This is a genomic window from Hyphococcus formosus (assembly GCF_046736345.1).
GTDB lineage: Bacteria > Pseudomonadota > Alphaproteobacteria > Caulobacterales > Parvularculaceae > Hyphococcus > Hyphococcus formosus.
The window spans coordinates 1,867,702-1,925,372 of record NZ_CP157210.1; the positions used below are offsets into that span (position 1 = coordinate 1,867,702).

At 51.6% G+C, this 57,671-nt stretch carries 43 protein-coding genes (1 of these 43 running past the window's edge); 21 read left to right on the top strand and 22 right to left on the bottom strand.

From position 1 onward, the window contains the following. Together secD and yajC are read right to left on the bottom strand one after the other, a co-directional pair. Nucleotides 1-1,196, bottom strand: partial view of a protein translocase subunit SecD gene (gene secD / locus ABFZ83_RS08545; protein ID WP_411816126.1) — the 5' portion only. Its footprint begins 439 nt before the window's first position; the window shows 1,196 of its 1,635 coding nt (coding positions 1-1,196); its start codon is at nucleotides 1,194-1,196; its stop codon lies off the left edge, out of view. Nucleotides 1,197-1,249: 53 nt separating this feature from the next. Next, complete coding sequence (gene yajC / locus ABFZ83_RS08550; protein WP_411816127.1) at nucleotides 1,250-1,582, bottom strand: preprotein translocase subunit YajC; 333 nt, start codon at nucleotides 1,580-1,582, stop codon at nucleotides 1,250-1,252. A gap of 274 nt (nucleotides 1,583-1,856) precedes the next feature. On the opposite strand from yajC, the gene ABFZ83_RS08555 reads away from it, so the two are divergent. The 5 genes from ABFZ83_RS08555 to ABFZ83_RS08575 all read left to right on the top strand — a co-directional run bounded on the left by ABFZ83_RS08555 (nucleotide 1,857) and on the right by ABFZ83_RS08575 (nucleotide 7,758). Beyond that, nucleotides 1,857-3,365 (top strand): alkaline phosphatase family protein, encoded by a 1,509-nt coding sequence (locus ABFZ83_RS08555; protein WP_411816128.1) that lies wholly within the window; start codon nucleotides 1,857-1,859, stop codon nucleotides 3,363-3,365. Between the two features lie 52 nt (nucleotides 3,366-3,417). After that, the gene (locus ABFZ83_RS08560) at nucleotides 3,418-4,914 is read left to right on the top strand and encodes an alkaline phosphatase family protein (RefSeq protein ID WP_411816129.1); all 1,497 of its coding nucleotides are present in this window, start codon (nucleotides 3,418-3,420) and stop codon (nucleotides 4,912-4,914) included. Nucleotides 4,915-4,955: 41 nt separating this feature from the next. Continuing rightward, nucleotides 4,956-5,723: a lysophospholipid acyltransferase family protein gene (locus ABFZ83_RS08565; protein ID WP_411816130.1), complete on the top strand. Its 768-nt coding sequence runs from the start codon at nucleotides 4,956-4,958 to the stop codon at nucleotides 5,721-5,723. A 5-nt stretch (nucleotides 5,724-5,728) separates the two neighbouring features. Continuing rightward, complete coding sequence (locus tag ABFZ83_RS08570; protein ID WP_411816131.1) at nucleotides 5,729-7,084, top strand: hypothetical protein; 1,356 nt, start codon at nucleotides 5,729-5,731, stop codon at nucleotides 7,082-7,084. A 164-nt stretch (nucleotides 7,085-7,248) separates the two neighbouring features. Continuing rightward, nucleotides 7,249-7,758, top strand: a complete 510-nt coding sequence (locus ABFZ83_RS08575) for a hypothetical protein (protein ID WP_411816132.1) — start codon at nucleotides 7,249-7,251, stop codon at nucleotides 7,756-7,758. A 1-nt stretch (nucleotide 7,759) separates the two neighbouring features. Here the strand turns inward: ABFZ83_RS08575 and ABFZ83_RS08580 are convergent, their stop codons facing one another. Further along, a complete protein-coding gene (locus ABFZ83_RS08580) occupies nucleotides 7,760-9,085 on the bottom strand; it encodes a UDP-glucose dehydrogenase family protein (RefSeq protein ID WP_411816133.1) in 1,326 nt (441 codons plus the stop codon). Between the two features lie 85 nt (nucleotides 9,086-9,170). After that, entirely contained in the window at nucleotides 9,171-10,631 is a 1,461-nt protein-coding gene (locus ABFZ83_RS08585; RefSeq protein ID WP_411816134.1) for an undecaprenyl-phosphate glucose phosphotransferase, read from the bottom strand. 152 nt (nucleotides 10,632-10,783) lie between these two features. Here ABFZ83_RS08585 and ABFZ83_RS08590 point away from each other — a divergent pair, with 152 nt between their 5' ends. Beyond that, nucleotides 10,784-11,008, top strand: coding sequence for a hypothetical protein (locus tag ABFZ83_RS08590; protein WP_411816135.1), 225 nt, complete (start codon nucleotides 10,784-10,786; stop codon nucleotides 11,006-11,008). A 76-nt stretch (nucleotides 11,009-11,084) separates the two neighbouring features. Beyond that, nucleotides 11,085-11,900 (top strand): 3'(2'),5'-bisphosphate nucleotidase CysQ, encoded by an 816-nt coding sequence (gene cysQ, locus ABFZ83_RS08595; RefSeq protein ID WP_411816136.1) that lies wholly within the window; start codon nucleotides 11,085-11,087, stop codon nucleotides 11,898-11,900. On the opposite strand, the gene ABFZ83_RS08600 is transcribed toward cysQ, so the two are convergent. Beyond that, nucleotides 11,897-13,531, bottom strand: coding sequence for a hypothetical protein (locus ABFZ83_RS08600; RefSeq protein WP_411816137.1), 1,635 nt, complete (start codon nucleotides 13,529-13,531; stop codon nucleotides 11,897-11,899). The two genes, cysQ and ABFZ83_RS08600, sit on opposite strands and share 4 nt — an antisense overlap. A 175-nt stretch (nucleotides 13,532-13,706) precedes the next feature. Between ABFZ83_RS08600 and ABFZ83_RS08605 the strand changes: the two genes are divergently transcribed. Both ABFZ83_RS08605 and queG read left to right on the top strand, forming a co-directional pair. Next, complete coding sequence (locus ABFZ83_RS08605) at nucleotides 13,707-14,390, top strand: glutathione S-transferase family protein (RefSeq protein WP_411816138.1); 684 nt, start codon at nucleotides 13,707-13,709, stop codon at nucleotides 14,388-14,390. Between the two features lie 9 nt (nucleotides 14,391-14,399). Then, nucleotides 14,400-15,515: a tRNA epoxyqueuosine(34) reductase QueG gene (gene queG / locus ABFZ83_RS08610; RefSeq protein ID WP_411816139.1), complete on the top strand. Its 1,116-nt coding sequence runs from the start codon at nucleotides 14,400-14,402 to the stop codon at nucleotides 15,513-15,515. On the opposite strand, the gene ABFZ83_RS08615 is transcribed toward queG, so the two are convergent. The 7 genes from ABFZ83_RS08615 to ABFZ83_RS08645 form a co-directional block, all read right to left on the bottom strand. Beyond that, nucleotides 15,512-18,490: an Ig-like domain-containing protein gene (locus ABFZ83_RS08615; RefSeq protein WP_411816140.1), complete on the bottom strand. Its 2,979-nt coding sequence runs from the start codon at nucleotides 18,488-18,490 to the stop codon at nucleotides 15,512-15,514. The genes queG and ABFZ83_RS08615 overlap by 4 nt on opposite strands. 392 nt (nucleotides 18,491-18,882) lie before the next feature. Next, nucleotides 18,883-21,009 carry an NAD-dependent epimerase/dehydratase family protein gene (locus ABFZ83_RS08620; RefSeq protein ID WP_411816141.1) on the bottom strand — a complete coding sequence of 709 codons (2,127 nt, stop codon included), beginning with the start codon at nucleotides 21,007-21,009 and terminating at the stop codon, nucleotides 18,883-18,885. Between the two features lie 10 nt (nucleotides 21,010-21,019). Beyond that, nucleotides 21,020-22,000, bottom strand: a complete 981-nt coding sequence (locus ABFZ83_RS08625) for a glycosyltransferase (protein WP_411816142.1) — start codon at nucleotides 21,998-22,000, stop codon at nucleotides 21,020-21,022. Then, the gene (locus ABFZ83_RS08630) at nucleotides 21,993-23,198 is read right to left on the bottom strand and encodes a glycosyltransferase family 2 protein (protein ID WP_411816143.1); all 1,206 of its coding nucleotides are present in this window, start codon (nucleotides 23,196-23,198) and stop codon (nucleotides 21,993-21,995) included. The genes ABFZ83_RS08625 and ABFZ83_RS08630 overlap by 8 nt, the downstream gene beginning before the upstream one ends. Nucleotides 23,199-23,237: 39 nt before the next feature. Next, the gene (locus ABFZ83_RS08635) at nucleotides 23,238-25,424 is read right to left on the bottom strand and encodes an AAA family ATPase (RefSeq protein WP_411816144.1); all 2,187 of its coding nucleotides are present in this window, start codon (nucleotides 25,422-25,424) and stop codon (nucleotides 23,238-23,240) included. Nucleotides 25,425-25,491: 67 nt separating this feature from the next. Next, nucleotides 25,492-27,921 (bottom strand): tetratricopeptide repeat protein, encoded by a 2,430-nt coding sequence (locus ABFZ83_RS08640; protein ID WP_411816145.1) that lies wholly within the window; start codon nucleotides 27,919-27,921, stop codon nucleotides 25,492-25,494. Between the two features lie 68 nt (nucleotides 27,922-27,989). Then, nucleotides 27,990-29,237, bottom strand: coding sequence for a WecB/TagA/CpsF family glycosyltransferase (locus ABFZ83_RS08645; protein ID WP_411816146.1), 1,248 nt, complete (start codon nucleotides 29,235-29,237; stop codon nucleotides 27,990-27,992). Between the two features lie 473 nt (nucleotides 29,238-29,710). Between ABFZ83_RS08645 and xrtD the strand changes: the two genes are divergently transcribed. The 5 genes from xrtD (at nucleotide 29,711) to ABFZ83_RS08670 (ending at nucleotide 38,731) form a co-directional block, all read left to right on the top strand. After that, complete coding sequence (gene xrtD / locus ABFZ83_RS08650; protein ID WP_411816147.1) at nucleotides 29,711-31,336, top strand: VPLPA-CTERM-specific exosortase XrtD; 1,626 nt, start codon at nucleotides 29,711-29,713, stop codon at nucleotides 31,334-31,336. Between the two features lie 306 nt (nucleotides 31,337-31,642). After that, a complete protein-coding gene (locus ABFZ83_RS08655; protein WP_411816148.1) occupies nucleotides 31,643-33,289 on the top strand; it encodes a GumC family protein in 1,647 nt (548 codons plus the stop codon). A gap of 35 nt (nucleotides 33,290-33,324) precedes the next feature. Beyond that, nucleotides 33,325-34,176, top strand: coding sequence for a CpsD/CapB family tyrosine-protein kinase (locus ABFZ83_RS08660; RefSeq protein WP_411816149.1), 852 nt, complete (start codon nucleotides 33,325-33,327; stop codon nucleotides 34,174-34,176). A gap of 191 nt (nucleotides 34,177-34,367) precedes the next feature. Next, the gene (locus ABFZ83_RS08665) at nucleotides 34,368-35,435 is read left to right on the top strand and encodes an efflux RND transporter periplasmic adaptor subunit (RefSeq protein ID WP_411816150.1); all 1,068 of its coding nucleotides are present in this window, start codon (nucleotides 34,368-34,370) and stop codon (nucleotides 35,433-35,435) included. Further along, the gene (locus ABFZ83_RS08670) at nucleotides 35,432-38,731 is read left to right on the top strand and encodes an efflux RND transporter permease subunit (protein WP_411816151.1); all 3,300 of its coding nucleotides are present in this window, start codon (nucleotides 35,432-35,434) and stop codon (nucleotides 38,729-38,731) included. Before ABFZ83_RS08665 ends, ABFZ83_RS08670 begins: the two co-directional genes overlap by 4 nt. A 22-nt stretch (nucleotides 38,732-38,753) precedes the next feature. Here the strand turns inward: ABFZ83_RS08670 and ABFZ83_RS08675 are convergent, their stop codons facing one another. Beyond that, nucleotides 38,754-39,728: a LysM peptidoglycan-binding domain-containing protein gene (locus ABFZ83_RS08675; protein ID WP_411816152.1), complete on the bottom strand. Its 975-nt coding sequence runs from the start codon at nucleotides 39,726-39,728 to the stop codon at nucleotides 38,754-38,756. Nucleotides 39,729-39,829: 101 nt separating this feature from the next. Between ABFZ83_RS08675 and ABFZ83_RS08680 the strand changes: the two genes are divergently transcribed. After that, a complete protein-coding gene (locus ABFZ83_RS08680) occupies nucleotides 39,830-40,384 on the top strand; it encodes a TIGR00730 family Rossman fold protein (RefSeq protein ID WP_411816153.1) in 555 nt (184 codons plus the stop codon). A gap of 3 nt (nucleotides 40,385-40,387) precedes the next feature. Here ABFZ83_RS08680 and gltX read toward each other — a convergent pair whose 3' ends face one another. From gltX to ABFZ83_RS08695, 3 genes are all read right to left on the bottom strand, one after another. Beyond that, entirely contained in the window at nucleotides 40,388-41,716 is a 1,329-nt protein-coding gene (gene gltX / locus ABFZ83_RS08685; RefSeq protein ID WP_411816154.1) for a glutamate--tRNA ligase, read from the bottom strand. A 64-nt stretch (nucleotides 41,717-41,780) separates the two neighbouring features. Next, the gene (locus ABFZ83_RS08690) at nucleotides 41,781-43,442 is read right to left on the bottom strand and encodes an NAD+ synthase (protein ID WP_411816155.1); all 1,662 of its coding nucleotides are present in this window, start codon (nucleotides 43,440-43,442) and stop codon (nucleotides 41,781-41,783) included. A gap of 71 nt (nucleotides 43,443-43,513) precedes the next feature. Then, entirely contained in the window at nucleotides 43,514-44,920 is a 1,407-nt protein-coding gene (locus ABFZ83_RS08695; protein WP_411816156.1) for a serine hydrolase domain-containing protein, read from the bottom strand. Nucleotides 44,921-45,039: 119 nt separating this feature from the next. Here ABFZ83_RS08695 and ABFZ83_RS08700 point away from each other — a divergent pair, with 119 nt between their 5' ends. Continuing rightward, complete coding sequence (locus ABFZ83_RS08700; protein WP_411816157.1) at nucleotides 45,040-45,744, top strand: CoA transferase subunit A; 705 nt, start codon at nucleotides 45,040-45,042, stop codon at nucleotides 45,742-45,744. Further along, complete coding sequence (locus ABFZ83_RS08705; protein ID WP_411816158.1) at nucleotides 45,744-46,382, top strand: CoA transferase subunit B; 639 nt, start codon at nucleotides 45,744-45,746, stop codon at nucleotides 46,380-46,382. The genes ABFZ83_RS08700 and ABFZ83_RS08705 overlap by 1 nt, the downstream gene beginning before the upstream one ends. On the opposite strand, the gene ABFZ83_RS08710 is transcribed toward ABFZ83_RS08705, so the two are convergent. Then, nucleotides 46,383-47,090 (bottom strand): winged helix-turn-helix transcriptional regulator, encoded by a 708-nt coding sequence (locus ABFZ83_RS08710; protein ID WP_411816159.1) that lies wholly within the window; start codon nucleotides 47,088-47,090, stop codon nucleotides 46,383-46,385. A 196-nt stretch (nucleotides 47,091-47,286) separates the two neighbouring features. On the opposite strand from ABFZ83_RS08710, the gene ABFZ83_RS08715 reads away from it, so the two are divergent. Then, nucleotides 47,287-47,568 carry a hypothetical protein gene (locus ABFZ83_RS08715; protein ID WP_411816160.1) on the top strand — a complete coding sequence of 94 codons (282 nt, stop codon included), beginning with the start codon at nucleotides 47,287-47,289 and terminating at the stop codon, nucleotides 47,566-47,568. A gap of 71 nt (nucleotides 47,569-47,639) precedes the next feature. Here ABFZ83_RS08715 and ABFZ83_RS08720 read toward each other — a convergent pair whose 3' ends face one another. Further along, on the bottom strand, nucleotides 47,640-48,545 hold the full coding sequence (locus ABFZ83_RS08720; protein ID WP_411816161.1) for an MBL fold metallo-hydrolase: 906 nt from the start codon (nucleotides 48,543-48,545) through the stop codon (nucleotides 47,640-47,642). 161 nt (nucleotides 48,546-48,706) lie between these two features. On the opposite strand from ABFZ83_RS08720, the gene ABFZ83_RS08725 reads away from it, so the two are divergent. The 3 genes from ABFZ83_RS08725 to ABFZ83_RS08735 all read left to right on the top strand — a co-directional run bounded on the left by ABFZ83_RS08725 (nucleotide 48,707) and on the right by ABFZ83_RS08735 (nucleotide 52,354). Beyond that, nucleotides 48,707-50,065, top strand: coding sequence for a class II 3-deoxy-7-phosphoheptulonate synthase (locus ABFZ83_RS08725; protein WP_411816162.1), 1,359 nt, complete (start codon nucleotides 48,707-48,709; stop codon nucleotides 50,063-50,065). Nucleotides 50,066-50,240: 175 nt separating this feature from the next. After that, nucleotides 50,241-51,194, top strand: a complete 954-nt coding sequence (locus ABFZ83_RS08730; RefSeq protein WP_411816163.1) for a Gfo/Idh/MocA family protein — start codon at nucleotides 50,241-50,243, stop codon at nucleotides 51,192-51,194. Beyond that, nucleotides 51,191-52,354: a DegT/DnrJ/EryC1/StrS family aminotransferase gene (locus tag ABFZ83_RS08735; RefSeq protein ID WP_411816164.1), complete on the top strand. Its 1,164-nt coding sequence runs from the start codon at nucleotides 51,191-51,193 to the stop codon at nucleotides 52,352-52,354. The genes ABFZ83_RS08730 and ABFZ83_RS08735 overlap by 4 nt, the downstream gene beginning before the upstream one ends. Nucleotides 52,355-52,361: 7 nt before the next feature. Here ABFZ83_RS08735 and ABFZ83_RS08740 read toward each other — a convergent pair whose 3' ends face one another. The 4 genes from ABFZ83_RS08740 to ABFZ83_RS08755 all read right to left on the bottom strand — a co-directional run bounded on the left by ABFZ83_RS08740 (nucleotide 52,362) and on the right by ABFZ83_RS08755 (nucleotide 57,549). Continuing rightward, nucleotides 52,362-54,104, bottom strand: a complete 1,743-nt coding sequence (locus tag ABFZ83_RS08740; protein WP_411816165.1) for a monovalent cation:proton antiporter-2 (CPA2) family protein — start codon at nucleotides 54,102-54,104, stop codon at nucleotides 52,362-52,364. Nucleotides 54,105-54,132: 28 nt separating this feature from the next. Beyond that, entirely contained in the window at nucleotides 54,133-55,080 is a 948-nt protein-coding gene (argC, locus tag ABFZ83_RS08745; protein WP_411816166.1) for an N-acetyl-gamma-glutamyl-phosphate reductase, read from the bottom strand. Beyond that, complete coding sequence (locus ABFZ83_RS08750) at nucleotides 55,077-56,405, bottom strand: acetylglutamate kinase (RefSeq protein WP_411816167.1); 1,329 nt, start codon at nucleotides 56,403-56,405, stop codon at nucleotides 55,077-55,079. Before ABFZ83_RS08750 ends, argC begins: the two co-directional genes overlap by 4 nt. A gap of 148 nt (nucleotides 56,406-56,553) precedes the next feature. Then, entirely contained in the window at nucleotides 56,554-57,549 is a 996-nt protein-coding gene (locus tag ABFZ83_RS08755; protein ID WP_411816168.1) for an N-acetylornithine carbamoyltransferase, read from the bottom strand. Nucleotides 57,550-57,671: the final 122 nt, after the last annotated feature.

Consider the following 57,671-nt stretch of genomic DNA (forward strand, 5'->3'; position numbering starts at 1 on the left):
ACCATATAAATGATCACTGCAATAAAGCCGATGATCAGCGCTTTTGCGCCCGCCTCGACCGAATCTTTACCCAACTGCGCACCAACAGACCGGGTTTCGAGCGTGTTCAACTCTGCCGGTAACGCCCCCGAACGAATGAGGAGTGATGTTTCCGCCGCTTCGATTGCGCTGAAATTACCGGTAATGCGGCCTGAACCTTGGGTGATCGGCGTTTGAATATTTGGCGCTGAAATGATCTCATTATCGAGAACAATCGCGAAAATCGAACCAACATTATTCTTGGTATAATCCGCGAACCGGCGGGCACCGCGCTGGTCGAATGAGAAATTGATCTGGAAGCCGCCGCCATCCGAGTTAGGGCTGGCAGAAGCGGTCTGAACCATATCGCCGGTGACCTCTGCATCCTCGTAAAGAACCAGTCCTGGACGCCCGGATCCTTCGAGCGATGCAAATGGCACATACATACGGCCCGGGGGCAATAATCCAGCCATTGCATCTGTAAGAGACACGGTCGGATCATGCCGATGAAAGCTTAGCTGGCCGGTACGGTTTATGAGCGCTTTCAGGGCTTCGGGATCATTATCGCCCGGTACCTGTACGACGATACGGTCAGCGCCCTGCGGTGCGATCAAAACCTCTTTGTTACCGGCCGGGTCGATCCGGCGGCGCACGACCTCAATCGAGTCGCGAACCGCTTCGTCCGCATAAAACCGTTTTGCTTCCGGCGTCATTGCGACCTGAATGGTTCCGTTTTCGATATTCACTGTATAGGCGCGAAGACCAAGCCCCAGAGCGCCGCCAACGCCGCCTTTGGTGATATCGCGAACACGGTCCTCGGCTTCGTCAAGCATCGCGCTATCGGCAATACGCAAAATAATCGTGTCGGATTGTTCGTTATAAGTCAGACTTTCAATCGAAACGCGCTCTCGGCCCGCAGCACGATTTGGGCGCATTTCGCGGCGGATGTCCCCCATCATGCCTTTCATTCTGTCGTCTACGACTTTGCCGGTCTCAACCCGAAGCAACAAATGAGACCCGCCTTGAAGATCGAGACCCAGATTGATCGTCCCTTTCGGCATAAAGCCGGGAAGCGATTCGCGCGCTTCTTCGGAAAGAAGGTTAGGAATACAAAACAGGACGCCCAAAAGAACGAGCAGCCCTATTCCCGCAGTCTGTAGTTTTGAGAAAGAAAGCATGGATCAGCCCAGATGCAGCGCCTTAATCGCGCTTTGTTTCATTGGAAAGTAGCTTATTTGTCGTTCGCCGCTGGCTGCGTCTTATTACGAACATCTGTGAGGGTCGATTTTACGACCTTAACGGTCACATTATCCGCCAATTCGACCATGACCTCTGAATCATCGAGGACCTTCGTCACTTTGCCGATAATTCCGCCGGCGGTTACGACGACATCACCACGCCGAACATTGGAGACCATCTCCATATGCTTTTTGCGCGCGGTCATTTGTGGGCGAATTAGAAGAAAATAAAAGATCACGAAGATCAGGACGAGTGGTGCCATCTGCATTAACGGGTTAACCGTGGCTGGTTCGGCAGCCTGCGCGTAAGCGGGCGAAAATAGCATGTGTGTTTACTCCCTCGGGAAGTGTTAGCCGGTTGATTTTCTGACCAATTGGGGAAGTTCGAACGGTGCGCCCCTTCTCCAGCCAGATTTAGAACCCCTGAGTCTCGCGGGTATATAGCGATCCACAGGTCAGTTGCAATCCGCAGCAACCGTCCTGGCCTCAGATTTGCCAACGATTTTCCTCAATAATTGCAACCATATGGTATGGTTTTCGCGATACGGGAAATCCACTGCGTGGTTTTACGCGATGAGTTTGGGGGATAAATTTAGTTAAATGCCAGCAAAAACACTACTTATTGGCTTGGATGGAGCAGATCACAACCTCATAGACCGCATGATTGATGCCAGTGAATTACCCAATTTCGCGGCATTGAGGGCCCGCTTGGTCGCGCAAGAGGTCGAAAACGATCCGGGCCAAGGCAATGGGCAGTTTTGGACATCAGTCGCCATTGGCGGGAATCCGGCCCATCACGGGCGTTATTTCTATATCCAGTTCAACCCAAGGACCTATGATATCCAGATGTGTGAGGACCTGGACCTCCCGGACCTCAAACCCTTTTGGAAAACGCTAGACGAGGAAGGATATCGGGCCTCAATCGTTGATTGGTACAAGATGCCCGTCACGCCGCTCGAAAATGGCGTTGTCATGCATCGCTGGTTTGCCCATGAGCCGCTTACCGCCAGCGTTTTTCACCCCCCGGAAATGGCGTCTGTTGCCGCTCAATATGTCGAAGCGGACCCCATCGCCGAAGGGTTCGCCAGCCAGCCGCGCGACACAGCGGAGAAGCTACAGGATTTCCTCGATCGGCTGTTGCAGCGGGTCGACATCAAACAGCAGTTCTATGCGGACCAATTGCGGCAGAAAGATTGGGACATATATATCGCGTGCTTCGGAGAGGCGCATAATGCTGGCCATTATTTCATTCAATTGGAAGATGAAGGGCACGCACTTCACGATCCGGAAATTGCAAGCCATGTAAAAGCTCCCTTGCGTCAAACCTATCGCAAACTTGATAATGCGATTGGCGAATTGATCGACGCTGCCGGGGATGACGCGCAAATCTTCGTTCTAGGTGGTCCGGGGATGGGCCGTTTCGTGAGCGCGAATGGCGCGCTTGAAGAAATTTGCCGCCGGGTGGATCTCGGCTACGAAGCCCCCCTTTCCACCGCGGAAACCGCAAAAAAGACTTATCATTCATTAGTGCCGGAAACACTTCGCCGCCGTCTTGGACCTCTCGCACGCGCAGTGAAGCGGCAGATTGCAGGTAGCGATTTCAAGAAACGCCGTTTTTTCTTTGTCCCTCACAATGACAATTCTGGCGGTGTACGGATAAACTTAAAGGGCCGTGAACGCTTTGGCATTATTCAGCGCGGGCCGGAATATGACGCACTGATCGAAGAAATAACAGCAGGCGTTTCATCATTTATCAATCCGGAAACCGGACGCTCAATCGTCAAGAGTGTGGTTAACGTGGACAAGGAATTTGACGGGCCACATCGCGATTGGTTACCGGACCTGTTCATAGAATGGGACAAAACAAATACTGCCGCCAATTTCAGCACATTAATCTCAGAAAAATTCGGCGAGGTGTCTCAACCGCCCCATTCTCGCACCGGAGACCATGAAAAATTTGGATTTTTCTGGGCTCCGGCAGCATACGCAACCGAAACCCCACAACGGCCAGCCGATATAACGCCGGTGCTCATGAAAGCGGTGAGACAGACCGCCACCCATAGCACGGGCGCGGACTTGACCGGCGAAGAGCAAGTGTTGGTAAGCTAATTGCTTTAAAAAAATGAAATATAACTTTCATGGGTTGTTGTAAGAGGGCAGAATGCCGGCGCGGAACTTATTCATCGGATTTGACGGCTCAAATCCAGACCTGATCGACCATATGATCGAAGAAGGCGAACTCCCGAATTTTAAACGAGTTCGAGACGCATCAAAGATTTATCCAATCGAAAACGATCCTGGCATGGGGGCCGGGCAGTTTTGGTCTAGCGCCTCTATTGGGGCCGACCCATCTTATCATGGCCGTTATTTCTATATCCAATTCAATCCGTACACATACGATATCGCGCCAAATCACGAAACAAAACTTCCGGACACGACGCCATTCTGGAATGAACTGGATGCAGAGGGTTTTAAAATAGCCGTCATCGACTGGCACCGCATGAATCCCAAACCATTGAAAAATGGTATCCTTGTCGATAATTGGATTGGGCATGACCCCTTAACACCTCCAAAATTCTTTCCCCCGTCACTTGCAGAAACAGCTGCACAATATTTTACGCAAGACGCAATTAGCGGCGGCTTTGAGTCGCGCAAGCGCGAGACGGTTGAAGACTTGCAGGAATATCTCGATTGCGCTTTCAACCGCATACGTACCAAATCGAAATTTTGCACTGAGCAAATAAAATCCGGCGATTGGGATTTATTCGTCGCTTGTTTTTCAGACACTCACGATGTCGGCCACCAATTCCAATTTCTTGAGGACCGCGACCACGAATTATACAATGCTGAAACTGCCCGACATCTAGGAAACCCCTTGCGCCAGACCTATCGCGAACAAGACCAAGCGATAGAACGAATCATCAATGGCGCGGGCCCAGATGCCCGAATTTTCATGTTTGGGGGCCCCGGCATGGAAACTTTAATTAGCGCCAATAGTGCCTTGGAAGAAATGTTGCGCCGTATTGACCTAGGGGTCGGCGCGCCAGTTTCAGCAGCAGAAGCCGCACGGAACAGTTACCGCAGCTTCTTTCCCCTGAGCCTCCGTCGACGCATCGCTCCGCTTGCGCGCGCAATCCGCCGAAATGTTGCGAATTCTGAATATCAGCGCCGCCGTTTTTTCAGCGTCCCGCATAATGACAATGCTGGCGCAATACGGATTAATGTTAAGGGGCGCGAAAAGTTTGGAACTGTCGAAAAAGGCGCGCAATATGATGAGGTTATTGAGGAAGTCACAAGCGCCTTGGCGACATTTCGAAATCTCGCCACGGGGCGACCAATCGTGAAGGAGGTCATCCCCGTCCAAAAACTTTTTGATGGTCCGTATTGCGATATTCTCCCCGATTTATTTGTGGTTTGGGACCGCACTGATACGAAACGAGATTTTCGAAAAATCGCATCCGATCAATTCGGGGAAATAGATGTAAAACCGGCAATTCGAAACGGCGATCATAATCCATACGGTTTTTTCTGGATGCCCTCGGAAGGAGGCGACCAGATCATCAAAAGGCCGGGTGACATTGCGAATGCAGTAACAAATATGGTTCGCAGTCCGGGTAAAGTGGAATATAAATCGAGCTCCATCAGTCATCACGTTTGATTTTCGCTTGATCAATCAAGGTCTACACCCGGGCAATCATAATGTTAAATCTCATACGCGCGGTTATGTTCCGCATGTTTTACTGGGTGACTTCCGTTTTTTATGTGCTCGGCGCGATACCACTTTTGATCCTTCCCGGACGCGGGCCCATCATGACGTGGATCCAGACCTACACCCGAACGATGTGGTTTTTGATGCATCGGGTCGGCGGCGTTGAGGTTGCCGTCAAAGGAAAGGAAAAGTTACCTAACGGACCAGCGATTATCGCCGCCAAACACCAAAGCTGGGGTGATGGTTTTATAATGTTCTCTGCGGTTGATGACCTGGCCTTTGTCACCGGGGATCATCTCGAAAAATTCCCGTTTCTCGGTGGGTTGCTGCGGAAAATGGGGGCAATCGTCGTCGATAATTGCGGCGGTGCCTATGCGCGCGCGCGTCTGGTCGATGACGAACTCAAGAAAGCGCAATCGGAAAACCGGCGCATCCTGATATACCCAGAAGGGCATTTGGCACCCATAGGCCAGCAATATCGATATAAAAGAGGGGTTTTCCACATGTATAGCGCCTATGGCTGCCCCGTTGTTCCAGTAGCTACGAATCTGGGATTGCGCTGGCCACAGCAGCATTGGCGGCTGCGGCCCGGGAAAGCGGTTGTAGAATTCCTCGATCCGATCGAACCGGGGCTGGATAAGGAAAGTTTCATGTCGCGCCTTGAGAAGACAATAGAAGCGCGCTCTATTGCCTTACTGGGCGACGAACGGCCAGAGGGTGTAGAGATCGGCACCACGCTCCCCGATCCGCGGAACTAAACTTTTTGAACCAAAATACGAAAATAAAATCCCGCGGGAATGCGCCTTTATTCTTTCAGCGTCGCTTCTTGCCAATGTGGACCGCTCTTTCATTCGGTACATTCGCGGACAACACCCTTAGGCAAGCATTGCTCATTGGTATTCCTGCCGGTGTTATCGCAGTTCCGTTCTTCTCGGATTCCGACAATGCAATTCCGTTTATCGGTGCGTTGTTGCCGATGGCAATTTTGATCTTTTCATCCGTGTCGGGACAGCTTGCCGATAAATTTGAAACATCTCTGATGTTTCGGCGCACAAAATTTGTTGAGCTACTATTAATGAGCGCCGCAGCGATTGCTTTCGCTAGTGGTATCGGTTGGCTGGCAATCGCGATGTTATTTGCGATGGGGGCGCAATCGGCGTTTTTCTCGCCTGTCCGTGTATCCGCCATGCCTAAATATTTAGCACCAGATGAGTTGGTGCGTGGTAACGGCATGTGTAATGCCGGCTTATTCAGTTTCATTCTCGTCGGTTATATGGTTGGCGGCTCATTGATTGTGATGGAGAATGGCGGCGCAATGGTTGGGGTCGCTCTGGTGAGCGCATCAAGCATTGGTTTCTTTGCCGCGACCCGTACGCCTTGGGCGGCAGCAAATGCGCCAGATCTAAAAATCAGCTTTAATGGAATCACGCAAACGATATCCATGTTCCAGCATGTATTCGGCTCGCCCGGTGTTACGCCGCCATTGCTGGGCAGCGCGATTTTCTATTTTCTTTCAACGGCGATAACGGTCGTCATTCCCCTATATGGGCGCGATGCGTTATTCTCGACGCCGCTTGTATGGGCCGCGCTGAACGGCCTTTTTGCTATAGGTGCCGGCCTTGGCGCTGTCGGCGCGGCTTCAATGGCAAAAAACCGGTCTGGGCTTGGTGCATCATCATTCGCCATTGGGGCTGGCGGCATCATGAGCTTCGTCATTTACGCTCTAACCCCGCTCGCTGCAGGAACGCCGGATGCCCCTATTGGCCTTAAAGAACTGTTCACGCAGCCAATGGGTATATTGCTGACAGTTTCTCTTATCCTCACAGCCGCATTGTCGGGAATTTATATCGCGCCCCTGCAGGCGGCGACCCAACGGCGCGCACCCAGCACGGTTCGTGCGCGGATCATGGCGGCGGGCGCGTTCTCAAACGCCACCTTTGCGATTCCGGGATCGCTCTCGGTATTGCTGGTTACCAGCTTCGGTGTAAACCCGCGTTTCGCCTTTATCGCACTAGGCTCGATCATGATGTTGATTTGCGCCGTTATGATATATCGCAAAAATAAAAACCCCGAGGGCCTATACGATGAGGTTCTGCACGCAGCGAGAAAAAATCGTTAATAACATCATGCGGATTTTGCTTCTTTCCTATCCCTGAGCATGATACTTAATCTGCGTTAACCTTTCCGCTATGTGTGTTCTTTTGCGGAATACGCAAAACAAGTCGCATAATTTTCGATCTGGTTAACTGTGCGGCAAGGACAAAGCGGTATTTTCCACAGCCTATGGAATTAACGATTGCCATCATAGCGACCTGTTTGGTGTTTGGTTTTGTGGCGGCGCTGGCATCTTTCCGGCCGAACCTGATACCAGAAATAGGGGCGAGTCTTCGCAAAACCGAAACGGTTAAGAAGTTCTCGCCGCGCAACACCCTATTCATTATCGGCTCAACGGCAAATCACCCCGCCTGCCGAATGCAGCGGCGTTTGTTGAAACCGGCGATCGCGGCCTTAATCCGCGAGGAAGTATCGGTCATGGAAATCTATGGCGAAGATACGCCAAGACAAAACGGCGAACCGATTGATTGGCTCGATCCGGCATTATTACGCCACGCACTGAATGCTGAAGGCGGCTTCTTTGTAATCTATGTCGATGCCGAAGGGAAAACCCGTTTTCGCAGCGAGGCCCCGATGGTGACGTCCGATATTCTCCGGCGCGCACAATTGGATATTGCCCAACCCGCTCAGAATGGTCGGCGCAAAAACGCAATTTTGAAAAAGCTGCGCGCGGCGTAATTTACGAAAATTCGACACGCGAAGATGGCCGCCCAATCGAATGATAATTGATCCCCGCCTCAGCCATCTCGTCAGGGCTATAAATATTTCGCAAATCGACCATGAGCGGCGACTTCATCAATGATTTTACGCGCTCAATATCAAGTGCACGGAATTCGTCCCACTCGGTGATGATTACGACCGCGTCAGCGTCTTTGAGGGTGTCATAGGGCCCGTCCACATATTCAATGTCACTCAACAAGCCTTGCGCCTCATGCATCCCGGCAGGGTCGAATGCGCGAACCTTAGCACCAGATTTTTGCAATACCGGGACAATATCCAGCGATGGCGCATCGCGCATATCATCGGTATTCGGCTTAAACGTAAGCCCCAATACGGCTACGGTTTTACCTTCTAACGACCCGCCACAAGCTTCGATAACGCGGTCCGCCATCTTCTTCTTACGTGCGTCGTTTATAGCTACCACGGCCTCAACAATTTGCGTTGGCGCATTATTGACCTGCGCGGTTCGCACCAATGCCAATGTATCTTTCGGGAAACAAGAGCCGCCATATCCCGGCCCCGCATGGAGAAACTTGCCGCCAATCCGTCCGTCCAAGCCTATCCCGCGCGCGACTTCCTGAACATTGGCACCGACTTTTTCGCAAAGGTCAGCCATTTCATTGATGAATGTAATCTTGGTCGCCAAAAATGCGTTTGCTGCATATTTGATCAATTCTGATGTCGCTCGATTGGTGAATAGGATCGGCGTTTCATTCAGATAGAGCGGCCGATACAATTCGCGCATCACTTTTTTAGCGCGATCATCCTCCGCCCCGACAACAACTCGATCTGGACGTTTGAAATCCATGATCGCCGCGCCCTCGCGTAGAAATTCTGGATTGGAGACCACAGAAAAGTCTGCATCCGGACGAACACGCTTGATGATCGATTCGACCTCGGTCCCCGTCCCTACGGGAACAGTCGATTTCGTGACGACGACCGTATAGCCATCCATTACTTCGGCAATTTCTTCGGCGGCCTTATAGACATAAGACAGATCTGCAAATCCATCACCGCGGCGGGAGGGCGTACCGACCGCAATAAAGACGGCATCCGCATTCGGCGTGGAGGCGGCAAGATCAAGACTGAAGGAAAGTCGTCCGGCTTTCACGTTTTCGGCGACGAGCGCTTCGAGGCCAGGCTCATAAATCGGAATTTCGCCCGCGCGGAGCTTTTCGATCTTTGCGCGATCTTTATCGACGCATACAACCTCATGGCCAAAATCGGCGAAACAAGCGCCGGAAACAAGCCCCACATATCCGGTACCGATCATGGTGACGCGCATATCGAATTCCTACTCGCTGATGGCCCAAAAGGCAGCCGCTTCATGGATAAGGCAAACGACAGCCCTCACCCTTGTTGCCTGCCTCTTAAACGGCGTTTGTCGGAAAAACTACCGCCTTGATGGTTAGAATCAAGATTTTTGCGTCAAACCAAAGTGACCAGTTGTCAATGTAAGCGAGATCGTAGCGTACGCGGTCCGCCATTTGCTCATTTTCGGAGGTCTCACCTCGGAATCCATTGACCTGCGCCCATCCGGTAATTCCGGGTTTCACCTTGTGGCGGCCTGAATAATTCTCGATCGCCTGAGCATATTGGTGATTGTGCGCCAATGCGTGCGGGCGGGGCCCAACTAATGACATCTCCCCCCGGATGACATTGAAAATCTGGGGTAATTCATCAAGGCTATATCGGCGCAGAAATCCGCCCAAGGGCGTAATGCGAGAATCGCCTACTTTGGCCTGGGTTACCGTTTCGCCGTCCTCAGCAACAGTCATTGTGCGGAACTTATAGACCTTGAATACAGCATTGTTAAATCCATGCCGCTTTTGAGCAAATAAAATGGGCCCCTTCCCCTGGACTTTGATCGCAATTGCAATCACCAACATGATCGGCGCAAGGAGAATGAGCGCGATCAATCCAAACACATAGTCTTCAACGGTCTTGAGAATGCCGCCCCAGCCATCCAGCGGACGACGATAGAGCGATAAGACACGCACACCGCCCACTTCGCTGACCGCACCGCCCAGATGGTCAAGCCAATGTATATTCGGGCAAATTGCAATGGATACCGGCAAAATTGAAAGCCGACGGATCAGTCTGCCCATATCCTCAGGAGCGGCACGCGGCACAGCGATAACAATATCGTCGATTTCTCCATTACGTGCGGCGACCGCCAAATCGTCGAGGTCACCTTTAATGCTGGAGCGATTTGTATCGCCGGAATCACTGAGCCCGGAATCATAGATGCCAACTATTGAAATTCCGGTCGGCGAAGTAACTGCCTGATCGGCGAATTTTTTGCCTAGCGATGTCGCACCAACAATCGCAATCCGGCGCGCAAACACGCCGCCATCGCGACTTAATCGACGAACACAAACCCCGGCGACAAGGCGAATGGAAATAACACTGGTCAACGCCGTGACCGACCAAGCCGCGAGCCAAACCCGAGAAAAATTATCAGAAATCTTTAATGCGAAGCCGAAAGCCAGCAGCCCCAAAAGCGTCAGCGCCCAACGCGAAACAACCGCCCTTACCGCAAATTCCGATGTCGCGATCACGTCATATTCGTAATAGCCATCGCGCCGCATGAGCGCCGTAACCGCCGTCGCGCCCATTATTCCGGCAGCAGCATATTGCTGAAAGTCAAACTCCGTTCCAAGCGTGAAACGGTGATATATAAATGCAACAAGTACAGAGGTGAAAATCACGACAATAAAGTCGATGAATTGCAGAACATCACCGATCAGTGCCCGCGCAATGGGGCTACGCCGATTTACACCATCCGTAGAAAAACTGTCCAATTTTGTATTGATACCCGGCTCCGCCATAATGGCGCTTATCCTTCACTCTCGCGTCCCGGGCAATACTATAATTTGCGAACTTTCACGCTAAGTGAAAATATTGAAATAACCCGGCCCAAACCTTGAATATATTTACATAAGGAATAGGGCTAATTTACGTCAAAAGGGTTACTTGTACCATGTCGAAACAATTTACCACGTTTCACGTGAGTTGGCGGGACGCGAAAATCCGCCCTCTGGGCCTTTTTGCCGACGAGCGGGACTATGGACGCGCAGCCGCTGCGGCCCTTCAGGTCAGGCTAAATCAGCTCGCAGATGACGGTTGGATCATTCAGGAAATAATACCCATTGTGGGCATAACGCCTAAACAATCCGCAGCTTTCACAATCATCGCTTTCCGTTAACATCTCAGAAACAATTTCGTCACGCCGCGGCAAAAAAATTATTGCCTTTCCGAGCCGGTCAATTCATGGCTGTGGGATGAGCAAAATCTATTACGCCGAAAACCCGACCGCAGCCGATAGCCTGAGCGCTGTTTTAATCGATCTTGCCCTCAAAGCTGGCAGTGCGGCGATGGAAATTTACCATCAGGAATTTACCTCGGACACCAAGGCCGACGCCTCTCCAGTAACTGAGGCCGACCGGCTGGGTGAAGAAATTATCCTAGCAGGCCTGAAAAACAACGCGCCTAATATTCCTATTTTGGCCGAAGAAAGCGCCGCAGACGGGAACATCCCCGATGATTTGGGCACCCAATTCTTTCTGGTTGATCCGCTCGACGGAACCCGGGAATTTGTGAACAAAACCGGCGAATTCACCGTCAATATTGCGCTCATAGAACATGGGAAACCGGTTTTGGGCGTCGTCTACGCACCAGCGATCAATACGCTATTCATGGGAACTCCTGCGGGTGCCTGGAAAGCGGCAACTAATCAAGACGGGAATTTAGGGGATCGCACTGATATCACGGCTCGCGAGGTCGATAATGCCGGATTGGTGGCGGTCGCCAGCCGTTCGCACCGGTCCCCTGAAACCGACGAATATTTGAGCAATCTCAACGTAAGCGATTTCACTGCGGCAGGGTCTTCATTGAAATTTTGCCTGCTAGCGGAAGGTAAGGCCGATATTTATCCACGCTTTGGCCGTACGATGGAGTGGGATACCGCGGCGGGCCAAGCGGTTCTGGAGGCCGCCGGCGGCAGTGTGATTTGCCACCCGGAGGACAACGCACTGCGTTACGGCAAAAAGGCACGCGGCTACGATAACCCACATTTCATCGCTTGGGGAAAGCGCTAACGGTACATTCCCGCATCGGATATTTTAAAGAGCTTTGCGGGAACCACAGCGTCTCGGCGAACCCAGATTTCCCAAAGCGCCGTACGCTCTATCATTTTAAACTGTGTATATAAGAGCACTTCCGCTTTTCCCTTCGCGGCCGCCGTTTTCGGATCCATATCCAGCCGTGGCACAAAGACGACATTCGCAGCGTTAGCTGCGGCTGTCCCATCCGCACGGCAATTGCGACTTTCCGCGAGTACGCAAGCGGTATCCGCGCCCGTAAGAAATGCAATATCAACGCCAGCGGCCGTTAATTGACGCGCTCGGCTCGCCGCTTCCAATAGCATTGCAGACTGATCAACAGGGGTTAGCGCAAAAAACTCCCGCGCTTCTGGTGTAGAGAAACGCCCCTCTTCTACCCATTTTGCGATTGTCGGGCCGCCCGGCTGAACGAGTGCCAGTTCTGCGCGGATATTCTCCGGCGCTTTCGCAGTTACTTGGTGCTGCAGCGAAAACTGCCCTATCGAATGAATGATAATCGAAAATGTCCAGAACAATGCAAGCGCCGCAGAAATCAATGCCACGGACACGCTTGCCCGGTCATGCGCTTTGAACAGACCATCGTAAAATGGCGATGCCACCGAAAAACATGCCAGACCCGCTGCGAGCCCAAAAACCGGCATTGCGTTCGCGCCGGTTACGCGCGCCGCAAATAATCCCGCAATCAAAATGACAAATGCGGCCATCCAATTCTTTCGGTGAGCATGACCGCCAAAGATGGCGCTGACGAAAATCACCAATATCGCGGCATATGCAGCGCCACCAAGACCTATCCCGCTCTCGCTACCGCCAAACAACATAGGCAAACTGATTGAACTCGAAGCAAGTGCCGCACGCTCTAAATTGATACCGAATGCAATCAGTTCAAAGAATATTGCCAAAATTACAAAAGCTGCGAGCGCAGAGACATAACGCCAAAGGCCATACCGCCCTGTCAGGAACGGACATACTGAAAGCACGGCAAAGCCTACAAGCGCAAATGCCGGATTAACCAACCACAGACCATAAAGACATGAACCACCAATAGCGCCTTCAATACGGGCCCGGGAAAGCGATTCATCCGCGGAGACCGACACAAAGGAAAGTGCCGCCACGAGGAGTAACGCAAGACCGATCTCTTCAATTCCAGCGAAGGGGGAAACTACAAAAGCGGAATAGGCGATTGTTAAAACCGCCGCAAAGATCGCTGGAAAGCGTGAAGAGGAAAGAAATGCGAGGGGATAGAAAATAAGCACTGCGCCGAGCGCTTTAGCGATCAAATGTACTCGTCCAGGCGCATCAACAAAAACATCTGCTCCTATTAGTAGCAGTAAATATAAGGGCGCTTCATGATCGGCCAGCCCCGCTTCGCCGGACATCACCGCCCGAGCCTCCGCTATAGGAGCGATCAAATCGACGGGCGGCATAAGGCTTAGCAATGCTGGCGACAGAACTGCGAGCCCCACAAATAAAAGCGCGCCTGCAATAGCGATCATGAAAACCCAGCCGGGTTCTCGCCATGAATAAAGCTCCATCGCAGCGCGGCGGGCTTTTGGGGCATCCTTACGCCAAGGAAGATCGGTCGTTTCGGCGTTATGATGCGTATTCATTTGGGACAACCTCACCACTTTTTCGTGCCAAATCTGCCTGCGGCATTTGACTTTGATGAGGACATTGCAAACCGAGTGCCGATAGGCCGGTCAGACCATAAATTTCTCCCCGAAACCGGGGTAAAATGCGGTTTTCGTCTTTGCTTGATCCGCAGCGCTGCTATGGTCTCAGGCCATGCGAACCCTATTTCATATGCCCCTCGATCCCGCCTCGCGGATGATCCGGTTAATTCTTGCTGAAAAAGGCTTGCCGATCGAATTAGTCGAAAAACGCCCTTGGGACGACGAAGAGGGATCAATCACTGCGGTAAACCCAGCGGGCACTATACCGGTATTGATCGATGAGCCCCCGACAGGCGGTGAAATCGCAATCTCGCCCGCCAGTACGATTATTGAATATCTTGATGAAGCCTATTCGAACGCCCCTCTTCTTCCTTCAACCTCCGCGGCGCGTGCGGAAGCGCGGCGAATTTCAGCATGGTTTCTCGATAAATTTGATAATGAAGTTTCGGACTTCACCTTAAGAGAACGCGTGCACAAGCGATTGATGCGCCTCGGCCAACCCGACTACGAAAAACTGAAACACGGTGGCGAGGCTCTTGTCTGGCATCTCGACTACGCCGCCTGGCTCCTTGATCAAAGACATTGGCTGGCTTGCGAACGATTGACGATTGCTGATTTTGCCGCCGCTGCACAATTATCGGCGCTTGATTATATCGACCTTGTCCCTTGGGAAAAATTTCCGGCTGTCAAAGACTGGTATGCGCGGCTTAAATCTCGCCCCAGTATGCGGACGATATTGCGTGACCGAATAGAGGGCCTGCCGCCGCCGGCGCATTACGATAATCCCGATTTTTAGGCCATCATAATGGATACCCTTTCGCAAAAAATTCGTGCGGCGGCAAAGGAAGCTGGGTTCGATGCTGTGGGGTTTACCTCTGCATCCGTACCCACCACGCTGCGCGATCGATTAATGCATTTCATTTCGCTTGGGCGTCACGGCACGATGAGCTGGATTGAGGACCGAGCGGACCAGCGCGCGCATCCGCAAACCTTATGGCCAGAGGCAAAAAGCGTAATCATGCTGGGCATGAATTACGGACCTGACAATGATCCGTTTGATGCCATTGCCCGAAAATCAAACGGCACGATATCAGTATACGCACAAAACCGCGACTATCACGACCTAGTGAAAAAACGACTGAAACGTCTCGCGCGACACATTGTCGATGAAACGGGTACAGAGCTTAAAGTGTTTGTCGACACTGCGCCGGTCATGGAGAAACCACTCGCGGCCCGCGCCGGCGTTGGTTGGCAGGGCAAACATACAAACCTCGTCTCGCGTGAATTTGGATCTTGGCTTTTTCTCGGGGCCATTTTCATGGCAATCGACCTGCCTTCAGATACACCAGAAACTGACCATTGCGGATCGTGCCAAAATTGTCTGGATATCTGTCCGACCAACGCCTTTCCGGCCCCTTATCAACTCGATGCACGGCGGTGTATTTCATACCTCACCATTGAACATCCGGGCCCAATCCCCGTCGAATTCCGGAAGCAAATGGGTAATCGGATCTATGGCTGTGATGACTGTCTTGCAGTTTGTCCATGGAACAAGTTTGCCAGTACAGCCTCGCAACAGGCCTTTCACGCCAGAGACGAGCTCAGAAGCCCGGCATTGAAAAAGCTAGTAACACTCGATGATAGTCAATTCCGTGCGCTTTTTTCGGGATCACCTATCAAACGTACGGGGCGCAACAGGTTTATTCGAAATGTCTTGATTGCGATTGGTAACAGCGGCGATTTATCATTGATTGGTCAGGTTCAACAATGCTTGTCTGACGAATGCCCGATTGTACGTGGCGCAGCTATCTGGGCTTTGTCGCAATTGTCGATTGATGAATTTTCAGACGCCAAAAATCAGTTCGCCTCAACAGAAACTGACGCGTCCGTCTTAGCCGAATGGAATGCGAACCCGGTTTAGGCTTCAACCGTCACGTTGACGAGGCCTTTTTCGAAATTGCCATTTTCATCTTCCAGCCAATACATAAACGCATCATTGCCGGTAAAATTCGGATCAGCAATATAACGAACTGTACCGTCTTCATTGATAAAAACCTGCCCATTCGTCGGTGGGCACAATCCATCGATATTGATTTCGCCACCATCCGGATCGTAGTCGTTCGCCAAGACATCAATGTCGATATATCCGCCACTAGACACCGTACCAAAATCGGTTCGCGCTACCGCTGCGGAATTGTCACTCAAATCTAGCACGCCGTTATATTTCGGGACGCCATCGACATCGCTGAAGTCTCGTTCCCACTCTACGAAAATCGAAACCTTGTCGACCGCGCCGGTCACCCGGTCTGCAAAATACTGATCTATCGCGGTTACTTTTGTGCCATCGGGAAGCGTCCAATATCCCTCTTCGACCAGCGCGTTCCGGACCGTGAAATAATCGTGACGAATCGGGTCCCAACTTGGCGAGACAACCGTTTCACCAATTGAATCGGTTTTCGTTCCAGTAACATCAACATATGTATGGTGTTCAGGTGGCGCGATCCAAGTCACATCACCAAGATCGGAATCATAGGAAAGACGCCCCGAAACCAACTGGTCGCCGGTCAAAAATACATCAGAACTATGCGGGTTACTATAATCGGTTGTCGCCCCATCGATATTCACATCGATAAAGACATATGCCCAATCATCATCAAACGGATAATTCAGATTGATTGCATTCCGACTCGCATAGAAACCGGTCGGAAATCCTTCAATATTTGCCCCGTTAATGACCATATCGATCGTATTCGGGCCATACTCAATCCCATATCGCGCAGGGTCTGCTCCACCTGAACCATCAGTCGCAACAACATCAATATCCGCTAAGGTGTAATGGGCGGTATATTGCAGATGGATACCCGTTCGCACTTCCCAAGCAGTAAACTGCTCGATCATAGATCTTACATCATGCTGCTGTTCCGGGCCCGCCTTAATGACCTCAAGCCCAACGCCAACCGCAATCGCTTCATTACCTTGGAATTGAGAAATCACCGGATAGTTGGCAAAGGCTTCGTCAACATAACGAAGGCTCTCCGACCAATCTGCCGTTGACGGATCAACTTTGATTACGCCGCCGCCCCGCGACATCCAGACAAACCCCTCGCCGCCCGGCACGCCAGCGGCAACATTGTCAACCGCATCGACAAGGCGGCCTTGGAACCAAAAGCCTGCACCGGTCCGGCCTAAATCGAAAGCCTGTACGTCCTCGTGCCATTTCGCGCCACCGCCATTGCCGATCGACTTAATGGCGATATTGCCAACCCAACGGCCTATTTCATTGCCTGTTTCAGCGACGAATGCCGCGCCATAAACGTCATAGGCCGCGTTATCCGCTAATATGGCATTGGAATCATGATGGACATAGCCCCATCCTGGCGAGCCCCATACAGAATTACCAACCAACATGGCGGGATCATCCGGATCATCTACGCCAACCCGGTGTAGGTGGAGCGAATACCGCGCTTTGGCATTCGTATCGGATTGCACATTCTCAACATCGGCAATATCCACCGCGCGTACTGATTTATCCGTACGCCCAAGCTCCGAAAATTCTGCGTAGCGGATGTCGATTTTATCAGAATGCATGAGCATGACATGGCCGCGCTGATGCACCGGAAGATCTTCGAAATTCTCTGTCTCGAAGCGAATGTTGCGCGTATAATTTGCGACATACGCCTTCAAATCATCTCGCGGCGAATCATGATCGAATTGTAGTGGTGTATCGAAATAGATTGTATTCCCTTCAATACGCGTAATGACCAGTTCTTCGTCTTCTGTTGTATCATCACGTGGAACTTCTGGTGCCACTTCTTCACTATGAGTAAGATGTGTACCAGTGAGCACCAAGCGATCACCGACTTTCCACCCCTCAGCCGGCGATTCCAAAATTATCGATGTATCTCCGGCCATCGGATCAGTTGCGACTTTTAAGAATGTCGTCTTTTCCGCCCCATGCACTTCAATTTGGCCGTGACTTAAAAGTCCGCGCGATAGCAATTGCGGATCCCATGAAACATCAATAGGTCCATTATCCGCAAACTGAATTACTGTCTCAATGTTCGCTGCGACGGGATTGTCCGCAGTACCAATCGTCAATGTCCCGCTGGGTGCGACGACAAAAGTATCCACTTCCATAAAAGTGTCTTGATCCGTCGCGAAGTCCAGCTGTCCATCTACTCTAACGGTAAATAAGGACGCAGCACTTTGTCCGTCATAATCAACGGATACCCCCTCTGGAATGACAACTTTTGCGCCATTCCCGGGAACCTCTCCACCAGCCCAAGTTGATGGGTCGAACCATGAACCATCCCTAACCGCTACATGCGTCGCCTCGCTAACGGGTACAAGGTTCATCATCGCCATATGTTCGCTGGCCATCGATGGATCATCGGGATGAACATGGCCGCCATCCCCCATTCCTGGCATATCGTGACCGTCGTGGCCGCTATGATCACCTTGATCATGATCGTGGGCGACATGCAGCGATACGCTCGCTTCGCTTATATTGCCCTCGCTATCGCGAATTTCGTATCGGAATGAAGCCATGCCTTCATAACCGGCATCCGGCGTAAACATGATTACACCGTTATGAATCATAACCGTACCATTTGCTGCGCCAAACACGCGAACGAGCTCCGCGCCGCCAGCTGGAAGGTCATCATTTGCTAACAGATCATTAACCGCGATATGGACCGTGGCGTCGACCTCTAAACGAAAATTCTCGTCGTCCCGCGCTTCAATGGAACTTGGTGTGCTTGGTGCCGGGCTACCAACTGATGACGAAGGTGGCGGCGTGGTAGGCGTTACTGGTTCAGGGCCAGGTGCGCTAGCCACCGGATCGCCCTTACCGCCAATAGTAAAACACCCTTCAACCGCAAGAAGCGGCGCAATCATACTCGCCTGAGTTGCCCGTTTTTTAACATTTCGCTTTTTGGAACGCGAGTTCGCCCGGATTGCATTTGGTAATTGGCCGCGCTGTGAAGCTTCGATGAGAGCGCTAAAATCAATTTCGGCACAATCTCTCGAAGAACCAAACTCTATACTCATCTTTGCAATCCCGCAGTTACGCAACACGCGTTTGAATTGCTGCGAGGGTATTCGCGCAGAGCAAAAGCTTAATTTAGTGGATCGATAGAATTGTTCCTAATAGGTACTTTTTTCAGTCTACAGATTTAAATGAATTAGATTTAATATTGCGATTTCACATCAAAAATATTGCAATTGATCCAATTAATAAACCAGCGGTCAACCAATTTGGATCGTACCGTTAACCATTCGGATTGCGTTTACTCTTTATTCAGACCAAACAAATTGGCATCTACGATACCACGTTTGATGAACTGTTGACGGTCGGCTTCTGGGTGCCAATCAAGTTCCTGTTTTGCATAGCCATTTTTAAACGGTGACAACTGCGCACGTGATTTCCAATCACGAAGACTGGGTTTTGTGAGCCCGCTTCGTTTGGCGAGAACCCGCTTGAGCCAATATTTTACGACATCCACCACGTAGTATTGCCAGATTGGTGTCGGCTGCGCGCGCATGGCAACGCCCGATGCTTCGCCCACAGCGTTAAAGTAATCCCGTCCACTAAGCATAGGATCGCCAATCAAATTGAATGACTTACCCAAAGCGTTCTCTGCCTGCATAGAAGCGACCAGACCATCGGCGACATCATCTACAAGGACAAAAGGCATTATATTACGCCCGTCGCCCCACAACTTGCATGCCGTCGCACCGCGCCACATCGCAATACCCCAATGCTGCAAGGGTCCCCCCTTACCAATTACGATGCCGGGACGGACGATGACCAACGGCAATCCCTTGGACTGTTCAAGCTTCTTTAGCTCGGCCTCACAGGCGGCTTTTGAGCGCGCATAGAGGTTTCGCCGTTCGAGGTCTTGATCAAATGGTGTGTCTTCCGTGATCGGTCGGTCGGGCCGTGACGCATCATAGGAATCGATTGTCCCTGTATAAACAAGCCGTCTGACCTTCGCCGCAATACACGCCTCGCCGATCCGGCTCGTAACCGCCACATCGTTTTCTAAATAACCTTCCCATGTCGACTCGGTAGCTTTGGCAAGATGATAAACGCCACTCACCCCATTCATCGCCGATGTCAGATCATCATCTGATTTCAGATTACCAGTAAAAACGGATATGCGGCTATCATTGCGCTCAAACCCACTGCCGCTTCCTCGCGAAAATACGCGCACGTCATACCCCTCATCCGCGAGAGCATGACATAAGGCTCGGCCAATAAAACCAGTGCCGCCTATCACGAGCATGGTTTCGTTTCTAGACGGCTTTGCATCACGGCTTTCGGGCTGCTTTACCGGAATAAATTGCGGCGTGGCAACTTTGGTGGTGTTTTCAATCAGCTCAATCGTTCTCGCCGCTAAATCCGCGGACAAACGATTATCGACTGCATCCCCAGTGGCTAGAGAGGCGTAAAAACTCTCAATGGCCCGGTGAATAGAAAGTCCGTAAGGTGCCAAAGCATTGAGTGATTTAAGTTGCCGAAACGCGTTTCCTAGCCCAGCCACCAAGGACTGTCCCGCCAAAGAGAATTGCCGAGACAGTGGTGCTACAACGATATCATTCAATGATGCGCGCTCTAATCTATAGGTGTCCTCGCCAAAATCGTAATGCGCGACTGCTCCGATCCCCCTAACACGAAGGCTTCGGTTATCATGCCCTTCAACAAGAGAGAGATTAATTGTTACAGCCGCATTATTGGCTTCCCCCGTAACTTGCCATGTCTGATGATGGGTTATCCCGCCTGGAATTTCGATTGGGTTACGAAGCGAAACTTCGACATTCTTCAACTCGCCGAATAGATCGGCGATAAATGAGAATAAGTGCGGCCCCAATTCGAGCAATAAATACTCGGGTTTACGCAGCATCCAAAGGTTAAATGGCCCTGACCGAAGCGGCGTGAGTGGGAATTGCCAATTGATCTCGATCGTATCTATTGGGCCAATAGTGCCGTTTTTAATATCCCGCTTGAGCCGATCATATGACGGCAACATCAGAAAATTATGATTGACACCGAGCGCTACTTTTTTATCCGTAGAAAGACTATGAAGCTCTCTACAATCATCAGCGCTGGTCGCGAATGGTTTTTCAACGAATGCGGCAATGCCAGCATTGAGTATCTGCTCAGTCGCCGCCTTATGATGGTCAGGCGGCGTCAGTACATGAACACAATCAGCCACATTAGCGGCCAACAAATCGTCAAGCGATGTAAAAACATGCGGCGCGCCATATTGATCGGCTAATTGCTGCGCGGCATTTCGTGAGAGGTCACAAACCGCAGTGATTTCTACCCCAGGCAATTTGCGCAATACATTTCCATGCCAACTCGAAATGTAACCCGCTCCAAGAAGTGCGGCTCTAATTGGTTTTTTTTGCATGGTTAACCGATCATTTATATTCAACTATGCCGATTTCTCGGCTCTTCAATTTCTTTATCCGATACTCGATCATTCCTTTCAGATTCGGAAATTTCGAGAGCGTCAAGAACACCGCGGCCAAGGTCGCGTGTTGATTTTTGTTTCCTGCTTTTATCAACCCCTGACGGGTGCGGATAAATGAAAGTGGATAAAGAAGAAAAATTAGGAGGCTCAATCCGCTTGAAAACGGTACGCCAATTAATGCCAATGATGGCAATATCAGCCCCCATAGCCAGGCGCGTCGGCGCTGACCGGCAAAATATCCGTCATGGATTTCACTCAATTGCGCATATGCATGCCCCGCACGCACCATTCTGCGCCACCACTGGGAAAATCGATGGATATCCGCATCATGAAAACACATATCAGTATCAATACGAATGATCAGATAACCAAGCTCTCGAACGCGAATGCAGAAATCATCGTCTTCTGCGGCGATAATCGCCGGATTGAAACCATCGACTTCTTCAAAGGCGCGCGTCCGTACGACAAATATGCCGCCGCAGGCGTCAATCTCGCCGAGGGGACCGTTCCATTCGACTTCACAGAGCCGGTTATAAATTGTCGCGTCGGGATATCGCTCGCGGCAACGGCCAGTAACGATACCAAGATGCGGTGCCGCAATCATTTTTGATAATGCTGCATCGATAAAATCACCGGACAGGACGCAATCGCCATCTATGAACATCACGAATTCAGTATCGGGCCATTTTTCCCGAAGCAGTGCGAAGCCAGCGTTGCGGGCGCGGGATGCGGTAAACGCGATCTCAGCACTCAGTTCAACGACCGCCGCACCGTGTTTCTGGGCGAATTCGACGCTACCGTCCGTCGATCCGGAATCCACATATACAATCCGTGACGACGAACCGATAAGTGATTTCAGGCAAGCTTTAAATCGCTCCCCTTCATTTCTTCCGATTGCGACGATGCCAATTTTGGCTGCATCATTCATTTTCGCGTTCGTCCTCACCGGCATTGTTTCGTGTGGGGGTCCATTGTTTCGCGCTTTGCCGCCCTTTTTCACCAAATACTGCGAGTTTTGAAATCAGAAACTGGAAAACCCCGCCCATTGCCGCAGGCGGCAGCGCTTCGCGCCCAAATCGCAACCAACCGACGAATATCGATCCGGCTGTCAATATTAAAGCCCAAACCGAAAGGAAGAATGGCAAACTCCCCGCGCCCAGTGGCCATGCTATCAATGCAATCGACGCCACGACACATAGAGATGCGACGAATATCGTCAGTGGCGGGATCATTAAATCGAGTGCCGCGCCGACCAATACCGGTTTGGACGAAGCAAGCCCCTCAATTACCGTCGATATACCTTTTCGCGCCGAATACTGTAGTGACCCTATGGACCAGCGTGCTGACTGGCGGGTCAGCGCCTCTTCATCTGACGGGAACTCACTTTCGACAATTGCGTCATGTGCAAGTAAAGGCGGATGGCCGTTACGTGCCAAATCAAAGGTAAGGGACAAATCTTCAACGATTTCGCTGCTGCCAAGATTTACGTCGGAGATTTGGTCCCACGGAACCGCCAACCCGGCTCCGGTGAACCGCGTTACATTAAAAAGTCGCTGTAATCCACGCATACGGACGTTATTGATGAATGACCATGCAAATTCCGCCACCATAAGGCGCGGGCTCGCGCCTTCCGGTGCTTTCATCAAATAGATAGCTTGCGCTGGCCGGTCACTACTCGAAGCCAAGGCAATAATTCTTGCAAGCGCGCCATCTTCGAACAGGCAGTCCGCGTCCATAAACACAACGAAATCTGGTGGCGATGCACGCAAATGGTCAAGCGCGAACTGAAGGGCAAACCCCTTGCCGCGATTATCCTTGTCCGTCCGTTCAATGACATCTGCACCGTGTAATCGCGCGATTTCCGCAGTATTGTCCGTGCAATTATCTGCAACAACTAAAATTGTGTCGTTCTTGGCCGACTGCGCTTTTACATTCTCAAGGGTTGGACCAATCGTAGTCGCTTCGTTATGAGCGGGAATCACAATTGCTGCAGGACCGGGTTCCGCATCGACAGCGTTGGATTTGCCGGGCAATAGAGCGGCCAATGTCTCGAGCGCAAGAAACACCGCAGCCGCGAGGCCGAGAATGGCCAGCCCAAACGCAATGACAAAGATGAGAAAGCTCATGCCGCGTTCCAATCGATTGGCTTTTAATAGCCCGGCGACTTAACGCACCGGTCGTGACCCGCCCAGCCAAAAACGCATTGCGCCCAAACACTGTGGAAAGCGCCCGAAAACTGCACCGAAAGCTCCACTCCACGCCCCAATGCTAAAGACGCCGCGCGCAATAATACTCGCGATTATTTTAGAAATATAAACGGCTGCTCCCAGCGCCAGTATCCCCGCCGCAACCAACGGGGCTGGTGTCAAAGGTGCGAACATTGAAGCGGCGAGCGCTCCTAATCCAGCAGCCATCAAAATTGTCAGCGGAAAAACCCCGCCCCAAAGCACCGACCAAACGGTCGCGCCAACACCGTGACGTTCGGGCGGGTTACCATGCAAAGACATTGCGTAAGCATTATCGAAGCCCAGTCGCAAAGACCGCTGCCACCAGCCCATCTTTGGATTGCGCCTAGCTTCGCGAATGATCATATCTGCATCTAATCGCCAGATATGCGATCCGCGCTTTCGCTGCCGAATGCATAAATCATCCATCTCACAAGCCAGCAAATCGCCCCTGAAACCACCGGCAGCTTCGAAAGCTTCGCAACGAACTAGTGCTGCCTCACCGGCGACGGTGACAATTTCCCCCGGAGATTCGGCTTTTTTCTCTGCCGCTAAGGTCGCAAAATTTGGTCGACGACCATTCCGATTAACAAGCCCTTCAATCACCGCCACCTCAGGCCGGCGGTTCATAAAACGCTCGGCCTGCCGCAGCCAATCCGGGTCGAGAGCACTGTCCGCGTCAATAAATTGGACATAACGAGTATGCGGCGCAATTTTCTTCAATTGCCGATACCCGGCATTCCGCGCGCGTCCTGCGGAAGGTGCGCCTTTGCCGCCCTGCTCTGCAATCACGGCCCCAGATTTTCGCGCGACGCCCATGGCATCCGGCATTTGTCCCATCGGGACAAATACAATTGCCCGGCCATCGCCAACCGAGCGGATCGCGGCTTCGGGGGAAATGCGCGGATCCGTACCAAGCACAACAACACCCGTTATTGCGCTTTCTTCCGTATTAGAGCGGTCACGCACCACGCTTTTGGAGGCTGGATTTTTGACCTCAGATTCAACCCGCTCTTGTGAACTTGCAGCCCTTCGCGCTGGTTCAGGTTGAACTTGCGGCGTTTTCGGTTCGCGAAGATCAGTGACCTGATCTTTTACGTCGCCGAGTGACTTCACCGACATTTTTGCAGTCTTTTGGGTGCCACCTTCAATTGATGACGGAATCTGCACTTCCTTTGGCTCGCTGGTTTCTTTGAGTGCCCGCGCTTCCTCACTCAGGAGGCTGTAATCCGGGTCAGCTTCACCAACAAAGGCATCCGGTCCCTCGCCGTCCTTGTTTTCGATCGGCCCAGCCATCGGTTCATTGGATGCGATTCCAAATACACCATATGACTTTTTATCCCGGATCACATTGCGGATGGTCTCAACGCCAACCACAAGGTCCTCGGCTGAAAACGCATAGACCAAGGCCGTATCGGCAATCACATTAATAACACGCGGTACGCCGCGCGATTGCTCGGCGATAAGGTCGATAGCGCGTTCAGTAAAAATTCGTCGCTTACATCCAGCAATCGATAAACGCGTTTCAATATAGGCGTGGACTTCATCGCGGCTAAGTGGCGTCAGATGGAAATCCGACCCGACCCGTTGCGTCAGCTGTAATAATTCAGGGCGGTTCAATACGTCTTTGAGTTGCGGCTGACCGACAAGGATTAGCTGTAGGAGCTGATCTTTACCCGCATTAATATTGGAGAGCAGCCGCAGCTCCTCAAGCATATCCATCGAGAGATTTTGCGCCTCGTCAATGATAAGAACGATGCGCTTGCCTTTGGCATATTCACTGATGAAAAAATTCTGGAGCTGCGAAAATAACGCGACATGGCCGCCATCCGTAAATGGTTCGCCAAACGCCATTAGCACCCAGCTTAATAAGTCGCCGCGCCCTTCCTGCACATTAGAAAGTAGCGCGACGGTATGTGTGTCAGAGAGCTGATCAAGAAGACGATGAAGTAGTGTCGTCTTTCCACAACCGACCTCACCGGTGATAACAGAAATACCGGCGTGATTGAGCACACCATATTCCAGCATCGCATAGGCAAGGCGATGTGTTCGGCCCCAATACAAAAAAGACGGGTCCGGCTGAATAGAAAACGGCTTCTCCGACAGGCCGAAAAACTGTTCATACATAGGCGATTGCTCTCGATCGGCGATAAGTTCGCCAACACACTCAAGGTCAGCCGGGTTCCTAGTCTGATTACAGTTGCGCTAGAAGGCCTCGGACCTCATTTTCGTACCTAAAGCCCGAACCACCTGCACTCAGCGCGCTTTCGAGGCTGGTCTTAGCAGCTTCTTTATCGCCATTCGCCAATTGCGCCGCACCAAGGTGATAAAGCATCTCGGCATTGTTACCAGCGCCGTCCACGGCCTTGGTTAAATGCTCAACCGCTTTGGCATAATTCCCAGCGCGGTAATTCGCCCAACCGACCGTATCCTGATAATATGGATTTTCGATCTCAGCGATTGCTTCAGAGACTTTCAATGCGCGAGCAATACTCTCAGCATCGGTACGCAGGTCACTTGATAAGCTGACAAAATTATTGGCGATGATTCGGTCTGTCGGCCGCGCCTCAATCAGTTCATCATACAATTCAAGTGCGCCCTCTCGGTTACCCTGATTTAACAAGACATCCGCCTTGAACACACGCAATGCGTCGCTTTCGGGGTTTGCGCGGAGCCCGCGCTCGATCAATGCAGCCGCTTCATCCCGCCGACCATCACCTAAATAGGTCCGATAGAGCAGTTCAAATGCTTCTGCCCGCGAAGGGTCGTGTTCGGTTGCGTCAATGAGCGTTTGCTCATAGGCATCCATGTTTCCTTGTTGAGTATACACCCGCGCCAATAGAATGCGTGCCGTATAATTGTCTTCGTCTGTTTCAAGAATTCGTTCAAGAAGCTCTTTCGCTTCATCCGCACGCTCTTCTTTGACATAGGCAGAAACGAGTGCGGTTAGCGGGCGACTTTTCAGCGGCGCATCCTCGGCCTGAGCCGAAAGCGTATTAATTACACTGTCAAAATCTTGGAGCCCGATATAAGCCGCCGATTTGATGCTCGAAGACAATTCGCCACTATTGCTATAGTTTTCGATCTGCGTCGCGATTTCCTCCGCTCCGCGCCAGTCCTGACGCGATAGGCGAATTGACGCCAATAACTGCAGGTTATCGATATCAGCCGGATGTGAAGCTAAAGAATCTTCAAGAATTTGCTCCGCCCGATCCACATTTTTACGGCGCAACAAGAAACGCGCATAGCGATTAGAGATTTTCGGATCTCGTTTACTCTTATCATAGGCTTTAGCAAGTTCAGACTGCGCGAAGCTAAAATTGTCCTGACGTTCGAACGCAACCGACATCAGCAACATCGCATCATGCGCGTCTGGGTTGTTGTTTAGCGCCGTACGAAGATTAACGATTGCCTCGTCATATTCCTCATTATCGATCTGGAGCGCCGCGAGTTTAATCAAAGCTTCGGTATTGCGATCATCAGCCGCAAGAATTTCATCGATGATCGGTTTTGCTTTATCAATCTCACCTTTCGACAGGTAAGAGGCCGCAACTTTATTCTTTGCACGGAAAGCAATATCCTGATCTTTACTTTCTGCCAGCTTTTTCAGCTGCTCGTCGGATTTACCCTGCTGGCCTTCGCCAATGTAAAAATCCGCGAGCGCAAATTGAAGCTGCGTATTCTCTGGTTCAGCGTCGATATAAGATTTCAACTTAGCTTCAGCCGCGTCAACGCCCTCCGCAACCTTGACGATTCGAATGACATCAAGCTTCGCTTCTAAACTGTCGGGGTTCAACTCGACAATCGCTTCCATCTGCTCACGGGCAGCATCGAATTCTTTGCGCGTGATCAGCTCATTAGCATAAACACGACGGTATGCTGATTGATTTGGGAACAGCTCGATAAGGTCAGCGTAGGCACTGTGCGCTTCCTCATTTCGTCCCAGCGATTTTAATGTGTGAATTCGTAAAAGCTGAAGCATGGCCACTTGCGGGTTTAGCTCCAATGCCTTTTCCAACTCAGCGAGCGCGCCTTCGCGGTCACCTTTCACGGAAAGGTCGGTAACGACAACGGTCACCGCTTCAGCATTCTTCGGATCTTCAGCCAGCACTTCACGGGCGAGATCGACGGCCCCAGCATTGTCACCAATTTTAAGAAGAATGCCGGCCTTCAGGCTTTTTGCATCAGTGCTGTTTGGGTCCAATTCGAGCGCTTTTTCGGCTTTTTCCAGTGCGCTCGTTTCGTCACTGCTGATCAGATAAAGTTTTCCCAACCGGATCTGCGCGTCGATTTGAGTGGGATCAAGCCGAACCGCGCGCTGCAGAAAGCCAAACATTGCTTCGAAATCCTGACGCTGCTCTGCGATCTCTGCGAGTCCCAGCAGCGTTGGGACATGTTCTTCATTATTTTTCAGGGCGTTCTGAAACTGGATATAGGCTTTCGCAAGATCGCCCTCTTCAAGGAATTCAGTACCTTCCTTGGCGTAGCGCTCGGCCTTTTCTTCCGGCGAGGCACAGGCCGACGCCATAGCCAGCGCGGAAACAGCTAACAGCCACGTAGCTGTGCGTTTTTTAGCCGAATTTTTCGCTGCGCTACGCGAACGATTGAATTTGCCTGTCGTCATCTTCCCCTACCTTTGTCGCTGAGATTGCTCGGGTTTGCCACTATTGCATGCCCGATACAACGAAACTCTTAACTTGCTATTTGCTGAACGGGTAATTTGTCCAGTATTTTCAACTCGCTGTCATTTGCCACCGGATACATCATGTTATTGGCGCGCAATAGCGATTGTAACGACCGCTGGACACCCGCAAGCTTCAGAACACAAAAAGACGCCGTTAGGTTCTTCTCGAGCATCAAAAGTTGTCCCAAAAATGCACGGTCTACCGATTTGAGGCTCGAACAATCCAAAATTACGGCATTCGCATTGCCGCTTGCGGAGGCTGTCGCCGCCTGGCGAAAGGCTTCGCGTACCGGACGAAGATTATGACGACCGAGATCACCCGAAAGGTGAATAACGACCTTCCCCGCCGCGTCCTGATCCTTAACGGTCGCAGCACCTTCGCCAGTTACATTTTTAGCTTTGGTCAACTGGCTAGCGAGGTCAGTGAGCGCAATCCGCGCCAAAGCCAGACCGTCATCAAAATAACGACGCCATAAGCTCGGCTCTTCTTTTATGCGCCACAACCACTCTAAGCCGCTTTTCTGAACCCATTCCGGGGCGCGCTGAATGCCGCCAGCGGTGAAATCAACAACGGCCCCCAAATGCGCGGTGACCGGCGCAGCCAACCGATCACGGTTGCGCTCGATCCAAGCCTGCCCTTTTGCGGCACCGAGCGCCACCATGACAAAGTCAGGCTCGGCAGCATTGATTTCGTCGATAATCGCCTCGGAACTCATACTTTCCACGTCGCCAAAACCCGGATTGATCCATCCCACCGCCTCCACACCGCGGTTTTCATTATTTAGTGCATTTGTTGCCTGCTCGGCAGCGCCGTCACGACCTCCAAAGAAAAATACCTTTAGCTTGCGGCCAGAAAATGACGGGCGGCGACGTAGCGCCTCAAAAACATCAGATCCGGCAACCCGCGACGTAACCGGCAAACCTAGCAATTTCGCCATTTTCACGAGTGGCGCGCCATCAATGACGCTCAAATCTGCATTCAAAAGTTCTGACCGAGCCTTCTTGTCTTTGTTCGCACGCACAAGAAAATTGACATTGGGCGTGATGAAAGAGAGGCGCTTTCCACTACGCGATGAGTCGTCAATCATACGCACTGTTTGATCGATATCGGCCACATCAACCGGCAATCCCATCAGGCACCACACATCCCGATCGAAATCATCTCTACGCAACGCCGCAACTTCAGCCGCTGGCGCGCCAAGCCCAGTCTGCGATTGCGCTGGGTTAGAGAATTTATGTGCCGGTTTATCGCTCATGAACTTTTCTTGCCGTTTTATGTTAACGCGTTAACGCTGTTTCAGTTCAGAACTCTTTCGCCGTTAAGGCTATATGGAGTTCAATTTCGAGATGTAATGAGCAAACAATGGGCCAAATTCGCGTGGGACGTGTTTTTAATAAAAAATTTACCCCAAAACTCGCGCAAACAAAGGGGCAGGCATAAAATCCAGACAAACACAGCCGGAGCGGGCCTTCACCACATCGGAACTAAGGTTCTGAATATTTTAAGATATTTACCTTAACGGCATAGTAGAATGATTAATATACCGCGGTGCAAGAATAGTGATTAAAAGCCATTAAGCCTTGAATGCTCTTTACTTATCCCGCCCGGCAATGAATTGATCGACGGCACTAAATTTGCTGTTTGCCAACAAATTCGATGTAACCGCACGGTAGAACGCGGAAATGAAACGGGGCTTCGCTCCAAAAATCAGGAAACAAGACACCACTTATGAGTGACAATTCTTCTGAACAAACCACAGCACCCACCGCAAAGATTGAACTACGCCCGGTCTATCTACTGGTCGCGCTGGGGCTGGTTTATGTTTTTGCTTTCTGGGGCGGGATCGAAAATCTGTTCAAACGCTGGGGCGAACAAGAAGAATTGAGCCACGGATATTTTCTGCCTGTCATTGCGGGTTGGATGTTGTGGTCCCGTCGTGACGCGCTTTTGGGGAGCCTCGGGAAACCGGTCGCATTGGGCATTGCGGGCGTCGCAATTTCCGCGATTGTTCTGATTCTCTCAGAGCTTACCGTCACTTCGCTGATGATATTTCAGCACCTTGCGATGATTTCCATGCTTGGTTCGTTGGCGCTGGCGTTAGGCGGTTGGCGGGTTTTCTGGCTGTCGCTTTTGCCGATTGGCTTTCTTTTGTTCATGGTGCCGCCCCCCTATTGGTTCATCACGGTTCTGTCGCAGCAATTCCAGCTCTGGTCATCACAGCTCGGCGTTTTCATGATTGAGCTACTGGGTATTCCGGTCTTTCTGTCCGGCAATATTATTGATCTGGGCGATTACAAACTACAGGTCGCAGAAGCCTGTAGCGGATTGCGTTATCTTTTCCCGTTCTTAAGCCTAGGTTTCCTCGCGGCTTATCTTTTCAACGCGCCGTTATGGCAGCGGGCAATCGTATTTCTTTCGACAATCCCAATTACGATCGTAATGAACAGTTTCCGCGTTGCTGCAACGGGCCTGCTGGTTCAGCGGTTTGGGCCGGAACACGCGGAAGGTTTCATTCACATGTTTGAAGGCTGGGTCGTCTTTTTGATGTGCCTGGCAATGTTATTCATCGTCATTGCGGCGCTATCCCGCCTCTCCGGCAAAAAGGGATTCACCGAATTGCTCGGCTTGCCTGACATTCCGGCGCAACCTTCTGCGACCAAATGGAGCGCAAAAACCTTCACAATCTTTGGCTCGATTTCGATTGCAATCATCTTGGCCGCAGGTGCGTATGTTCATTTTGGGACATCCAACATCCTCAAGGTCCCCGAGCGTGCATCCTTGGCCGGCCTACCCTATGAATTTGAAGGTTGGTCCAGTGAAGTGCAAAAAGTCGACAATGAGACGCTCGAGGTCCTAGGTGCCGATGACTATATCATCACGAATATGGTCAGCCCCGAGGATGAGCATTTCAATCTGTATGTCGCCTATTTGAACATGCAGCGGCACGGCCATAGCTGGCATTCACCGCGTCAGTGCATCCCCGGTGGCGGATGGCAAATTACCCAGCATGACGTCGTACCGGTCGAAATGCCGGATGGGCAACGCTTCCATTATAACCGCATCATCATCGAAAATCGGGGCGTCAGACAGTTGGTCTATTACTGGTATGATCAACGGGGGCGGAAAATCGCGAATGAATTTGTGATGAAGTTCCTGTTGATTTTCGATGCCGTGAAACTTCGCCGTACTGACGGCGCGATGATCCGGATTATGACGCCAATCGGCCGCCAAGAGATAATTTCCGATGCTGATGAGCGCCTGATGGGCTACATGAAGGAGCTAAATCCAAAACTGCCAGCATATGTACCGCCTGCGGATGTTGAGGTGACGCGGGAATTTGATCCGGACGCATAAGGTAACAAATTGGCGGTGATTTTTATCTAAAACCCCACTGGCTGCCTCATTTATGACCCGATCAAGGGTTAGCAGCCATATAACTTGGGTTTGGCGATATATTGCCGTCAGGGGCGGAAACATTACGGCTCGCTAACGCCGCCTTTAACTTATTGTTCTATGGTCATATTCCGTTCATCCAAACGGTGTGTATTAGGGAATTGAAATGCTCGTTATGGGAGAAATCCCACCAAAAAGGGCTTATAGTAGACGGACAAAAGCGCCGGTAAAGCGTTGAGACGACAGCAGGAACAGGACTGACGGACTATGGGTGACGAGTTTACACTAGAGGATGCGCTGATCATTCTTCAGCGGCGCTTTCTTGCGTTTATCTTACCAGTGATCGTTATCGTCCCGCTGGGCATTCTGACCGTAATGCTGCTGCCAGCAAAATATACGGCGCAAGGAACCATCTTGGTGGAATCCCAGCAGATCCCCACAGACCTTGTCCGCTCAACCATTAACGCCTATGCGCAAGAACGCATCCAAACCATCCGCCAACAGGTTATGACGCGCAACCGGCTATTAGAGGTTGCTGACGAATACAATCTCTTCCCAAAAGAATTAGGCCTGTCAGAGAGTGAGCGGGTCAAGCTGATGCGTCAGCGGCTGAATGTTCAACTCATTACCACAAGCGTCAATCGCGGCAGCCAAGGTGATGGGACCATTGCGTTTACCGTCGCCTATACAGATCGGGAAGCGCGCAAGGCGTTTCTCGTCGCAAACAAATTTATGACCCTGTTTATTGACGAAGATATCCGTGCCCGAACGACGAGCGCGTCAAACACCACTGAATTCTTTGAGCAGGAATCAACGCGGCTGCGCAATGCTGTCGCGGAAATGGAAAATCGGGTTTCCGAATTCAAGGCTAAAAATTCTGATGCGCTTCCGGAACATCTAAATATGCATCTTAATATGCTGGAGCGGGCACGGGACGATTACAGTAACGCGCAAGCCGCGATTACCCAGCTAGAGGAAGAGCGTCGCTTCCTTGAATCGCAATTAATCAGCGGCACCGCCGGTGATAATAGCCTTTCCATGGAATTGACCCGGCTAGAAGCTGAATTGGCACGTCTGCGCGCGACCTATCACGACAGCTATCCTGAGATTGTTGCGAAGCGCGAAGAAATTGCATCAATCCGTCGTCGTATGGCCCCAAGTACTGAAATAAAACGTCTGCGGGAAACATTGGCCGAGAAAGAAGATGCCCTGATCGCGTTAGAGCGTTCGGACGCCCCGGATGAGGAAGCCGTTTCCGCGGCCGAGGCAGAGGTCGAAGCAGCACGCGAAGCCCTCAGCAACCGGATTAGTGACGAAACCCGCAAGGGATCTCCGGACATCACTGGCGTTCAATTGGAAGGCCGGATTGCGGTCATCGAAAATAGAATTCGGATGCTCCATAAAAAATCAGATGAAACTCAAGAGCAGATTATCTCCTTAGAGCAACGCATTGCGAAGACGCCGGAGGTCGAACGCGGTCTTGCCAGCCTCACGCGCGATTACGAAAATCTCTTCACTGAGTATCAGGACGTCTTATCGAAACAGCAATCTGCGCAGCTCGCGGAAAATCTTGAGATCAACAATCGCGCAGAAAAATTCTCGACTTTGGAGCCCCCTCTCCTGCCGGAAAAACCATCAAGTCCTGATCGTCCAAAGCTCATGTTGCTTGCGGTCTTTGCAGCCCTTGGTGCCGGTGGGGTAACCGCCTTCGGTATGGAATTACTTATGTCGCGTATTCGCGGACGCGCCCACATTGCAAATATCATCGGTGGCCAACCAATTGCGGTTATTCCCTATATTCATGGAGAGAAGGAAAAAACCGGACGGCTTCCATTTTCAATTTCATTCGGTCGCAAGGGTAAAAAATCTCGCGGCCGTGGTGGTCCCGGGAATACCCTTCCCGAGGCCGTATAAGAGTAGTGACAACAGGTTTGAAGTAAGGCTTAGCCATGGATCGCATTCGCAACGCAGTAACGCGCGCCCGACATACTCGAGATGCCACTGCGCCAGAAAGCACAGAGACAAAGACCCCGTTTGAAAAAGTCACAGAACGGGCGAAAGCCAATGCGCGACCTCAACCGGCTCCACAACAGGAAGCCGCAATTGACGACTTGAACCTCGCAACCGTTGAATGTGATTTTGAAAAGTTCGGTGCAAATCGCATTATTGCAAACGAACAGGATCCAGTATTGAACGCCTACCGCGTATTGCGGACACGCGTTCTGCAAAAGATGGAAGCCGAGGGCTGGAAGACCCTTGCGGTCGTTTCGCCTGGCTCAGGCGCAGGTAAAACGGTGACTGCTATTAATCTCGCAATAGCCATCAGTTCAAAAGCGGGATCACGCGCCACACTGATCGATCTGGATTTCTATCGTCCTAGTGTCGCTCGCTATCTCGGCCTTAAAGAATTCCCATCCGTACTCGACTATTTCGAGGGTCAGCGCGACCTCAGGGATGTGGCCGTACGTCCCGGATTGAGTGATGTCGTTTTGATCGCTAATGAGCGCGTCACCCGGCGTGGGGCCGAACATCTGACTTCTGATCGTGCGGATCAACTGATCGACACGTCAATCAATGATTTTGGCTCTCGTGTGGTGATTTTCGACATGTCGCCACTTCTTGGCTGTGACGACACAATCGCTTTTTTACCGAAGGTGGACTGCGTTCTGCTTGTGGCTGCCAGCGGAGACACCCGCGTGGACGAATTGAAGGAAGCACGCCGAATTCTGGGAAAAACCAATATTTTGGGGACTGTGCTGAATAAGGCACCAGCGGCGTTTATGCCGAACCAATACTACTAATAGGCGATTTTTCTCCATCACCAGAAAAGCCTGTCCCGGAAACGGGTCTCTGTGTCATTATTCTTGGCAATTATGGCTTTTGATTCTTGAAGCCCGCAGGTAAACTACCCAGTATATTAACCTGTGAATGAAATATTCATTCACAGGCGTTTTAACAGCCTGTTAGTTATAATCATTACGAGCCGACCGACATGAAAATTTCTCAGCCCGTCAAACTCGCAGGCATCATAATCGCGCTGATCGTCCTGTATTTCATGATCAGAAGCCTGTTTGCGGGAGAAGCCGAGCAGGTTGAGGCTGCGGCCAATCCCGACTTTACCGTCGTAACCGAAATAATTTCACCACAAGACTGGCGTGACGAAGTCACGATCCGAGGGCGTACAAAAGCCGAACGAAAAGTAATCGTCCGCGCAGAGACTAGCGGCAACATTATTGCTACCCCAACAAAAATTGGCTCTTTCGTATCGAAGGGCGAAGTTTTGTGTCGCCTGAGTGTTGATGCGCGGCGGGCCCAGCTTGCCGAAGCCAATGCAACCCTCGCCAAAGCAGAATTGGACTACAACGCCGCTGAGAAACTTGGCGAGGATGGGTTCCGATCAGAAACCGGTGTGGCGCAAGCGAAAGCCGTGCGCGACCAAGCCCGCGCTCTGGTCGAACGCGCGCGTCTGGAACTGGAAAAAACTGAAATCAATGCGCCCTTCGATGGTGTTTATGATGAACGGCACGCAGAAGTTGGTGACTACCTAAAGGTTGGTGATCCGTGTGCTACCGTTATTCAACGCTCGCCCTTTCTGATCGTCGGCGCGGTCTCGGAACGCGATGTCAATAAAATTGCGATTGGCGACCGCGGTGTCGCGACCTTGGCGACGGGCGAGACCATTGAGGGAACGGTTCGCTTCGTGGCGAAATCAGCCGATCCGGCAACCAGAACATTTGATGTCGAACTGGAAGTCCCGAATGATGACGGCAATCTTCGTGACGGAGTCACTGCGGAGTTCACAGTCTTCGCGCGCGAACGCAGCGCACACCAAGTGCCTCGATCTGCGTTGATCCTGAATGACAATGGCGATCTTGGCATTCGCTCTCTTAACGGCGAAAATATCGTTCAATTTGAGCCGGTTAGAATGCTCGGCGAAACACCAAGCGGGATCTGGGTATCCGGACTAGAAGCCCAAGTTAAGCTGATCACAAGCGGTCAGGGTTTTGTCTCAACCGGGCAAAAGGTTCAATCTGTTGATGCCGCGGAGCGTCAGTCGTGACCCGCATAATTGACGCCGCTTTCACGCGAACACGCGTGGTCATGACCGCTCTTGTGGTCATGATTTTATTCGGCTTCGTTTCATACAACACCATTCCGCGGGAATCGGAGCCAGATATCACGGTGCCGATCGTCGCCATTTCTCTACCGCTGCCCGGCGTATCGCCAGAGGATGGCGAGAGACTTCTGGTCCGTCCGACCGAATTGGAATTGCAAAATGTCGAGGGGATTAAGCAAATGGATGCCCTCGCCTATGACGGCGCGGCGCAGATCATTTTGGAATTTCACACCACAGTCGATATCGACCAAGCCGTTCTCGACGTACGCGAAGCGGTTGATCGCGCAAAAGCCGATTATCCATCGGACGCGGAAGAACCAATTGTATCAGAATTTAACGTTCAAAATCAGTTTCCCATACTGACGACCATCATTTACGGTAATGCTCCTGAGCGGGCATTGTTTCAAGCCGCCAAAGACCTAGAAGACCGCTTAAGTGGTGTTCCCGGCGTCTTGGAGGCAAAGCTTACAGGCGCTCGCGAAGAGCTTTTAGAAGTCATCGTCGACCCTCAGGTACTGGAATCCTATGGGCTCACGGAACTCGAAGTCGTCAACGCCGTAAACGCTAACAATCAATTGGTCACCGCGGGTTCCATAAAGCAGGGTGACGGAACATTCGCGATCAAGGCACCGGGGCTCGTTCGTAACGCGCAGGACCTTGCGGCAACTCCCGTGCGCGCCAATGGCGACAATGTCGTAACAATTGGCGATATCGCATCGGTGCGTAGGACTTTTAAAGACCGACAGGGTTATGCGCTTTTCAATGGCGAGATGGCCATTGGTGTTGAACTGACAAAGCGCGCCGGTTCTAACATCGTTGAGACTATTGAATTGGCCCGCGCGGCCGTCGAGGAAGAAGCCAAATTTTGGCCGGCAACGATCCAATACGAATTCCTAAGCGATCAATCCGTCACGGTTAAAGACTCACTTTCTGGACTAACCGCATCGGTGATGACTGCCGTTCTGTTGGTCATGGTTGTGATTGTAGCGGCTCTGGGCCTTCGCTCTGCTCTGATGGTTGGCATCGCGATTCCGACCACCTTTCTGATGAGCTTTTTGTTTTTATCCGTATCCGGATATACGCTCAATATGATGGTTATGTTCGGTCTCATTCTCGCGGTCGGTATGCTCGTTGATGGGGCGATCGTCATTGTTGAATATGCTGACCGGCGTATGGCCGAGGGCGCAGCGCGGAAAACCGCCTATCTCGAGGCCTCAAAACGCATGTTCTGGCCCGTCATTACGTCAACAGCAACGACATTGGCCGCCTTTGTTCCGTTCTTATTCTGGAACTCCGTGCCCGGCCAATTCATGCGCTACTTACCGCTTACATTGATCTATGTGCTGCTTTGCTCATTGGTTGTTGCACTCATCTTTCTACCGGTGATCGGTTCATTATTCGGCATCCCCGATTGGATGAAGCAACGGATGAAACTGAAGGGAAAAACTGAAGGGCCACCGAAGCAATATGAAGTGGATGAAGTTGATCCGACGAGCCTAACAGGGCCGGTTGCCACCTATGCACGCGTTCTTAAAGACCTTGTCCGCCGGCCAGTATTAGTCGCCGCGGGCGCATTTGCCGTGGCATTTTTGTGCCTTGAATCCTTCAAACTCGCGGCACCCGATGTTGAATTTTTTATTCGAAGCGACGACGAGCAAATCAATGCATTGGTGCTCGCGCGCGGAAACTTGTCCGCAGAGCAGAAAATCAACGTCGTCCGGGAAGTCTCAGCACGGCTCGAAGACCACCCGGCAATTGAACATATATACATCCAGACCGGCCCCGGCCTTTCGCGCACGACCGAAATGCCTGCTGAAACGATTGGACAAGTTGGAATAGACCTCATCAGCTATTCGGAGCGGCAACATTCGCAGATCGTGTTGGACGAGTTGCGTGCCCGCGTTCAAGATGTACCCGGTGTCATTGTCGAGGTACGGCAACGCGAAAGCGGTCCACCCGTCGGTAAAGACGCACAGGTCGAGATAACTTCCCCCGATTTCGACGCCATGGTCGCTGCGGCGAAAAAGGTCCGTCAGTTTGTTGATGAAACCACCATTGTCGTCGATGGTCAGGAAGTCCCTGCCTATATGGATCAGGAAGACACGCTGCCCCTCCCCGGCATTGAATGGTCGATGGAAATCGACAGAGCGCTTGCGGGCCGATACGGTCTATCCGTTCAGCAAGCTGGTGCCGTCCTACAATTTGTGACTGATGGCTTGTTGATAGACAAGTACCGCCCATCGGACTCCGATGATGAGGTCGATATCCGCGCGCGCTATCCGGAGGACAACCGAAATATTTTCGCGCTCGACGCCGTCCGGGTCCAAACCCCGCAAGGATCGGTGCCGTTATCCAACTTTGTGACACGGGAAGCAAAACCACAGGTCGACCGGATTGTTCGCCGTAATGGCAAGCGCGTGATAGACGTAAAAGCGAATGGAAATACCCGTGTCGAAGGCCATGTTGTAAGCCAGGATCGCGCCATTAGCCACATGAAGGAATGGCTCGAGACAGGCGTTCTCGGCCCGGATGTAAGCTGGGTAATGCGGGGCGCGGATGAAGACGCAAATGAAGCCGCTGCATTCTTCCAAGTCGCTATGGCCTCGGCTTTGTTCATGATCGCGATGATTTTGCTGTTGGAATTTAATAGCTTTTATCACGCCGCATTGACCTTGGTCGCGGTTATAATGTCCGTATTCGGCGTTTTACTTTCGATCGCAATAACCGGTCAATATGTCAGCATCATCATGACCGGCACAGGCATTGTCGCGCTCGCCGGGATTGTGGTGAACAATAACATTGTCCTGATTGATACTTATCAATATCTGCGCCGGAAGGGCCTAAATGTCGAAGAGGCTGTGGTGCGCACGGCCGCTCAGCGAATCCGCCCCGTTCTTTTGACGACCGCGACGACAATTCTGGGTCTCTTGCCTATGGTCTTTGAAATTAACGTGGATTTTGGCGCGGGAACGATCACACATGGTTCAACCACCTCTAGCTGGTGGGTTCTCCTTTCATCGGCAGTCGTATTTGGCTTGGCATTTTCAACCGTTCTGACACTAATTCTAACGCCTGTAATGCTGGCCGCCCCTACGGTACTGCGAAGCCGCGCGCCAATGCTAATACATAGCCTAATGACAGGCTATGTTTGGCTCCGCCGTCAATTAGGCCTCAAATCCGGGCCAGCAAAATCTGCGAAATCAAAGAACGATACCGATTATCAGCACGCTGCGGAATAAATCCGCAGCGCTTGAATGTTACTTATTCCGTCTCTTCGTCTTCCGCTGTGGGGACTTCAAAGATCTGACCTGGATAAATCAAATCCGGGTCACGTATCTGATCGGCATTAGCCTCATAGATGATCGTATATTGCGCGCCCCGTCCATAGGCACGCCGCGCAATACGCCAGAGACTATTGCCGGGCTGAACGATGACCTTACCGTCGCGCAATTGAATTTGATCTGCGGATGCTCGCTCGAATGGTAATTCGATAGCATATTCGGGACGTCCCTCTTCATCGAGCTGAATTACCAATAGCTGGTACACACCGGGCTCCACCTGTATCTCCGGTGCGATCATCCAATTGCCGTCTTCGTCCGCAGCAACCTGCCCGATCAGTTGCCGGTTTATAAAGAGCTGAACCACTCTTCCCGGGTCTGCGCGGCCAGAAAAAATGACAGCTCCTGTATCATCATAGTCGATAACATCGAGGCTCAATGGCCCCAAACCGGGACCTGCCTCACGCGGATCTTGTAACACTTCGGTTGCGCCGCCCGGTGTCGTCCGCAGGACAAGCGGGATATCCCCTTCTCGTTCCGGTACGTAAATCAGGATCGTGTCCTCAGAGCGGATTACCGTACCGTCACCGGTTTTCATAGAAAGCGATAATTCAACCGGCCCAGCATCGAGTGGCGTATCTGTTGAAATGACCCAAGAGCCATCTCGCTCCGCTTCTACTTTCTCAAGAACTTCATCATTTGCGTATATAGTAACCTCAGAACCGGGTTTTGCGCGGCCAGCGATCACTGCGTAACCGGTACGGTCGACCCTGACGACATCAAAGCTCGGGAGCGCTGGTTCTGTCGCTTGCTCGGCAGGTTCTTCAGTCGCAGGAACTTCCGTTGATTGCTCGCTCGATTGTTCTTGCGGGCTGTCGATAATTTTAAATCTTTCAGCGGCCTTCCAGCCGATGAATCCGAGAACGATCAGTAACAGGATTATGATGATAACACGCACAGAACACTGCTCCTTTTGGTTAATTCGCAGGCTTGAATTTACTTTACCCGCTTGTAAAACCGCGTACAATGCCCGACCAACAAAAAGAAACGTGTAAGTCTATGAAATCATTATGTGTTTATTGTGGATCACGCCCTGGCAATGATCCAGCCTTCAAAGAAGCAGCGATTGCACTCGGTCAGGAAGCCGCAAAACGCAGTTGCCGCATCGTTTACGGTGGCGGCAAACTGGGTCTGATGGGCGCTACCGCGGGTGCGGCCCGTGACGCAGGCGGCAAGGTTTTCGGCGTCATCCCTGATTTTCTTGTTGAATTAGAAGGCATTCTCGAGGGCGTTGACCATAAAGTCGTCAGCAACATGCATGAACGGAAGATGACGATGTATGAGGAGTCTGACGCAATCGTCACACTCCCCGGCGGCATCGGAACCCTTGAAGAACTGATCGAAGTTCTCTCCTGGGCACGCCTCGGCCTTCATCGAAAACCTCTTATCGTTCTGAATGTGAACGGTTTTTGGACTCCGCTCCGCGAACTCCTGAACCATGTCGTCGAGAGCAATCTCGCAGACAAAGAGCTTTTGAATGACCTTGTTTTTGTCGACAACGTGCAGGACGTGTTCAAAGAAGCTGAAGATCGGATGCTAAGCGCCCGCGTTTAGCATCTATGCGCGCTCGCCCCGGAGACGAGCGCGTGCCTTCTCAGCGCCGATAAGAGGCAATAAAACCGCCATTTCAGGGCCGCGTGCCCGACCGGTCAGCGCTAAGCGCAGGGGCATAAAGAGCTTTTTTCCTTTTGCCCCGGTTTTTTCCTTAATCGCGTTAGTGAGTTCCTGCCATGAATCGTCGTTGAGCTCATCCGGCACAAGCACCGCGGCCTCATTCGCAAATGCGGCGTCTTCAATTACCGGATCGATTTCACCATCGACGACCTCAACCCACTCCGCGACATCCGACAGCCGGGTAATATTTCCACGAACGGCGTTCCAAAGCGGCTCAGAAATTTTCGCATCGCTTAAGCGATCTGCCACCGCATCGTAGGCGGTCTCATGGAATAATTTCGCATTCAACGCTTCGAGTTCGGTGTTGTCGAAACGCGCTGGCGCACGCCCTAGCCGGTCGAAGTCGAAGCTTTCGGCAAGCTTCATCAAATCCGACTGCGGAATAACTGGATCGGCGGTACCGAGCTTGGCCAGGAGGCTGGTGATTGCCGCAGGCTCAATGCCATCTTCGCGCATTGCCTGAATAGAAAGCGAGCCAAGTCGTTTCGACAGCCCTTGCCCATCGGCACCGACCAAAAGAGAATGATGCGCAAATTGCGGCGGCGTTCCGCCGAGCGCTTTGATAATCTCAATCTGCACGCCAGTATTGGTGACGTGATCTTCACCGCGCATCACATGTGTGATCGACAAATCAATATCATCAACGCAGCTGGGCAACGTATACAGAAAAACACCATCGGCCCGGATCAATACCGGATCGGATACACTTGCGGTCTCAACGACCGTCTCTCCGCGAATGAGGTCGTTCCATTTTACCTGCGCCTGCGAGAGCTTAAAACGCCAATGGGGCTTCCGGCCTTCTGCCTCATAAGCGGCAATCTGTTCCGCAGTGAGGGCGAGCGCAGCCCGATCATAGACCGGGGGCAATCCACGTGCGCGCTGTATCTTCCGCTTGCGATCAAGCTCTTCAGCCGTTTCGTAGCAAGGATAGAGAAGACCGGCCGCTTTCAGCCCCTCCGCAGCCTCCTCATATCGATCAAACCTCGCGGATTGGCGCATGGTCTCATCATAGGTCAGACCAAGCCAAGCGAGGTCTTCTCGAATACCGTCCTCATATTCCTTGGTCGACCGCTCCAGGTCCGTATCATCGATACGCAGGACGAAGGTTCCGCCAGATTTTCGGGCGAATAGCCAATTCCAAAGGGCAGCGCGCACATTGCCGACGTGCAATTTACCAGTAGGCGAAGGCGCAAAACGGACTTTAACACTCATGATATTTTCAACTCTCGCGGAAGGACCGTTGGATTAGCGGGTCCGATGCCTCTGGTCAAACGGCCTATTTATCGCGCCAGCCATTTGTTATCGGATATCGGCGATCTCGACCGAAATTCACCGCGGCGACCTTTGGTCCCGGCGGTGCCTGCCGCCGCTTATACTCAGCCACATAGAGAAGATGCTCGACCCGACGGACCAATGCTTCTTCATAGCCCTTGGCCACAATATCGCGCACCGCCATTTCTTTCTCGACCAACATTTCCAAAATGGCGTCCAGCACTTCATAAGGCGGGAGGCTATCCTCATCCTTCTGATCTTCGCGCAATTCTGCTGACGGCGGTTTGGTGATGATACGGTCAGGTATCACCTGTCCTTCTGGGCCCAACAATTCACTGGCGTGATGCTCATTGCGCCAACGGCACAACGCAAAGACTTCCATTTTATAAATGTCTTTGAGCGGATTAAATCCGCCATTCATGTCGCCATAGAGTGTGGCATAGCCAACCGACATTTCTGATTTGTTGCCGGTCGTTAAAACCATGTCACCAAATTTGTTGGAGAGCGCCATCAAGAGAACCCCGCGCAAGCGCGATTGAATATTCTCTTCGGTCACATCTTTCTCGCGTCCCGCAAAACTAGGAGCCAACATTTGGTCAAATGCCTCAACCCCTGGTGCAATCGGTATCGACTGGTAGGAAACACCGAGCATTTTCGCACAGGCTTCGGCATCCTCGAGGCTTTCATCGGCCGTGTATTTCGAAGGCATCATCACACACCGCACCGCATCTGCCCCTAAAGCATCAACAGCAATCGCTGCCGTTAGCGCAGAATCAACGCCGCCAGATAAACCAATCACAACCCCTTTAAATCGGTTTTTAGTAACATAGTCGCGAACGGCAAGCGTAACTGCACGGTAAATCATTTCCGAACCATCAACCCAAGGCGCGGCCGGCCCTTCCGTACACTGCCAATGATCGTCGGCTTTTCGCCATTTCGTGATAGCGACTGTTTCAGCGAATTGAGGTGCGCGATATTGAACGGCCCCACCTGCATTCATCACAAAACTAGCGCCTTCAAACAGAATTTCGTCCTGTCCGGCTAATTGGTTTACAAATATAAGCGGCAACCCGGTTGCAGTAACGCGCGCACGCGCTGCCATTGTCCGTTCCTCAATTGCAGACTTTCGGAATGGCGACCCGTGCGGGACGATGAATAGCTCCGCGCCCTTGCCGGTGAGATACTCGCCCGCACCGGGGAGCCACATATCTTCGCAGATCATTAATCCGAGCTTGACGTCATTGAAAAGTGTCGGTTCTGGGAAATCGGGCCCGGGGGTAAATCGGCGCGGCTCGTCAAACACACCATAATTTGGCAACCGTACCTTAAAGCGCTTCGCAGCGATTTCCCCCTGATTGAGCAAGAATACCGCATTATACAGCGCATCATCTTCCCGCCATGGCGAGCCGATAATCATCGCGGGTCCACCATCTCGGGTTTCCTCCGCAAGCTTTAATACCGCGTCGCGACAGGCGCGTTGATATGATGGTTTGTTGACCAAATCTTCCGGCGGGTAGCCGGAGACCACAAGCTCACAAAAGACAACCAAGTCTGCGCCAGCTTCCGCAGCCTCCATTCGAGCCTTGCGTATCCGCTGCACATTGCCGTCTACATCGCCAACAACCGGTGCGATCTGCGCAATCGCTATAGAAAGTGTATCACTCATGAATGCGATTTAGGCTCTTTCAGCGAAGAATAGAAGCATTCTGGCCTAGAGGAGCGGAAAAATATCAGGTTTTACCCTCGGTCTCGGTCACCGCCATATCCGATTGCGTCATAAACATCCCTAAAAAGGGGTGCAATTTCGGGTAAAGGAGAGCGACCGCGGGTCATTCCCATGCGCACCATCACTAGATTTTTATCTGGCACGACGAGGACATATTGCCCTTCGTGCCCCGACATAAAGTAAACATCTTCAGGCAAACCGGGAATGAAACGTGTGCGCCCATCTGTGCCATCGTGGTTTAGCCAGAATTGCGCACCATATTGCCCATCCGAGGCATCTGTGGGGGAGGCAACATAGTCAGACCATCCTTCGGGTAATACGCGTACGCCATCCCAAACGCCTTGATCAAGATAAAGCTGCCCCAATCGCGCCCAGTCACGTGGCGTCGCATAGGCAAATGACGAACCGACGAACGAACCCGACGCGTCCGGTTCTAATACAAATCTCTCGGCACCGATCGGTTCAAATAATGCGTCACGAGCAAATTGATAGAAATCTACCCCCTGCTCGCTCAGTACCTGTCGCAATGTTCTAGCAATAATATTGGCCGTCCCACTCGAATAGGACCAAACCTCACCCGGATCGTGGGCAATATCGCTCTGCGCCGCAAATCCTCCTGCGTCGGGACGTTCAAACAACATACGATTTATTTCAGATCGGGGCTTTTCGTAATCTTCTTCGAATTCTAGCCCGCTTTGCATACGGAGAAGGTCATCCCATGTGATCTGAGACTTCTCGGAATCACCCTCCCATTCAGGTACAGGCGCAGGCGCTGAAACGTCGAGATAGCCCTGATAAACCGCCGCCCCCACAAGAGTTGTGGTGACACTTTTGGCCATAGACCAAGACAAAAGCGGCGTGTCTTCATTGAACCCCTCCGCATACATCTCATCGACAATTTTATCGTCTACAACGACAAGAAATGACCGATGTTGTGCAACATTCTCTTCAAAGGCCTGCGTAAGAGCATAATCCACTGCACCATAGTCAACATATTCTAACGCCTCACCAGATATAGGCCTCGCTAAAGGCCAAGGCCCACTTGTCGTGCCGCTTGGTTTTACTGCTGGTAAAAGACCAACCCTACCCGCATTTGCTAACGTACAACCATAACCGTCGCGATAAATAGCTTTGATCCCGCCTAAACCAATCGGCCCGCTGGCGCGCACGGTTTTTGCCTCGTAGTCAACGTTAACGTGGATCTGCTTCATCGTCGCGGGCATGCCGAGGAATTCTCTACGGATGACTTCTTGTCCGTCCCGGCCTGCGACGAATATTTCGGAACAAGTGATTTTTGCTTTATAGCCTGCGCCAATTCGCGCGATGCGATCAGCTTTGACGACCCCGTAAATTACGCCAAGCGCGGCCAAAATTCCGGCGGCAGTCAATACTTTGTGATGCAGTTTCCATTCGGTCATTGGCGAAACATATCCCCTTCGACCATTCGACAAAAGGCGCGTTGTCAGGTCTTCACAAACGATTTCTAGACGAGGTCAATCTTTTGCGGTAGTCGAGTGGCGCTTATGGGAGAAATTTTATGAAGAAGATTCAGCAAGACGCTGCCTCAGCCCTTGAGGGCCTCTTGTTCGATGGGATGACCATCATGTCTGGCGGGTTCGGGCTTTGTGGTATTCCTGAGAACCTAATTCATGCGCTACGGGATAGCGGCGTGAAAGACCTTACCTTTATCTCAAACAATGCGGGCGTCGATGATTTCGGCCTTGGGCTCCTTTTGCAGAGTCGCCAGATTAAAAAAATGATTTCATCATATGTGGGTGAGAACAAAGAATTCGAACGCCAATATTTAGCCGGCGAACTCGAACTCGAGTTTAATCCACAAGGGACACTCGCCGAGCGTTGCCGTGCGGGGGGCGCAGGCATTCCGGCATTCTATACAAAAACGGGCGTCGGCACGCTCATTGCCGAAGGCAAAGAGCATAAAGAATTTAATGGCGAGACCTACATCATGGAGACCGGCCTCGTAGCAGATTTGTCGATCGTCAAGGCGTGGAAAGGCGATGAGCAAGGCAACCTTATCTATCGCAAAACGGCGCGTAACTTTAATCCGATGATGGCAACAGCCGGCAAAGTCACGGTTGCTGAAGTCGAAGAGATCGTACCTCTTGGCAGTCTGGACCCTGACAATATCCATACACCAGGTATCTTTGTTCAGCGGCTTATTCAGGGCGAGCAAGAAAAACGCATCGAAAACCGCACTGTTCGTCAACGGGAGAATGCATAATGGCTTGGGATCGGAATCAAATGGCCGAACGGGCCGCAAAAGAATTGCAAGATGGGTTTTACGTCAATCTAGGCATTGGCATCCCTACGCTTGTCGCTAATTACATTCCGGAAGGCGTCGATGTAACGCTTCAATCGGAAAACGGTATGTTGGGAATGGGACCATTTCCGTATGAGGACGAAGTCGACCCCGACCTTATCAATGCTGGCAAGCAAACCATTACGGAACTTCGCCGGACATCTTATTTCTCAAGTGCTGACAGTTTTGGCATGATCCGGGGCGGTCACATTGATCTGTCAATTCTTGGCGCAATGGAAGTCTCGGAGAATGGCGACCTCGCGAACTGGATGATTCCAGGCAAGATGGTCAAGGGCATGGGCGGCGCAATGGATCTTGTTGCCGGGGTTAAACGCGTTGTTGTCGTAATGGATCACGCGTCAAAATCAGGTGCACCAAAGCTTCTACACGAATGCTCACTGCCGCTGACCGGCAAACAAGTTGTTGATATGGTGATCACCAATCTCGGTGTCTTTGAAATCAAGGATGGCGAGGGCATGTCCCTGACAGAGCTTGCTCCGGGCGTCACCATTGATGAAGTGAAATCCCTAACGGAAGCCGATTTTAAAGTGGCAGTCTAATTACGACGCCACCGCGATCTCTTCCATCGCACGTTTCTTGTGATCGCCACCTTCATGAACAATTATTTTCAGAAGGTGTGCGATCACTTTTTCGTCGCCTGACAATTTCATATTTTTCTTTGCCTCGGCAAGAGACTTCTCACCGCGGAATGATTGCATAATCGTTGCAACATCAGAGACAAGGGTTGCAACCGCTGGTACGTCCGCACCGCGCCTGCAAACCATTTCACCATTCATATTGTAAACAGTGTACGGAAAATCATCCACAATCACATGTGCGACGTAATTGATCGTATGCTCGGGACATAGGCCCGCAAACATCTCAATCGCCAATACGACTGAGTCAGGTTGTAGATTGTCCGTATAGATGCACTCCCGAGCCGGAGAAGATTCCGGTTTTTCCATGAAATAGAGGATCGACCATTTCATAAGAGAACGGACAGTGGAACGAAGCCCCTCGCCCATGACGGTAAGTCGGTACCGGGTCTTGTTATCGCCTTGGCCAGGCGCTTCGATCAGGTCCGCCTCTTCAAGTTCCTTTAACCGCTTACTCAGAAGATTAGCGCCAATCCCGGGCAGCCCAGCCTGCAGATCGCCAAATCGCTGCGGCCCTAAAAACAGCTCCCGCAAGATCAGCAGGGTCCACCGCTCGCCCAAAAGGTCGAGCGCGTGCGCCAAAATGCAGTCCTGATTATAGGTTCGCGCCATAAAATTCCTCCGCCGTAATTCGGGCTTTTTCTGCCAAGTTACTACTATTGCTGGCATTTTGTTATGCGTTTAAAAAAATTAAACGCTAGCACCGAATATATTTGACACTTCATTTTTATATAGTAAAGTCTTTCTTGTTATCAAACGGCGAAAAAAGTTTTGTCACTCGTCGTTATCCCTGAAACGGAGAAACCCTATGTTTAACAAAACTGTAGTCGGCCTTGCGTTGAGTTCAGCCCTTTTCGTCGCCGCTCCAGCGTTTGCAGGCGATTGGACAGAAACTGTTGGTTTGTGCGCAGCTGCGGCCGAAGCCGAAGGTGCAGTCGCTGCTGACGAATATCGTGCAAAATTCTTGTACGGGTCTGGTGCCTCGACAAAAAAAGTTGCGATCGAAATGACTGCGAATGACGGAAATGTCGTCAAAGCAGAATGCAAAATCCGCCGTGGCAAAGTCACGAGCATCGATATCAAAGCCTAACCTCGCTTCGATATCTCCCTAAACTAAGCGCCTCCCTAGGGGCGCTTTTTTCTTGTTCATATTTCCAGAACTCAATCGCCGCTCAGCGAGCGATAGACCGTGCGAACCATTCTCTCACCATTGATAAATCCACCGCCCCACTCGCCATTGAGATCACTCAATGGGTCATCGGCGACAATGGCGTCTTCTTCTAGGCCCGCATCAATGAGGGATTGAATGCGCTGGCGCACATCCTTCAACATCGAGACTGTTCTTTCGAGATCAGCTTTATTTGCCAAGGGACCATGGCCGGGAATGATCATTGCATCACTATTGATCATACCGAGAACTTTTTCGTGGGTTTCGATATAGCCGTTCAGACTGCCGCCCGCACCGATGTCGATATAGGGGTATCCGCCATTGAAAAAGACATCTCCCATATGAACAACATTGGCGTCATTCATAAATATAATAGCGTCACCATCCGTATGCGCAGGGTTTGGATGCCACACGTAAATTTCCTGGTCGTTCCAATGAAACGTCAACGAATCTGAAAATGTAATCACCGGAAGCGCGTCAGGTGAAACCGCATCCGCTTCCTTGTCGCGCTTGAGAAGCCGTTGCCTGACATTATCATGAGCGACGATATGAGCACCCGCCTTGCCAAATGCCTCATTCCCGCCCGTGTGATCACCGTGATAATGGGTATTCAAAACGAAGGCGACGGGTTGGTCGGATTGAACTTTAATCGCCGCCATAATTTTATCGCTGAGCGGTGCGAACTGGTCGTCAATCACAAAGGGGCCATCCTCGCCAACCGACAGGCCAATATTACCGCCCGCTCCTTGCAGCATGAAAATACCGTCCCCTAAGGAAATCGTTGTGATTTCGACCTTTGAGAAATCCCGTTGTGCATGCGCCGCACTTGGGGAAAGCGCGGCTAATGCAAAAGCCATAATAATTGCTGATGCCCCAATTCTGAAATCCCGTCCTGTCATCGTTGTCCCCTTAGCTATTCCATCCGGTCACCATCATAGCATTTTATGCCCAATAATCGAATTAGTGCGACCCAATAACCCGTTACTGACAAGGATTTGATGACTATTGTTGCGGCGCGGTGGCCATAGGGCTAAAGGGTCCCCGTTATGGAGTTATTGTGATGAATTGGACGAAAGACAGCTGGCGTCAAAAGCCTGCCAAACATATACCGACGGACTATCCCGATCCTGCGGCACTTGAGGCCGTAGAAAAAGAACTAGAGGGTTATCCGCCGCTAGTGTTTGCTGGTGAAGCTCAAACCTTGAAAAGCGAATTGGCGAAGGTTACCCGCGGCGAGGCATTTTTGCTTCAGGGCGGTGATTGCGCTGAAAGCTTTAAGGAATTTCACGCGAATAATATTCGCGACACATTCCGGGTTCTGCTTCAGATGGCGGTTGTTCTGACCTTTGGCGCGGCTATGCCTGTTATCAAAGTGGGCCGGATTGCGGGCCAATTTGCCAAGCCGCGTTCATCGCCCACTGAGACCATTGATGGCGTCACCCTGCCTAGCTATCGCGGTGACAATATCAACGGCATTGAATTTGACGAGGCCGCACGTGCCCCTGACCCGCAGCGCCTATTGCGGGCCTACGGTCAAGCGGCAGCGACCCTAAATTTGATCCGCGCCTTCGCAACAGGGGGCTATGCGGACCTTCACAATGTCCAAAAATGGAATCTGGAATTCGTTTCCGGCAATCCACAAGAAGGCCGTTATCGCGCGCTTGCGGATAAAATCTCCGAAGCGATCACCTTTATGGAAGCTTGCGGGATAAACGGCTCAAGCGTTCGCGGCATAAGTGAAGTGGATTTTTACACGAGCCACGAAGCCCTGCTTTTGGGTTTTGAGAGCGCGATGACCAGAATCGACTCAATTTCCGGCAAATATTACGATACTTCAGCTCATATGCTTTGGATCGGTGACCGGACACGTCAACCAGATGGCGCGCATGTCGAGTTCTGTCGGGGGGTCGAGAACCCGATTGGCATTAAATGTGGCCCGTCCCTCGATCCAGATGAACTGATCGAGCTTTTAGATATATTGAACCCACAAAACGAGGCAGGACGAATTGTTCTGATCGCTCGCTTTGGTTCGGAAAAGGTCGAAGCCGGATTGCCGCCGCTTGTTCGAAAGGTGTTATCAGAAGGGCGCAAGGTCGTTTGGTCCTCCGACCCAATGCACGGCAATATCATTAAAACCGGGCAAGGTTTTAAGACACGTCCGTTCGATGCAATTCTTTCAGAAGTAGGAACATTTTTTGACGTTTGTCGCGCCGAAGGTGCCATCCCCGGCGGTGTTCATTTTGAAATGACCGGGCAAAACGTTACGGAATGTCTGGGTGGATCACAGGAAATATCCGAAGCAGACCTGCATTCGCGGTACCATACTCATTGCGACCCACGCCTAAATGCTAGCCAGGCACTCGACCTAGCCTTTATTTTGGCAGATCGATTTAAGGATAAGAGATCCTCAGTTTCATGATGAAAATGTCATCTATCTAGGTAGAGACTTTTCATGAAATTACCGGATATATAGTGTGAACATGCTCTATGGCGTGCGGCCTTCCATTTTCCGCATGACATAGAGTATGACTGTATCCGGATCCAACAGGTCCGCTCAGTTCAACGGCGCGGGGGCGCAAACGGGGGACTTACCTGTGACCACAAGTTTGAGTGTAGGCGTGGCCGGTGCCGGCGTCTTCGGCGGCTACCATGCGGCAAAATATGACGCCAACCCCCATGCGCGCCTAAACGCGATTTTTGACATCGACCACAACCGCGCCCAAGCTCTTGGGTCCCGTTTCGCGGCCCCAGCTTTCTCCAATTTTGAGCAATTTCTGGATGCCGGACTTGATGCAGTCATTATTGCAGCCCCGGCCACAGCCCATTTTGAATTAGCCGAGAGTGCGCTGAGCGCTGGGATGCACGTCTTTGTTGAAAAGCCGATCTCGCTGGAACCCGAAGACGCAGACCGTCTTATTTCGATTGCAGAGGAAAAGGCGCGCATTCTACAGGTCGGCCATCAGGAGCGGTATGTTGCGGCGACCGCCGGTCTTTTCAACCGAAAGCGCTCCCCTATCAAAATCGACTGCATCCGAGGCACCGGTGCGTCAGGCCGTTGCGAAGACGTTTCGGTCATTCTCGACCTCATGGTCCACGACATCGATATTGTTCGTAAGCTGACGGGTGCAGAAATCAAAAATGTTTCGGCAAATGGAACCCCACACGAAGCAAGTGCTGACCTCACCTTGAGCAACGACACGATTGTTTCACTCAAGGCAAGTCGTCGCGCAAGTGCACCGCAACGACGCATGACGCTTGTTTATCAAGACGGCATTATCGATTTCGACTTTATAAATCGCGAAATCAGCAACACGACGCCGGTTGCAATCGAACTTGACTTCGATCAGGAAAACGCGCCCCTCGCCTTGCGTGACCCGCTTTCTTTTGGTGCAAATGAATTTGTCGAAGCGGCACTGAATGGACGGCAGCCTATTGTGAGCGGTGCTGACGGTCGTGAAGCTGTGGCATGGGCTAGAATGATCGAGAAAAGTGCGGGCATTTATGCCCAAGGGCTTGAAGACAACCTCCTTGAAAGAAAGCGTGCATGACAAGCGTCATCAATTTAAATCCATCCGCGAAGAAAAAGTTCGACGATATTGCATTTATCGATCTTGTCGCGCAGCAAAAGCGCATCAGGCCTGCAATCGAAAAACGTCTTCAGGCGGTTCTCGACCACGGGCGATATATCGCTGGCCCAGAAATTGACGAACTGGAAGCTTTACTTTCTGAACGCACAGGCGCGCCAACTGTAATTAGCTGCGCCAGCGGCACAGCAGCACTCATTATCCCCCTACTTGCCCGTGGGGTTGGGCGCGGTGACGCGGTGTTTCTTCCGGCGTTCACCTATAACGCAACAGCGAATGCCGTTCTCCTGTGTGGCGCGACCCCTGTTTTCGTCGATATTGATCCAGACAGTTTCAATATCGACCCGGTCGACCTTGATCACAGAATTGCGGCGGTTCGCGCGGAAGGTGAATTACGGCCCCGGGCGATTATTCCGGTCGATTTATTTGGCTCGCCTGCTGACTACAACGCTATTCATACAATTGCTAAACGAGATGACTTGTTCGTTCTTGCCGACGGCGCTCAGAGCTTTGGCGGCGAATTGAACGGTACGAAAGTTGGCGCACTGGCTCCCGCTACGGGCACAAGTTTCTTCCCCGGCAAGGCATTGGGTGCTTATGGCGATGCGGGCGCAATTTTCAGCATGAACACGCATGACCGTGAACGCTGGGCTTCTATACGGTGGCACGGTACCGATGACTCCCGTCGCGAGTCGGTCCGTGTCGGATTTAATGGCCGTATGGATAGCTTTCAGGCCGGTATCTTGCTCGAAAAACTTTCTATTTTCGATGATGAATTAGAGACACGTCGCCAGATCGCCTCTGTTTATAATGACAAGCTTCAATCCGTCGCGAAGCCGCAAGTCCACGGCAAGGGCGCAAGTTCTGGGTATGGGTATTATTCGCTTAGAGTGAAGAACCGCGATGAAGCCGTCGAGAAGCTCAAGGCCAGAGGGGTTCCGACCGCGATTTATTATTCTAATCCGCTACATCTAATGCCGGCATTTGCTGATCACGCGCCCGTCAACGGCCTTCCGCATACGGAAATGGTAGCAAATGAGATATTCTCTTTGCCCATGCATCCCTATCTAAGCGATGCGCAAGTCGAATATATCTGCGAGACCGTATTAGAAGTTTGCGCCTAATTTCGCGTTACTTATCTTTTTGCGAATAGGCTTTGTGAATGAGGTGCATGCCTGCTTCAGGCCCCTCATCAATTTGTGCCAACAGACGCTCTCGATCCAGCGACCGAAATTGTTGAATATAATCTTCGATGACATTGTCGTCATACCCCATTCGCTCAAGCGCTTCCCGCGCCATGAGAATGCTCGATTCCAGCGTTTCACGAACAATTACGTCTGGTCCTAATTTTCTAAGCTCGATTTCATGCATCCGGTCATGCGCACAGGCAATGATCGTGACATTAGGCAAGCTCGCGCGGAGTGCGATGGTCGCGTGATTTACCGACTCCGGATCGTCCATACAAAGAATGATCGTCTGCGCCTCTGCGGCTCCGGCATTCATCAACATATCAAGGCGCGAACCATCGCCAAAATAGACCTTAAATCCAAACCGTTCAGCATTGCGAATATGTTGCGGATTGCGGTCGATCGCGACGATATCGACGCCAGAGTTTTGGAGAACCTGAGAAACAATCTGCCCCATACGTCCAAAGCCGACAATAATCGCATGATCTCGGCCAGCCTCGGGTCCCAATAAGTCATCGCCCACATCAGGTGCGCTATCAGCCATTCGATTGCCGATTGCCACCAATGCCGGCGTCAACATCATTGAAAGCGTCACGATCGCCGACATCAAATTAGCTTGAATACCCGTAAACATTGCCGACCCGACACCTAATGTCACGACAACAAATGAAAACTCCCCGCCCTGCGATAAGGTCGCCGCAGTACGCAAGGCGTTTTTCTGATTTGCGCCCATAAGTCGGCAGAGCATGAAGAGAATCATTGATTTCAAGACGACCAAACCAAGGGCCCCGCCAAGAACGATCAACCAGTATTCTGCGATAATACCGAGGTCGAGCCCCAAACCAATCGAGATGAAAAAGAGACCCAAGAGCAACCCTCGAAAGGGCTCAATATCAGTTTCTATTTGGTGCTTAAACGAGGACTCGGATAACAATACCCCAGCAAGAAAAGCCCCGAGCGCCATAGAAAGCCCGGCCCATGCAACGGCAATGGATGTCAGCGCAACAACAAGCAGAGCGGTTGCGGCAAAGGCTTCGCGCGAACCGGAGCCAGCGACCAACCGAAAAATTCGATCAAGGCCAAATTTGCCAATAATAATCACGGCACCGATCACACCGAGCGCTTTTATCGTGGCCCCCGTTGCATTGCCGTCTGCACCAACGCCGGCAAGCACCGGCACCGCCGCTAATAACGGAATGACCGCCAAATCTTGAAAAAGAAGAATCGAAAAAGATTGATTCCCATAGGCCGTATTTAACTCGCCACGATCTTTCAGCCATTGGAGCGCAAATGCCGTCGACGAGAAAGCTAACGAAAATCCTGCGATCACGGCCGCCTGTATTGGCATCACATTGGCGGATACGAAAAGACCCGCAATAACGACACCAGTAAGTGCCATTTGCGCTGCCCCCAAACCGAAGATCTGGTGCCGCATTGACCACAAGCGGGAAAGCGAGAGCTCTAATCCGATAATAAAAAGAAAGAGAACAACCCCAAGCTCTGCAATGTGGAACACACCTTCCTGATGATGCAGAAGTTTGAGGCCGTAAGGACCAGCAATGACGCCAGCAGCCAAATATCCGAGGATTGAACCGAGTTTGAAACGATTGAACAAGGGAACCGCAACTGCCGCAGCGCCAAGATATGTTGCCGCTTCAACAAGAAAGGCGCTGTCGGTTCCCGCCATAATATTTAACTCGGCCTTTCTTTGCTGATTAGATCAATCCGTCTGTTTCACCTAAACCTAAAGCTAGATTGACATTCTGTATTGCCTGCACTGCTGCCCCTTTTAACAGGTTGTCTTCAGCAGCAACAACGACGGCGCATTGCCCGTCATCGCTTACGGTAATACCGCCAATAACAACGCCGCGGAGATCGGTACCATCTTTGAGTTCTGGCGCGTCTTTTTGTAATTCTATCAAAGGTTCAGCGCTATATCTATTCTCAAATTGTTGAATTACAGCGTCACTGGTCATCGCCTGCGCCAGTGGAATATGGACTGTAACCATCAGACCACGGAAGGCGGGATGGACATGCGGTGAAAACCGGACGGGCGCACCCAGATGACGTGTTGCCTCGCGCTCATGCTTATGGCCCGTAAGGGCATAAGGCATAAGGTTATCTTTCAAGCGCTCGACATCATTTCGCGGGCTTGGTGTCGTTCCCGCCCCTGAATAGCCTGACACGCCAAAAACTGATGGCGGTCCACTGAGGTTATTTACGAGGGGTGCGATAGCGAGTTGCATCGCTGTCGCATAGCAGCCCGGATTAGCAATCCGCTTAGCGCGGCGAATTTTATCGCGATGCAATTCAGGCAAGCCATAAACCCAACTATCGTCAAAACGATAATCTGCGGACAAATCAATGACGATCCGATCAGGCGCATGCTTTTCGATCGCATCGACATATGGCTGACCCGCACCATCAGGTAACGCAAGAATGACCACGTCAGCCCGGCGCTTTGCCGCTTCATCGGGGCCTAGCGCCTCGAATACACACTCGTCCTTGTCCTCTGGCGCAATATCAGCAACCGGACGCCCGGCAAATTCCCTGCTCACCGCATAAGCGAGCATCAATTCGGGATGACCAGCGATCAGACGGATCAATTCTCGGCCTGCGTGCCCCCGCGCGCCAACGATACCGACTAAAAACGGGGTGCTCATTCTGCGTCATCTCCAATAAAACTTGCGGGCATAGCGGCGACCCTATCCGCAATTCGGGATATTCTCGCCCAATCCTTCTCACCTTTCCAAAACACTGTCCATGGCCCCGCCTTCACAGAGCCGTCAGCGCTATTATGGTAAAAGCCATTAAACCCGTTCGACGTCCGTGAACGCCAGAAAAAGTTCGGATTATTCTTCGTAAAGGCGCGCCAGACCGTACGCGACAACCCCTCACCACGCGCGTCTTCCACGACGGCGAATTTGTCGAGATAGACGAAATCATCAATTTTTGTGAGGAGTGCGCCCGCCCGGTAGCTGTCGGACATGATAACCTCATGGATATCAAGCCCGTCCCACCAGTGATCCTTCAATGTTCGCCCGAAGGCATTTTCAACGAGCGCAATCGTCCGATCACGATCAATCGCTGATTTGGATTGGTGACGATTGATTGCCTCACCCATCCTGACGAGCGTACCCGATCCGCCATGCGTGAAAAGCTCGCGGATCAATCCGTCGGGCGTTGTGATCGAAACCGATGTCGATAATGGCGAAGCATCGAGAAGTCGTTTGATCTCGCTCAGCTTAAGCCGCATGCCCCCTTCGACCCAGCTAGCTTGCATGAGCTTGTCATACTCGGACGCAAGGTTGATCGAGTGCATGACTTCGCCATGCTTATCGAGCAATCCGCCTACGCCCGTGAGAAAGACGATCTTCATCGGCTGCAATGCTTCGACAAGCGCACGGGTCGCGCTATCGCCATTGATGTTGACCAATTGACCGCCGGGGGCGATCCCCAAACATGTCAAAATAGGCATCGCGCCAGAACGAACGACAGATTGAATTAAGCCCTGCCGGATTGTCGTAGGCTCGCCCACAAGACCAAATTTATCCCGGTTCAGATAATCGGCTTCGATGACGCCGGCGATAACCCCCTCGGCTTCGACCCCTTGCTTGCGTACCGCCTCAACCAGCTTGATATTCTCGCCAATAAAGACATCACGTGCCACGTCCAATGTGGCATCATCCGTGACACGCAATCCATCAACTTTCGGCGTGGATATGCCCCGCTCCTTGAGCGCAATATCCAATTGCGGGCCGCCACCGTGAAGCACGATCGGCGTCAAACCCACTGTATGAAGAAAGGCAAGCGCAGAGGCGGTTTCTTCCAATTGCTCAGCGAGGATCGCGCCACCGATTTTGATGACCGCAAATCGCGACTGGTCGACCTCGGAAAATCGCTGAAGGTAAGCACGAATTTCCTTGCCGTCGCTCATATTTGAAAGCAACTGGACGATGGTCTGGCGGGTCGATGAAGTCTGGGTCATTTGATTTACGGTCTTTTACAATTTTTCATCCCGGAAGGATGAGCAGTTCTATTCACTCACTAGCCATACCGCCACCCCGAAGGGGTGCTGAATGACTATATATTCTGACCCAAACCGCCCGCGGCGGCGGATCAGCATTCCGGGAGCTTCATCGGACGATTGCCTTCATGATCGCCTTTTGCACGTGGAGCCGGTTTTCAGCCTCATCATAAGCAATACAATTTTCACTCTCAAAAACTGCATCCGTCATCTTCACGTTCCGGCGCATAGGCAAACAATGCGAGACAAGCGCATTATTCGTTTTCGCCATTTTCTCTTCATCCACAATGAAGTGTTTGTACTGATCGCGGATCGGCTTTTCAGGTTCCCAATTACCAAAATAAGGAAGCGCACCCCAGCTTTTCGCATAAACGACATCGGCCCCATCGTAGGCCTCGTCGATATTGTGCGAGATTGTCAGCGCGTGACCATTCTCCGCAGCATCTTTGCTCGCTTGGTCAATATAGCGCTCATCAAGGATATAATCTTTAGTCGGACAAAGCAGTGTTGGCTTCATGCCGAATTTTGCCGCGATCATAAGCGCGGAATTCGCGACCGCCGTATTCAATGGCTTGGGGTGATAGGTCCAGGTCAGCACAAATTTTTTGCCGTCGAGCGAAGCCAGACGTTCCTGCAGCGCCATAATATGCGCCATCTCCTGACATGGATGGGTGATCGTCTCCATATTGACGACCGGTACGTCGGCATATTTGGCGAAAGCATTCAGAATTTTGTCTTTGCGATCTTCTTGCCAATCGACGAATTTCGGAAAGGCGCGAATACCGATGATGTCGCAATAGCGCGAGAGTACTTTCGCAGCCTCTTTGACATGCTCCTCCGCTTCGCCGTCCATGACTGCGCCGTCTTCAAATTCCAACGGCCACATCCCGCCCGACGGTGATAGGACGACTGCGTGGCCACCGAGCTGCTGGGCACCCACATCAAAGGATGTGCGGGTTCGAAGCGAATTATTCAAAAACAGCAACGCAACCGTTTTGCCTCTCAAAGCATCGCCAATTGGCGAGGCCTTCATGGCTCGAGCGTCGTCGATCATGGCTTGCAATTCGGGGCGGGACCAATCCGCAGTATTCAAAAAATGTCTCATCCGCGCTCTTTACCGGCCAAAACGGCTAATTCCAAGCACCTCCTTTGGGGAAAATGCCTATTACCCCAACTAACGATTCGCGCGTGACACCGATGGGCGAAACAGAATAGTTTCCAAATCGT

Excerpts from the sequence above, each read along its gene's own strand:
- yajC (WP_411816127.1), bottom strand. The coding sequence starts at position 1,582 with ATGCTATTTTCGCCCGCTTACGCGCAGGCTGCCGAACCAGCCACGGTT.
- ABFZ83_RS08555 (WP_411816128.1), top strand. The coding sequence starts at position 1,857 with ATGCCAGCAAAAACACTACTTATTGGCTTGGATGGAGCAGATCACAAC.
- ABFZ83_RS08560 (WP_411816129.1), top strand. The coding sequence starts at position 3,418 with ATGCCGGCGCGGAACTTATTCATCGGATTTGACGGCTCAAATCCAGAC.
- ABFZ83_RS08565 (WP_411816130.1), top strand. The coding sequence starts at position 4,956 with ATGTTAAATCTCATACGCGCGGTTATGTTCCGCATGTTTTACTGGGTG.
- ABFZ83_RS08575 (WP_411816132.1), top strand. The coding sequence starts at position 7,249 with ATGGAATTAACGATTGCCATCATAGCGACCTGTTTGGTGTTTGGTTTT.
- ABFZ83_RS08580 (WP_411816133.1), bottom strand. The coding sequence starts at position 9,085 with ATGCGCGTCACCATGATCGGTACCGGATATGTGGGGCTTGTTTCCGGC.
- ABFZ83_RS08585 (WP_411816134.1), bottom strand. The coding sequence starts at position 10,631 with ATGGCGGAGCCGGGTATCAATACAAAATTGGACAGTTTTTCTACGGAT.
- ABFZ83_RS08590 (WP_411816135.1), top strand. The coding sequence starts at position 10,784 with ATGTCGAAACAATTTACCACGTTTCACGTGAGTTGGCGGGACGCGAAA.
- cysQ (WP_411816136.1), top strand. The coding sequence starts at position 11,085 with ATGAGCAAAATCTATTACGCCGAAAACCCGACCGCAGCCGATAGCCTG.
- ABFZ83_RS08600 (WP_411816137.1), bottom strand. The coding sequence starts at position 13,531 with ATGAATACGCATCATAACGCCGAAACGACCGATCTTCCTTGGCGTAAG.
- ABFZ83_RS08605 (WP_411816138.1), top strand. The coding sequence starts at position 13,707 with ATGCGAACCCTATTTCATATGCCCCTCGATCCCGCCTCGCGGATGATC.
- queG (WP_411816139.1), top strand. The coding sequence starts at position 14,400 with ATGGATACCCTTTCGCAAAAAATTCGTGCGGCGGCAAAGGAAGCTGGG.
- ABFZ83_RS08615 (WP_411816140.1), bottom strand. The coding sequence starts at position 18,490 with ATGATTGCGCCGCTTCTTGCGGTTGAAGGGTGTTTTACTATTGGCGGT.
- ABFZ83_RS08620 (WP_411816141.1), bottom strand. The coding sequence starts at position 21,009 with ATGCAAAAAAAACCAATTAGAGCCGCACTTCTTGGAGCGGGTTACATT.
- ABFZ83_RS08625 (WP_411816142.1), bottom strand. The coding sequence starts at position 22,000 with ATGAATGATGCAGCCAAAATTGGCATCGTCGCAATCGGAAGAAATGAA.
- ABFZ83_RS08630 (WP_411816143.1), bottom strand. The coding sequence starts at position 23,198 with ATGAGCTTTCTCATCTTTGTCATTGCGTTTGGGCTGGCCATTCTCGGC.
- ABFZ83_RS08635 (WP_411816144.1), bottom strand. The coding sequence starts at position 25,424 with ATGTATGAACAGTTTTTCGGCCTGTCGGAGAAGCCGTTTTCTATTCAG.
- ABFZ83_RS08640 (WP_411816145.1), bottom strand. The coding sequence starts at position 27,921 with ATGACGACAGGCAAATTCAATCGTTCGCGTAGCGCAGCGAAAAATTCG.
- ABFZ83_RS08645 (WP_411816146.1), bottom strand. The coding sequence starts at position 29,237 with ATGAGCGATAAACCGGCACATAAATTCTCTAACCCAGCGCAATCGCAG.
- xrtD (WP_411816147.1), top strand. The coding sequence starts at position 29,711 with ATGAGTGACAATTCTTCTGAACAAACCACAGCACCCACCGCAAAGATT.
- ABFZ83_RS08655 (WP_411816148.1), top strand. The coding sequence starts at position 31,643 with ATGGGTGACGAGTTTACACTAGAGGATGCGCTGATCATTCTTCAGCGG.
- ABFZ83_RS08660 (WP_411816149.1), top strand. The coding sequence starts at position 33,325 with ATGGATCGCATTCGCAACGCAGTAACGCGCGCCCGACATACTCGAGAT.
- ABFZ83_RS08665 (WP_411816150.1), top strand. The coding sequence starts at position 34,368 with ATGAAAATTTCTCAGCCCGTCAAACTCGCAGGCATCATAATCGCGCTG.
- ABFZ83_RS08680 (WP_411816153.1), top strand. The coding sequence starts at position 39,830 with ATGAAATCATTATGTGTTTATTGTGGATCACGCCCTGGCAATGATCCA.
- gltX (WP_411816154.1), bottom strand. The coding sequence starts at position 41,716 with ATGAGTGTTAAAGTCCGTTTTGCGCCTTCGCCTACTGGTAAATTGCAC.
- ABFZ83_RS08690 (WP_411816155.1), bottom strand. The coding sequence starts at position 43,442 with ATGAGTGATACACTTTCTATAGCGATTGCGCAGATCGCACCGGTTGTT.
- ABFZ83_RS08695 (WP_411816156.1), bottom strand. The coding sequence starts at position 44,920 with ATGACCGAATGGAAACTGCATCACAAAGTATTGACTGCCGCCGGAATT.
- ABFZ83_RS08700 (WP_411816157.1), top strand. The coding sequence starts at position 45,040 with ATGAAGAAGATTCAGCAAGACGCTGCCTCAGCCCTTGAGGGCCTCTTG.
- ABFZ83_RS08705 (WP_411816158.1), top strand. The coding sequence starts at position 45,744 with ATGGCTTGGGATCGGAATCAAATGGCCGAACGGGCCGCAAAAGAATTG.
- ABFZ83_RS08710 (WP_411816159.1), bottom strand. The coding sequence starts at position 47,090 with ATGGCGCGAACCTATAATCAGGACTGCATTTTGGCGCACGCGCTCGAC.
- ABFZ83_RS08715 (WP_411816160.1), top strand. The coding sequence starts at position 47,287 with ATGTTTAACAAAACTGTAGTCGGCCTTGCGTTGAGTTCAGCCCTTTTC.
- ABFZ83_RS08720 (WP_411816161.1), bottom strand. The coding sequence starts at position 48,545 with ATGACAGGACGGGATTTCAGAATTGGGGCATCAGCAATTATTATGGCT.
- ABFZ83_RS08725 (WP_411816162.1), top strand. The coding sequence starts at position 48,707 with ATGAATTGGACGAAAGACAGCTGGCGTCAAAAGCCTGCCAAACATATA.
- ABFZ83_RS08735 (WP_411816164.1), top strand. The coding sequence starts at position 51,191 with ATGACAAGCGTCATCAATTTAAATCCATCCGCGAAGAAAAAGTTCGAC.
- ABFZ83_RS08740 (WP_411816165.1), bottom strand. The coding sequence starts at position 54,104 with ATGGCGGGAACCGACAGCGCCTTTCTTGTTGAAGCGGCAACATATCTT.
- argC (WP_411816166.1), bottom strand. The coding sequence starts at position 55,080 with ATGAGCACCCCGTTTTTAGTCGGTATCGTTGGCGCGCGGGGGCACGCA.
- ABFZ83_RS08750 (WP_411816167.1), bottom strand. The coding sequence starts at position 56,405 with ATGACCCAGACTTCATCGACCCGCCAGACCATCGTCCAGTTGCTTTCA.
- ABFZ83_RS08755 (WP_411816168.1), bottom strand. The coding sequence starts at position 57,549 with ATGAGACATTTTTTGAATACTGCGGATTGGTCCCGCCCCGAATTGCAA.